Annotated in this window: 53 protein-coding genes and 7 tRNA genes (2 of these 60 running past the window's edge); 17 read left to right on the forward strand and 43 right to left on the reverse strand. The window is 45.6% G+C overall.

Going from position 1 to position 57,671, the window contains the following annotated elements:
• Positions 1 to 753, reverse strand: partial view of a CheR family methyltransferase gene (locus K6Y21_RS08805; protein WP_432757985.1) — the 5' portion only. Its footprint begins 102 nt before the window's first position; the window shows 753 of its 855 coding nt (coding positions 1-753); it begins with the start codon at positions 751 to 753; its stop codon lies beyond the left edge, outside the window.
• Between the two features lie 17 nt (positions 754 to 770).
• The gene (locus K6Y21_RS08810) at positions 771 to 1,688 is read right to left on the reverse strand and encodes a chemotaxis protein CheV (RefSeq protein ID WP_233071471.1); all 918 of its coding nucleotides are present in this window, start codon (positions 1,686 to 1,688) and stop codon (positions 771 to 773) included.
• Between the two features lie 234 nt (positions 1,689 to 1,922).
• Here K6Y21_RS08810 and flgA point away from each other — a divergent pair, with 234 nt between their 5' ends.
• The 3 genes from flgA to K6Y21_RS08825 all read left to right on the forward strand — a co-directional run bounded on the left by flgA (position 1,923) and on the right by K6Y21_RS08825 (position 3,431).
• Positions 1,923 to 2,603 (forward strand): flagellar basal body P-ring formation chaperone FlgA, encoded by a 681-nt coding sequence (gene flgA / locus K6Y21_RS08815; protein ID WP_233071472.1) that lies wholly within the window; start codon positions 1,923 to 1,925, stop codon positions 2,601 to 2,603.
• 73 nt (positions 2,604 to 2,676) lie between these two features.
• Positions 2,677 to 2,997, forward strand: coding sequence for a flagellar biosynthesis anti-sigma factor FlgM (flgM, locus tag K6Y21_RS08820; RefSeq protein ID WP_233071473.1), 321 nt, complete (start codon positions 2,677 to 2,679; stop codon positions 2,995 to 2,997).
• Entirely contained in the window at positions 2,997 to 3,431 is a 435-nt protein-coding gene (locus K6Y21_RS08825) for a flagella synthesis protein FlgN (protein WP_233071474.1), read from the forward strand. The genes flgM and K6Y21_RS08825 overlap by 1 nt, the downstream gene beginning before the upstream one ends.
• A gap of 52 nt (positions 3,432 to 3,483) precedes the next feature.
• On the opposite strand, the gene K6Y21_RS08830 is transcribed toward K6Y21_RS08825, so the two are convergent.
• A tRNA-Arg gene (locus tag K6Y21_RS08830) sits at positions 3,484 to 3,560 on the reverse strand.
• A gap of 66 nt (positions 3,561 to 3,626) precedes the next feature.
• Positions 3,627 to 4,787 (reverse strand): flagellar assembly protein T N-terminal domain-containing protein, encoded by a 1,161-nt coding sequence (locus K6Y21_RS08835; protein ID WP_233071475.1) that lies wholly within the window; start codon positions 4,785 to 4,787, stop codon positions 3,627 to 3,629.
• 394 nt (positions 4,788 to 5,181) lie between these two features.
• Here K6Y21_RS08835 and K6Y21_RS08840 point away from each other — a divergent pair, with 394 nt between their 5' ends.
• Together K6Y21_RS08840 and K6Y21_RS08845 are read left to right on the forward strand one after the other, a co-directional pair.
• Positions 5,182 to 6,018, forward strand: a complete 837-nt coding sequence (locus tag K6Y21_RS08840) for a FlgO family outer membrane protein (protein WP_233071476.1) — start codon at positions 5,182 to 5,184, stop codon at positions 6,016 to 6,018.
• 14 nt (positions 6,019 to 6,032) lie between these two features.
• The gene (locus tag K6Y21_RS08845; protein WP_233071477.1) at positions 6,033 to 6,485 is read left to right on the forward strand and encodes an LPP20 family lipoprotein; all 453 of its coding nucleotides are present in this window, start codon (positions 6,033 to 6,035) and stop codon (positions 6,483 to 6,485) included.
• A 454-nt stretch (positions 6,486 to 6,939) separates the two neighbouring features.
• Here the strand turns inward: K6Y21_RS08845 and K6Y21_RS08850 are convergent, their stop codons facing one another.
• Positions 6,940 to 8,256 (reverse strand): hypothetical protein, encoded by a 1,317-nt coding sequence (locus tag K6Y21_RS08850; protein ID WP_233071478.1) that lies wholly within the window; start codon positions 8,254 to 8,256, stop codon positions 6,940 to 6,942.
• Positions 8,257 to 8,836: 580 nt separating this feature from the next.
• Between K6Y21_RS08850 and K6Y21_RS08855 the strand changes: the two genes are divergently transcribed.
• From K6Y21_RS08855 to K6Y21_RS08870, 3 genes are all read left to right on the forward strand, one after another.
• Positions 8,837 to 9,664, forward strand: coding sequence for an SDR family oxidoreductase (locus K6Y21_RS08855; RefSeq protein WP_233071479.1), 828 nt, complete (start codon positions 8,837 to 8,839; stop codon positions 9,662 to 9,664).
• Between the two features lie 321 nt (positions 9,665 to 9,985).
• A complete protein-coding gene (locus tag K6Y21_RS08865) occupies positions 9,986 to 10,882 on the forward strand; it encodes a TraB/GumN family protein (RefSeq protein WP_233071481.1) in 897 nt (298 codons plus the stop codon).
• A gap of 201 nt (positions 10,883 to 11,083) precedes the next feature.
• The gene (locus K6Y21_RS08870) at positions 11,084 to 11,233 is read left to right on the forward strand and encodes a DUF3149 domain-containing protein (protein WP_233071482.1); all 150 of its coding nucleotides are present in this window, start codon (positions 11,084 to 11,086) and stop codon (positions 11,231 to 11,233) included.
• A gap of 47 nt (positions 11,234 to 11,280) precedes the next feature.
• Here K6Y21_RS08870 and cobC read toward each other — a convergent pair whose 3' ends face one another.
• The 6 genes from cobC to purL all read right to left on the reverse strand — a co-directional run bounded on the left by cobC (position 11,281) and on the right by purL (position 21,941).
• Positions 11,281 to 11,895, reverse strand: a complete 615-nt coding sequence (gene cobC / locus K6Y21_RS08875) for an alpha-ribazole phosphatase (RefSeq protein WP_233071483.1) — start codon at positions 11,893 to 11,895, stop codon at positions 11,281 to 11,283.
• A complete protein-coding gene (gene cobS / locus K6Y21_RS08880; protein ID WP_233071484.1) occupies positions 11,877 to 12,665 on the reverse strand; it encodes an adenosylcobinamide-GDP ribazoletransferase in 789 nt (262 codons plus the stop codon). The genes cobC and cobS overlap by 19 nt, the downstream gene beginning before the upstream one ends.
• Entirely contained in the window at positions 12,658 to 13,689 is a 1,032-nt protein-coding gene (cobT, locus tag K6Y21_RS08885) for a nicotinate-nucleotide--dimethylbenzimidazole phosphoribosyltransferase (RefSeq protein WP_233071485.1), read from the reverse strand. The genes cobS and cobT overlap by 8 nt, the downstream gene beginning before the upstream one ends.
• 138 nt (positions 13,690 to 13,827) lie before the next feature.
• The gene (gene cls, locus K6Y21_RS08890; protein WP_233071486.1) at positions 13,828 to 15,309 is read right to left on the reverse strand and encodes a cardiolipin synthase; all 1,482 of its coding nucleotides are present in this window, start codon (positions 15,307 to 15,309) and stop codon (positions 13,828 to 13,830) included.
• Positions 15,310 to 15,378: 69 nt separating this feature from the next.
• Complete coding sequence (locus K6Y21_RS08895) at positions 15,379 to 17,712, reverse strand: putative bifunctional diguanylate cyclase/phosphodiesterase (RefSeq protein ID WP_233071487.1); 2,334 nt, start codon at positions 17,710 to 17,712, stop codon at positions 15,379 to 15,381.
• Between the two features lie 341 nt (positions 17,713 to 18,053).
• The gene (purL, locus tag K6Y21_RS08900) at positions 18,054 to 21,941 is read right to left on the reverse strand and encodes a phosphoribosylformylglycinamidine synthase (protein ID WP_233071488.1); all 3,888 of its coding nucleotides are present in this window, start codon (positions 21,939 to 21,941) and stop codon (positions 18,054 to 18,056) included.
• A gap of 186 nt (positions 21,942 to 22,127) precedes the next feature.
• Between purL and mltF the strand changes: the two genes are divergently transcribed.
• Complete coding sequence (gene mltF / locus K6Y21_RS08905) at positions 22,128 to 23,678, forward strand: membrane-bound lytic murein transglycosylase MltF (RefSeq protein WP_233071489.1); 1,551 nt, start codon at positions 22,128 to 22,130, stop codon at positions 23,676 to 23,678.
• Positions 23,679 to 23,704: 26 nt separating this feature from the next.
• Here the strand turns inward: mltF and tadA are convergent, their stop codons facing one another.
• The gene (gene tadA, locus K6Y21_RS08910) at positions 23,705 to 24,217 is read right to left on the reverse strand and encodes a tRNA adenosine(34) deaminase TadA (RefSeq protein WP_233071490.1); all 513 of its coding nucleotides are present in this window, start codon (positions 24,215 to 24,217) and stop codon (positions 23,705 to 23,707) included.
• A gap of 184 nt (positions 24,218 to 24,401) precedes the next feature.
• On the opposite strand from tadA, the gene K6Y21_RS08915 reads away from it, so the two are divergent.
• Positions 24,402 to 26,330, forward strand: coding sequence for a methyl-accepting chemotaxis protein (locus tag K6Y21_RS08915; protein WP_233071491.1), 1,929 nt, complete (start codon positions 24,402 to 24,404; stop codon positions 26,328 to 26,330).
• 242 nt (positions 26,331 to 26,572) lie between these two features.
• On the opposite strand, the gene K6Y21_RS08920 is transcribed toward K6Y21_RS08915, so the two are convergent.
• The 9 genes from K6Y21_RS08920 to guaB form a co-directional block, all read right to left on the reverse strand.
• Positions 26,573 to 26,818: a hypothetical protein gene (locus tag K6Y21_RS08920; protein ID WP_233071492.1), complete on the reverse strand. Its 246-nt coding sequence runs from the start codon at positions 26,816 to 26,818 to the stop codon at positions 26,573 to 26,575.
• The gene (locus K6Y21_RS08925; protein ID WP_233071493.1) at positions 26,819 to 28,099 is read right to left on the reverse strand and encodes a DUF4910 domain-containing protein; all 1,281 of its coding nucleotides are present in this window, start codon (positions 28,097 to 28,099) and stop codon (positions 26,819 to 26,821) included.
• Entirely contained in the window at positions 28,096 to 28,893 is a 798-nt protein-coding gene (locus K6Y21_RS08930) for an AAC(3) family N-acetyltransferase (RefSeq protein ID WP_233071494.1), read from the reverse strand. Before K6Y21_RS08930 ends, K6Y21_RS08925 begins: the two co-directional genes overlap by 4 nt.
• Positions 28,886 to 29,068 carry an H-NS family nucleoid-associated regulatory protein gene (locus K6Y21_RS08935; protein WP_233071495.1) on the reverse strand — a complete coding sequence of 61 codons (183 nt, stop codon included), beginning with the start codon at positions 29,066 to 29,068 and terminating at the stop codon, positions 28,886 to 28,888. The genes K6Y21_RS08930 and K6Y21_RS08935 overlap by 8 nt, the downstream gene beginning before the upstream one ends.
• A gap of 196 nt (positions 29,069 to 29,264) precedes the next feature.
• Complete coding sequence (locus K6Y21_RS08940; protein ID WP_233071496.1) at positions 29,265 to 29,585, reverse strand: hypothetical protein; 321 nt, start codon at positions 29,583 to 29,585, stop codon at positions 29,265 to 29,267.
• Positions 29,586 to 29,738: 153 nt separating this feature from the next.
• Positions 29,739 to 30,053 carry a DUF6626 family protein gene (locus K6Y21_RS08945; protein ID WP_233071497.1) on the reverse strand — a complete coding sequence of 105 codons (315 nt, stop codon included), beginning with the start codon at positions 30,051 to 30,053 and terminating at the stop codon, positions 29,739 to 29,741.
• A 190-nt stretch (positions 30,054 to 30,243) separates the two neighbouring features.
• Positions 30,244 to 30,993, reverse strand: a complete 750-nt coding sequence (locus tag K6Y21_RS08950; RefSeq protein ID WP_432757986.1) for a tyrosine-type recombinase/integrase — start codon at positions 30,991 to 30,993, stop codon at positions 30,244 to 30,246.
• Positions 30,994 to 31,253: 260 nt separating this feature from the next.
• Positions 31,254 to 32,834, reverse strand: a complete 1,581-nt coding sequence (gene guaA, locus K6Y21_RS08955; RefSeq protein WP_233071498.1) for a glutamine-hydrolyzing GMP synthase — start codon at positions 32,832 to 32,834, stop codon at positions 31,254 to 31,256.
• A 70-nt stretch (positions 32,835 to 32,904) separates the two neighbouring features.
• On the reverse strand, positions 32,905 to 34,368 hold the full coding sequence (gene guaB, locus K6Y21_RS08960) for an IMP dehydrogenase (RefSeq protein ID WP_233071499.1): 1,464 nt from the start codon (positions 34,366 to 34,368) through the stop codon (positions 32,905 to 32,907).
• A 170-nt stretch (positions 34,369 to 34,538) separates the two neighbouring features.
• Here guaB and xseA point away from each other — a divergent pair, with 170 nt between their 5' ends.
• Both xseA and K6Y21_RS08970 read left to right on the forward strand, forming a co-directional pair.
• Entirely contained in the window at positions 34,539 to 35,867 is a 1,329-nt protein-coding gene (gene xseA / locus K6Y21_RS08965; RefSeq protein ID WP_238486377.1) for an exodeoxyribonuclease VII large subunit, read from the forward strand.
• Between the two features lie 445 nt (positions 35,868 to 36,312).
• A complete protein-coding gene (locus K6Y21_RS08970; RefSeq protein WP_233071500.1) occupies positions 36,313 to 36,489 on the forward strand; it encodes a hypothetical protein in 177 nt (58 codons plus the stop codon).
• Between the two features lie 105 nt (positions 36,490 to 36,594).
• Here the strand turns inward: K6Y21_RS08970 and K6Y21_RS08975 are convergent, their stop codons facing one another.
• The 10 genes from K6Y21_RS08975 to ndk all read right to left on the reverse strand — a co-directional run bounded on the left by K6Y21_RS08975 (position 36,595) and on the right by ndk (position 46,189).
• Positions 36,595 to 36,828, reverse strand: a complete 234-nt coding sequence (locus K6Y21_RS08975; protein ID WP_233071501.1) for a zinc ribbon domain-containing protein — start codon at positions 36,826 to 36,828, stop codon at positions 36,595 to 36,597.
• A gap of 12 nt (positions 36,829 to 36,840) precedes the next feature.
• Complete coding sequence (gene der / locus K6Y21_RS08980; protein WP_233071502.1) at positions 36,841 to 38,337, reverse strand: ribosome biogenesis GTPase Der; 1,497 nt, start codon at positions 38,335 to 38,337, stop codon at positions 36,841 to 36,843.
• A 74-nt stretch (positions 38,338 to 38,411) separates the two neighbouring features.
• Complete coding sequence (gene bamB / locus K6Y21_RS08985; RefSeq protein ID WP_233071503.1) at positions 38,412 to 39,593, reverse strand: outer membrane protein assembly factor BamB; 1,182 nt, start codon at positions 39,591 to 39,593, stop codon at positions 38,412 to 38,414.
• Positions 39,586 to 40,254, reverse strand: a complete 669-nt coding sequence (locus tag K6Y21_RS08990; RefSeq protein WP_233071504.1) for a YfgM family protein — start codon at positions 40,252 to 40,254, stop codon at positions 39,586 to 39,588. The genes bamB and K6Y21_RS08990 overlap by 8 nt, the downstream gene beginning before the upstream one ends.
• A gap of 10 nt (positions 40,255 to 40,264) precedes the next feature.
• Positions 40,265 to 41,545 (reverse strand): histidine--tRNA ligase, encoded by a 1,281-nt coding sequence (gene hisS, locus K6Y21_RS08995; protein ID WP_233071505.1) that lies wholly within the window; start codon positions 41,543 to 41,545, stop codon positions 40,265 to 40,267.
• A gap of 99 nt (positions 41,546 to 41,644) precedes the next feature.
• Entirely contained in the window at positions 41,645 to 42,760 is a 1,116-nt protein-coding gene (ispG, locus tag K6Y21_RS09000) for a flavodoxin-dependent (E)-4-hydroxy-3-methylbut-2-enyl-diphosphate synthase (RefSeq protein ID WP_233071506.1), read from the reverse strand.
• A gap of 6 nt (positions 42,761 to 42,766) precedes the next feature.
• Positions 42,767 to 43,735, reverse strand: coding sequence for a RodZ domain-containing protein (locus K6Y21_RS09005; RefSeq protein WP_233071507.1), 969 nt, complete (start codon positions 43,733 to 43,735; stop codon positions 42,767 to 42,769).
• Complete coding sequence (gene pilW / locus K6Y21_RS09010; protein ID WP_233071508.1) at positions 43,725 to 44,489, reverse strand: type IV pilus biogenesis/stability protein PilW; 765 nt, start codon at positions 44,487 to 44,489, stop codon at positions 43,725 to 43,727. The genes K6Y21_RS09005 and pilW overlap by 11 nt, the downstream gene beginning before the upstream one ends.
• A 21-nt stretch (positions 44,490 to 44,510) precedes the next feature.
• On the reverse strand, positions 44,511 to 45,638 hold the full coding sequence (gene rlmN / locus K6Y21_RS09015; protein ID WP_233071509.1) for a dual-specificity RNA methyltransferase RlmN: 1,128 nt from the start codon (positions 45,636 to 45,638) through the stop codon (positions 44,511 to 44,513).
• A 119-nt stretch (positions 45,639 to 45,757) separates the two neighbouring features.
• A complete protein-coding gene (ndk, locus tag K6Y21_RS09020) occupies positions 45,758 to 46,189 on the reverse strand; it encodes a nucleoside-diphosphate kinase (protein WP_233071510.1) in 432 nt (143 codons plus the stop codon).
• A gap of 173 nt (positions 46,190 to 46,362) precedes the next feature.
• On the opposite strand from ndk, the gene K6Y21_RS09025 reads away from it, so the two are divergent.
• Positions 46,363 to 47,865, forward strand: coding sequence for a DUF3369 domain-containing protein (locus K6Y21_RS09025; protein ID WP_233071511.1), 1,503 nt, complete (start codon positions 46,363 to 46,365; stop codon positions 47,863 to 47,865).
• A 33-nt stretch (positions 47,866 to 47,898) separates the two neighbouring features.
• On the opposite strand, the gene K6Y21_RS09030 is transcribed toward K6Y21_RS09025, so the two are convergent.
• The 8 genes from K6Y21_RS09030 to dnaQ all read right to left on the reverse strand — a co-directional run bounded on the left by K6Y21_RS09030 (position 47,899) and on the right by dnaQ (position 50,793).
• Positions 47,899 to 47,975: transfer RNA gene (locus K6Y21_RS09030), tRNA-Asp, on the reverse strand.
• Between the two features lie 36 nt (positions 47,976 to 48,011).
• Positions 48,012 to 48,088 (reverse strand) — tRNA-Asp (locus K6Y21_RS09035).
• 29 nt (positions 48,089 to 48,117) lie between these two features.
• Positions 48,118 to 48,194 (reverse strand) — tRNA-Asp (locus tag K6Y21_RS09040).
• 24 nt (positions 48,195 to 48,218) lie between these two features.
• Positions 48,219 to 48,295, reverse strand: a tRNA-Asp gene (locus tag K6Y21_RS09045).
• A 22-nt stretch (positions 48,296 to 48,317) separates the two neighbouring features.
• Positions 48,318 to 48,394 (reverse strand) — tRNA-Asp (locus K6Y21_RS09050).
• Positions 48,395 to 48,452: 58 nt separating this feature from the next.
• Positions 48,453 to 48,529: transfer RNA gene (locus K6Y21_RS09055), tRNA-Asp, on the reverse strand.
• 258 nt (positions 48,530 to 48,787) lie between these two features.
• Entirely contained in the window at positions 48,788 to 50,071 is a 1,284-nt protein-coding gene (locus tag K6Y21_RS09060; RefSeq protein WP_233071512.1) for a TIGR03503 family protein, read from the reverse strand.
• Positions 50,059 to 50,793: a DNA polymerase III subunit epsilon gene (dnaQ, locus tag K6Y21_RS09065; protein ID WP_233071513.1), complete on the reverse strand. Its 735-nt coding sequence runs from the start codon at positions 50,791 to 50,793 to the stop codon at positions 50,059 to 50,061. The genes K6Y21_RS09060 and dnaQ overlap by 13 nt, the downstream gene beginning before the upstream one ends.
• A 41-nt stretch (positions 50,794 to 50,834) precedes the next feature.
• Here dnaQ and rnhA point away from each other — a divergent pair, with 41 nt between their 5' ends.
• Positions 50,835 to 51,302, forward strand: a complete 468-nt coding sequence (rnhA, locus tag K6Y21_RS09070) for a ribonuclease HI (protein ID WP_233071514.1) — start codon at positions 50,835 to 50,837, stop codon at positions 51,300 to 51,302.
• Positions 51,303 to 51,383: 81 nt separating this feature from the next.
• Here the strand turns inward: rnhA and K6Y21_RS09075 are convergent, their stop codons facing one another.
• Positions 51,384 to 52,139, reverse strand: a complete 756-nt coding sequence (locus K6Y21_RS09075) for a class I SAM-dependent methyltransferase (RefSeq protein WP_233071515.1) — start codon at positions 52,137 to 52,139, stop codon at positions 51,384 to 51,386.
• Between the two features lie 126 nt (positions 52,140 to 52,265).
• Between K6Y21_RS09075 and gloB the strand changes: the two genes are divergently transcribed.
• Together gloB and K6Y21_RS09085 are read left to right on the forward strand one after the other, a co-directional pair.
• Positions 52,266 to 53,075, forward strand: coding sequence for a hydroxyacylglutathione hydrolase (gene gloB, locus K6Y21_RS09080; protein WP_233071516.1), 810 nt, complete (start codon positions 52,266 to 52,268; stop codon positions 53,073 to 53,075).
• Positions 53,076 to 53,138: 63 nt separating this feature from the next.
• On the forward strand, positions 53,139 to 54,710 hold the full coding sequence (locus tag K6Y21_RS09085) for a LysM peptidoglycan-binding domain-containing protein (RefSeq protein WP_233071517.1): 1,572 nt from the start codon (positions 53,139 to 53,141) through the stop codon (positions 54,708 to 54,710).
• On the opposite strand, the gene K6Y21_RS09090 is transcribed toward K6Y21_RS09085, so the two are convergent.
• A complete protein-coding gene (locus K6Y21_RS09090) occupies positions 54,707 to 55,615 on the reverse strand; it encodes an endonuclease/exonuclease/phosphatase family protein (RefSeq protein WP_233071518.1) in 909 nt (302 codons plus the stop codon). The two genes, K6Y21_RS09085 and K6Y21_RS09090, sit on opposite strands and share 4 nt — an antisense overlap.
• Positions 55,616 to 55,669: 54 nt before the next feature.
• Here K6Y21_RS09090 and K6Y21_RS09095 point away from each other — a divergent pair, with 54 nt between their 5' ends.
• Positions 55,670 to 55,897, forward strand: coding sequence for a hypothetical protein (locus tag K6Y21_RS09095; protein WP_233071519.1), 228 nt, complete (start codon positions 55,670 to 55,672; stop codon positions 55,895 to 55,897).
• 104 nt (positions 55,898 to 56,001) lie between these two features.
• Here K6Y21_RS09095 and argA read toward each other — a convergent pair whose 3' ends face one another.
• Together argA and K6Y21_RS09105 are read right to left on the reverse strand one after the other, a co-directional pair.
• The gene (argA, locus tag K6Y21_RS09100; RefSeq protein WP_233071520.1) at positions 56,002 to 57,324 is read right to left on the reverse strand and encodes an amino-acid N-acetyltransferase; all 1,323 of its coding nucleotides are present in this window, start codon (positions 57,322 to 57,324) and stop codon (positions 56,002 to 56,004) included.
• Between the two features lie 98 nt (positions 57,325 to 57,422).
• Positions 57,423 to 57,671, reverse strand: the 3' portion of a protein-coding gene (locus K6Y21_RS09105) for an EAL domain-containing protein (RefSeq protein ID WP_233071521.1). The gene runs 2,664 nt beyond the window's last position; the window shows 249 of its 2,913 coding nt (coding positions 2,665-2,913); its start codon lies beyond the right edge, outside the window; the stop codon is at positions 57,423 to 57,425.

Raw genomic sequence — 57,671 nt, forward strand, 5'->3', positions numbered from 1 at the left:
TAACATTAAATACCCACCCGGGTTTAGGGCATTAGCAAACTGGTTGAGAATTTTTGATTTCACTTCAGGCGAGAAGTAAATAAGTACGTTGCGGCAAAAAATAATGTCAAACTTTCCGAGTAAGGTATAGCTGTCCAATAAGTTAAATGATCTGAACGACGCCAACTTTTTGACTTTCTCAGAGATTTTCATCCGACCCGAGCCATCATTAATGGCCTCAAAAAATTGACGCTTACGCTCAGGAGAAAGGCCTCGAGCCAAAGCAAGGGAGTCATACTCGCCCTTTTTACAATGCTCCAACATGGCACTGGAAATGTCTGTCCCAAGAATTTGTACACCATGGGGCATCGCACCTGGCTTCTTCATCTGGTATTCCAAGGTAGACATGGCAATAGAGTAAGGCTCTTGCCCCGAAGACGACGCAGCGGACCAGATTTTAAGAGGACGCTTATTAGCACTCAATTCCGGATACAGTTTATCAACCAGCAACTGAAAGGGATAGGTATCTCGAAACCACAGGGTTTCATTGGTGGTCATTGCATCTATCACCGAGGCCCTGAGCTCTCGCTCACGAAAACTCATCGAACGCTGGATCAGCTCAGGTAACGAGTCAACCTTAAATTGGCTCATCAATGGCGATAAACGGCTTTTAACTAAGTACTGTTTATTTGCCCCTAAAACAATACCGCACTGAACTTCAAGAAAGTCAGAAAATTGTTTATAAACTTCGTCAGACAACATTTTAGCAGTCAAATCAATGCCCTTAATTCTTAACTATTTACAGCTTCTTTTACCGCACTTGCTAGTTCGTCTGGGTTGAACTTAGCAATAAAGTTATTCGCCCCTACCTTGTTGACCATGGCTTGGTTAAACACCCCACTCAACGAGGTATGTAAGATAATATGTAAGTCTTTCAATGCTGGGGTCGCTCGAATCTCAGCCGTTAAGGTGTAACCGTCCATTTCTGGCATTTCAATATCAGAAATGATCAGCGCAATTTGGTCGGTAATCGGGCCATCTTTGGCCATTTCTTTTAGCATTACCAAGGCCTCTCGGCCATCTTTAGCCAATAAACATTCCACCCCTAAAGAAGTCACGGCTTTTTTCACCTGATTACGCGCCACACTGGAGTCATCTGCCACTAAAATTTTACGGCCATGCACTTTTTCACTGGTATCGGGGGTCTTTAACTCTTCACTGACGTCGGTATTCACCGGAGAAATTTGATCTAATATTTTTTCAACATCAATAATTTCAACTAGCTCATTGTCAACCTCGGTGACCGCAGTCAAGTAACTGAAGCGCCCTGCCCCTTGAGGTGGCGGCATGATGGACTCCCAATTCATATTGATAATACGTTCAACGGAATTGACTAAGAAGCCCTGTACAGAACGGTTATATTCAGAAATGATGATGAAACACTTGGATAAGTCTTCGATTGGGCGGCCGCCGGTGGCCAAGCTCAAATCAATCACCGAGATGGTCTTGCCTCGAATGTGCGCGACACCGCGGATAACAGGGTGCAATTTGGGCATAGAAGTTAAAGGCGGACACTGTAATACCTCTTTTACCTTAAACACATTGATACCGTAACGCTGGCGTCCCATCAGCTTAAAGAGTAACAACTCTAATCGGTTTTGCCCTACTAGCTGGGTCCGCTGGTTTACTGAATCAAGTAATCCTGCCATAACTGTCTCCGTTTATCATACGTTCGCACTCGAAAAGCCCACAACCTTGCGCACTGGCATCGAGTTTGCTTCTATCTTTGTCTAAGCCCATGCAACCTCGCTTCATTGGTGAGTTTAGTTGCAAAGCACAAATTGCATGAGTTAAGTTTAAACCTTAAATCAAACCTAAGTTGAAAATTTCAGCTTAATATACTGATTTTTTATGTCCCAACTTATATCGACCCTAGGAGTAAAATGCTAAAGCAATTAATTATTTTATTATGCAGTTTAGGTATTTATCAGGCTTTTGCTAGCCCTAACCCACATTTAATGATAGAAAAGATGGCAGAAGATGAAGTTGCCGCACAAATTCAGTCGCCAGCCAATGGAAAAGTGGGCATAGTTGCATCACCTTTAGATACCAGAATAAACATCGCGCCTTGCCAACAGCCGCTCAACGCCAACATAGTGAATGGCAAAATTAATAAAACAACAGTGGTAAAAGTCAGTTGCGATGATGCTGCTCCTTGGCATACCTATGTGCAAGTACGAGTCAAGATAACCAAGCCCGTTGTGGTTGCTTCACAATTACTGGCACCGGGGGCACTCTTGTCCGAACACAATATCTTTATCGACTTTGTAGAAACGCAAAATATTCGTGGTAACGTGATCGATGACCCGACTTTATTGTATGGCGTTAAAGCCAAACGCCGGATCCCCAAAGGCCGAATGATCAAAATGCGTGACGTTTGTTACATTTGCAAAGGTGATAATGTCGTGATCAAAGCTCAAATGGGTAACCTTGAGATTAAAACCAATGGCATTGCGATTTCAAGTGCCTCCTTGGGCCAAACAATCCGCGTAAGAAATACCCAAACCAATAAGATAGTTGTGGGTAAAGTGACCGGGGTAAGCGAAATGGAAGTAAAGTTATAATTTCTGCTAAAGTTAATTCAGCTCCTGCCGATATGATATAGTACCGGGATCTTAATCTAGATAGGTTGTTATTATGGCTATAAATATGAACAACGTTGGCAACAGGGCCAACTTGCAAGTTGAGCAAAAACAACAGAAACAAGAGCAGCTTGCTAAAGCGACCGAGCAAGCGCCAAGCCGTCCTGCAACAGGCAAGGATTCGGTTTCACTCACACCTCAAGCTCAAGCTTTTAACAGCCTTAGAAAAGAATCTTCTGAGACGACGATTAATAAAGAGCGTGTTGAAACACTCAAAAAAGCAATTCTTAACGGCGAATACAAGATAGATGCAGACAAACTAGCCAAGAATATGACAGAATTTGAGGCTAAATTCGGCCAATCATTTGGAATTTAATGACTGTAACTATCACTCAACTCCTTGAGCAGCAACTGACTCATACCCAATCGTTAGTCGATCTGATTAATGAAGAGTATGAGACGCTGATAAACCGAAATCCTGAACGCCTTGACCAACTCGTTCAGCAAAAACAAACGCTATTACAGCAGGTAGAAGCACAAGACAAACACATTCAAGCACACCCCGATGCTGCGCAATTGGGCGATGAATCCAACACAGAGATCCAAGCCCTATTGAGTGAGATAAAAACCGCATTCAATACCTGCCAGCAACAAAATGCCATAAACGGTGAGATAATCGAAATGAGCTTGCGTACAACCAAACACCTCACCAGTGTGTTAAACCAAGCAAAAGCAGCCAACTCTTTGACTTATAATGCAAAAGGCAAAACACAAGGAGGCAGTGCTTTAGGTAAAGGCATTAAGGCGTAAGCCCTAAGGTTAACGTTCTACTGCGCGTCAATACTCGAGTACTTTCATGAAATGGCGCTTCCTACAGGAATCGAACCTGTGACCTACCCCTTAGGAGGGGGTCGCTCTATCCAGCTGAGCTAAGGAAGCGAAAGTTTATTATATACAAGCATTTAGTATATTTAAAGCCAACCCGATAATTCACCCGACTCGCGACTATTCGAGTAAAGCAAAGTCGTTAAGCTGGATGTTACTGGCCGGCATGGAGCCTTTTGCCTGCAACACCGCTGAGTCTTTATACAACTCTACAACCTGAGTTGTTATTGCACTGTGCTCTTGTCTGAATCTGGGTATTCCAAATTGATCCGTATAGCTGGAGTTGTGCGATAACTTAATAGCTTGGCCGATTTTCAAGCCATTGGCACTGCCTAAATTTATCTGCACTAAATCGTCACGTACAGCGACTATCTTCGCGATGGGTTGCTGACATTCTAAGGTTAAACTGGTGTTTACCAGTACATCATCCATCACTTTCACTAAACGTTGGCCATAGGCCGATGCCCAAAACTGTTTTGATGATAAATCGACTTGGTGCTGGCGAGAGTACTCCCAAACGACACGCTCGCGATAATGGCGCGTATCAAGTAATTCACCTGTCATGCCATCAAAAAGATACGTCGTCAGAAAAAAGTTTCGCGGGGCTTGTTTCTCTACCAAATCAAATACGCTCGGCTTTTCACGCTCAAGGGACACATCCGAGATACTCCCTAGCATAACGAATTGACTATCCGTACGACTGGCTATGGCCATGACTTGCTCTCTAACGGCTTGATGACGGGCATCTAATAGATTGGGATCAAAATTAACATTTTGATTAATGTATTGGCGAATATTAAAAGCATGAGTGTGCAGCTCTAATAAATTGTTTAATTTACCGGTGAAAACCGTATCCAAATTAAATAGCCCACCGTCACTGGCTTGCTCTCGATTGTGAAGCTTAAATCTAACCAAAGCTAAGGATTTGGCGTATTTTTGTTGTTTACAAGCTTGCCCTGAGTCAGGCATCACGTCGACATGAATATCCACGTAAAGGGTATCGTCTTCAATGCGTTCACTGGTGAGTTTAATACCTTGAATTTCACCACTGCCTGATAATGCAACCTGCTGAGAAGCTAATACGCCATTCTCTATCTGCTGCAAACTACTGATAGAGGCGCCAGAATAAAGTAAGGCTTGGCGCACGCCATCCTTGATGGCATTGTCTCTGGCCTGCTCCACATCTCCATTAACGATCGGGGCTTGCCCCTGCGCAGCAAACCAAGCGGCTTGGCAACTGAACGCCATTAACAAAGTCAGTAGGCCCAATATTTTTTTCATCACATCAACCTTAGTTAGCTTGATACACCCTAGGAACAAGGGAATCGATGCAAAGATCACGCCAACAAACTATCTCGAGTCAACCCCACCATTAAGCCCCTTGCAACTAGCCTCTAAACAGCCTCTCTTTTATCAAATTGGATCTACACCTCCCATTGTCGTTAGTCTATTTATTGCGCCAACTTGCTCTATTTATTGCATTGGTTGGTCTATTTTTTGCATAAAACATACTTAATTGCATCGTCGTGGTGTTAGGGCCTATCCAACAATGAAAATTCACGTTAACCATGGATTCAAGAAAATGCCCTAAAGGTCGATACTTAAGTTATCAAGCACACAAAACCTGTGCCGCTTTGGTGAAATGTGCCTAAGCGATTTGGAATTGGGAGTTAACATGTTAAAAAGTAGTGTATTCATTTGCCACACTAGCATAGTGATAAGTAGCTTATACCTCGCCGGTTGCACCACCACAAGCGAATCAAGTACTGTCGTTGTCGATCCCAATAAAACCCAAATGGTGATTGTTGCCGACCAGCGGCAAAATGCTGCCACTGGGCAACCTAAAGTAATTTATACCAATCAGAACAGGGCTAATAGCACTGCAACGGCGGCCTCCGTAGCCCAAAGTCAATATTATGGCGGTTTTGTTTCCCCCGGTTATCGCAGTTGGAAACAAACACCCAAACAGCGTGAGGCCATGCCCGGGGATCGCGCATTGGAATTAGATTACATTATCCGCGGTTTAGCCGATCAACTTGCTCTCAATCGCGATCCCAACGCCAGTAAAACCCCCATAGCCGTTACTTCCATCACCAATATGGATGATTTACAAAATACCAATTGGCTAGGACAAGCTATTTCAGAAGCCTTTATTCACGAGTTACATATTCGCGAATTGCCGGTGATTGACTTTAAAACCACAGGCAAAATAAAAGTCACCCCCGAAGGAGATTTTGTATTTAGCCGTGAGTGGGATCAACTTCGCAGTAAGATCCCCGTTTATCGTGTTTTCACTGGTACCATGTCAAGAAATGATGAGGGTGTTATCGTCAACGTCAGAACCATTAATATGCAATCACTGCTGGTGGAGTCAACTGGCCGGGCATTCATTCCCAATCGCTTACTGGTGGGCGCCAAAAACAGCCTTAATCCAGCAAAAAATGACGGCTATATTCAACGTCACAGCGTCCCCACCGGAGTGGCAGGACGTACCGTTGAGTTTGTTAAGTAATACGGGAGACGCCTATGATTAAGTCAGTACCTTTACTCGTATCACTGCTGGTAGCGGGATGCTCTAATGTTGCCAATACCCATATCGAGTATGAAACCGTTAAACCAGAGCAATTTCCAACCCTGATCGCCGTTGGCTATGCCCCCATTGAGCTGCAACCCGGAGCGAACAAGCAACAAAAAATGCTCAATGCCATCCGAGCATCTAAAATTGATGCATATCGAGAGCTTGCCGAACAGGTTTACGGCCTAAAAATCAGCAGTGGCAACAATGTCAACAGCTTTGTCATGGCCTCAGACAGAGTGAAAGCACAGGTAGATGGACTAATTAAAGGGGCACGGGTGGTACAAAGCTACCCCGTGGGTGAAATGTACGCAACCGAATTAGAACTCGATACCGAGCAATTATATTACCTGAATCAACTGCAAGCCCCTGCGCAAAAAATCAAAAAAGTCACTTATTACTAAACCCAACAAACTCCCTACCATATCACAGCGCGCTGTTTTTTATCCTAGAAGCGCGCTTATCTCTACCCCTGCTCAACCAGATTAACAAACTTGTCCTTGGCAAGGGGGTTGTGCCCATCAAATCACGTTCAGCAAGTAATGCAACAAAGTGCATCTTAGTAGTAAGTTGATCCCTGTATTTGATTATCCATCGTGTCATACAAGGCATTTATCACCACTAACAAAAATCACCCCATCATGGCTGACATCAGCGCGAAATAATGTGCGAAGGAATATGATTAAGCAAGAGTTGGTTATAAGCGTAGAGGGGACTGCAATATCAAACGAAATGGCAAAGTGCGGCGCTAAACCTTAGTGAGCGGTCTCTTTAATAGTGCAATCACATCAGTTTAACACAGGCATAAAAAAACCCAGCCTAAGCTGGGTTTTGCTACTTACTTTTCAACCTATTAGATTATAGGAAGTTGTAAGGTACGATGATTTGGAAACGTACGTCATCACGCTTGTAGTCAGCGTTAGCGTCTAGGTCACGCTCTAGGTGAGTAGCGTGTAGACGGATAGTAGCGCCTTTTAGAGCACCACGTGGTACTGAGTAACCGATAGTACCGTTAACTGCCCACTCGTTATCCCATTGGATAGCAGGAGAGTTTGACTCACCAGTATCAGAACCGTTAGCTACGATAACACCAACGTATGCGAACCAACCGTCAGCGAAAGAAGTAGATGCGCGGTTAGACCATGCAACTTGACCGTCTTGGTTCCAGTCAGATAGTGCATCCCACCATTGACCCCAAGTACCGTTGTTAGAGCCGTAGCCACCAACTGTACGAGGTGCGAACTCTGCGCCGTTGCTAGTAGATGTGTAACGTAGTTGAGAATCCCACGTCCAGCTAGCTACAGGCATAGCGAATTGTAGACCGTAGTGAGCACCGTAACCGTCGTAATCAGTTTCAGAATCAACACCGTAAGTGTCAAAACCTAGGCTCATGCCGTTGTCGAACGCGTAGCTAGCAGCAAATTTGAATGACGTGTTGTCATCTGCATTAGTGTTAGCTAGGTTTGCTTGGCCAACACCCATGTTTAGAGAGATGCCGTTGATGTTACCAGTTAGGCCTAGAGAGTGTAACCAATCAAAAGAGTTCTTACCGCCTTGGTGATTATCTTTCTCAGTTAACTGCCAAGGAGCTGTGAAGTAATCAGCACCCATGTAGCCTAGTGTCCAAGCATCGTTGATTGCCCAAAATGCTTTAGCACCACGGTAAGTACCAGGTACGAAAGACCATACGTTACCGATAGTACCTACGCCGCCTTGGATAAGACCAACTTCACCAGAGATAGGGCCAGACTTAAGTTTGATAGCAGCAGTAGTTAGCTTGAATGTACCGTTACGGTCATCAGCTTGGTTCCAGTTATCACACTGAGAAATCTCAGCACAACCGCCACGGTTGTAAGCAGAGCCTGAGAAGTAACCCGCTAGGTTAAGACCAACAGTGTCTTTGTGGTAACCAGATTGGAAACCTAAGATGATGTTGTAGTCAGTGTAGTCTAGGTCAGTAACAGTCTCAGCTGATGGATCTGCACCCCAACGGTTCTTGTTAGTACGGTAACGAGTATCAGTTACACCAACAACAGAAAGAGTTGCACCTGTGATGAACTCGTTTAGTGCTTCAGTGTACTTGTCACCAGCAGCACTTTCTTCAGCAGCCATTACGTTTGCAGACATAGTTGCTGCAGCAGCAATAGACAGTGCTAATAGACTTTTCTTAAACATTTGTCGCTCCTTGAATATAGACTCAGCGTTTTAAGTCAACCCCTTTTAATTCACCATTCCAGTGAACCTGAGGTTTTTTTCTTCATAAAATGTGACTAACACAGTCACAAATTCTTTTTCGCGATGTCACAAACCTATGTGCATTGCTTTATGGAATTTTATACTACCTTCGCATTGCAAATTATCAATCTAATTTACTAAACGATAACTAGAAAACAGAGTTTGATCACAAAAATAAATTGAACTTTTTTGAAACAACTTTAAAAACATAGAGTTAAGCAAAAAAGGAAGAGATAAAGAACAATCTTAGGACAGAAAATCAAGCTTAATTAGACAAGGACGCCATCAACTAGACCTAGCATATTTAGCTTAACGCTTTTAAAATCAGGGCATTGTCTCACAGCGCGCTATCTGAACACTAGCTGAATCAACCTGCTACTTTGATAAGTTTTTAGCTGGTTTGGATTATAACTTGATATCTAAAACAGGCAACTTTTCAGCGCGAATTATGTTTGACAGTTTGAGTTAGCTCGAACTTTTGCTTACTTATCACTCTATTTCACGGCTATAAAGGAACCCAATGCGCCCTATTATTCTGATTACCGGCTGCTCAACCGGTATTGGCTTATATTGTGCCAAGCAGCTCGCTCAAGCAGGTTATCAGGTTTTCGCAACAGCGAGAAAACCCGACGACCTAAACCAATTAGCTCAGTTAGGCTGCCACCCTGTCTATATGGATATGACAAAAGAAGACTCTATTACACAAGGGCTAGAGCAAGTACTCGCAGCGACCCATGGCCGTATTGATATCTTGTTTAATAATGCGGCCTACGGCCAGCCTGGTGCGGTGGAAGACTTACCCACGTCAGCATTGCGTCAGCAATTTGAGACGAACTTATTTGGTTGGCACACCCTAACTCGCGCCGTCATTCATGTGATGCGCCAGCAAGGGCAAGGGAAAATCATCCAAAACAGCTCAGTGCTTGGATTGGTCGCCATGCCATATCGCGGCGCATATATTGCGAGTAAATTTGCACTGGAAGGGCTCACCGATACCCTACGTCTAGAGCTTCGAGGCTCAAATATTAGCATTAGTCTGATTGAACCCGGCCCCATCACAAGTCAGTTTCGTGCCACTGCCCTCGCGGCATTTAAACAACATATTGACATAGAAAAGAGTGTGCATGCCCCTACATACCAACAGACCTTGCAACGCCTCGGCGCCAGCAAGGGCGAAAACCGCTTTACACTTGGCCCCGACGCTGTTTACAAAGCATTAATCAGCATCATCAACAGCAAACAACCCAAAGCCCGTTATTATGTCACCACCCCTACTTCGGTATTTGCTATCTTTAAACGCATTTTACCTCATTCATGGCTTGATTTTTTGCTCAGTAAGAGCGCTTAATTTGGGCCTATTGACCTTTGGTGGTTAATTTTTGTTAGAGTGGGAGGCACCCTGTCTAAAAGCGTTTTGGGCAAGGCGAGCAGTGTGTAGCTTAGCATTAAGTAAATACTGCTCAACGATGAACAAAACGCTTTTAGCCGAATCCGTAGGACAGCGTTTGTTGGTCATTTCTACTGCGTTAGTGCCTTTTTGCATAGTTGACTATGCTACAAAGATGCTGCCCACAACGATTGTTTTGTATAAATACCCAACAAATCGCTGCAAAAACAAGCTCCAAAGATAAACAGGCCCTCGTGTTAACGAAAACTTAAGGATCACATTTTGAATTTAAAACACGCCTTCATATCCATCTTCACATTAAGCATCAGCTTTTTTAGCGCCGTTAGCCTTGCTCAATCTCAACCGGCATTTTGGACGCTCACTAAGGAAGGCCATGCGCCACTCACCATACTTGGCTCAATCCATGTGGGTACCGATGCCCTCTATCCGATGCCCCCTGTGTTAACAAAAGCCTTCTTAAATGCCACCACCTTAGTGGTTGAAGTTGACACGCTTAACATGCCTGCCAACGAAATCAAAGCCACCACCCAACTGATTAATCTACCCAATCAGCAAAAACTCGCCGACGTGATGCCCATTGAGCAATACCGAGCGCTAAAAGCCACCTTAAAAGAATTAAATCTCAATGTCCCTAGGGTTAAATCCATGCAGCCTTGGTTTGTGATCATGACGGCCATGCAACTCAAACTCAATAAAATGGGCTATCAGGCCGACTTAGGTATCGATGTGCACTACCTTAAGCTTGCTCAACAACAAGCTAAACCCGTGATGCAACTTGAAAACGTTCAAAAGCAACTTTGGTACCTGTCACAAATTGGCCAACACCAGCCCAAGGCCATCGAAACAGGCCTGAAGGAGTTAAGTGAGCTAGGTCAATGGGCACCCAAGATGTTATCCCATTGGGCAAAGGGTGAACTCGTCGCACTGCATACCTTACTCACCCCCACAGAGCAACCGGATCCTGAACAGGATATCTTTAGCCAAATCATGCAAGAGCGAAATCAAGATTGGCAACAGCAATTACTTAAGTTACCCGCAGAGCAAAGTGCTTTTGTTGTGGTGGGCGCTTTGCACCTTACCGGCAGCCATAACTTGATTGAGTTACTTGAACAACAAGGCTATCAAGCTCAGCGCCACTCATACGCAGCACAGCCATAAGCCTGAATCTCTTGCCTCTAGCCCAATGCATTACACTCGCAATCGATGGGCTAGATAAATGATGTGATGCACTAAACAATCTTTGTCTACACCATTGCGACAGCAAGGAAACAGGCGTCCTTGTTTGATCAGGATCATCACATCAGGACACAAAGCTTTTTACACTTTGTTTACTTTGTTCAATCACAGCAGGTAATACAAATGGAACTTTGGATGGATTTACTATTTGGCAATCCCATTGGTTTAGCGTCAATGGCCGTTATTGGCACAACAATCGGACTATGTACCTTCTATGCTATCTATTTTATTGTAAAAGTCCGTAACGCTAAACCACCGGTTGAAGGCCATTAAGATGGCCAATAAGTGTTGAAGTTGAGCTCGCCCATGGCCGGCTCAACTTAATCATCTATCAGCTGAACTGAATTAAGGTGATTAACCCGGTTTAAATAACACAGCTGTTGATAATCACCGTCTATCACGAGTTTGGTTATTGAACCATATTCCAGTTTAATTTTTACACTCTGCTCAATGGGGCAAGCCAATAAATGAGCCACAATTGAGCGGATCACACCCGCATGGGTGACCAGCGCTATGCGTTGATTAAGCCTGTGCGCCACTAATTGCTGCCAAGCTTTCACAACACGTAAATCAAATTGCGCTAAACTTTCCCCATTGGGCATTGAAAAATGCAACAAGTCTCGTTGCCATGCTTCTACCTGCTCTTGACCAATCTGTTGCCAACTTTTACCTTCCCAATCACCAAAGTTAAACTCTAACCAAGCGGGATCTGGCGAAAATGTAAGCTCACCTTGAGCCGCAATCTGCTGCGCCAAACGAAAGCAGCGCTTGGCAGGACTGGTGATGATCTGTTGACAGTTTTGCTGTTGCAGATATGTCGCAATGGCATCTGATGCTTGAACAAATCCTTCACCGACATCCAGATCCAGTCGGCCATAACAGATGCCACTGGCAACTTCGGGTTTGGTATGGCGTACTAAATAGCATTCCAACATGTCGCCCCCAGAACCACATAGACGATAGCTTCACTGATTTGCTGACTTGCGCCTAAACAATCGCCAGTGATCCCGCCCAATACGCTTTTAAACCAACGATAAAGGCCATAGGTCAGAACGGCCATCACCACGACTAAAACAAGCACTTGCTCTGGTTCAATCAGTAACAAGGGCACGGCAGCAAATAAGGCTGCTATCACTAATTCGGTTCGGGTTAATTTAAGCTCAGCCGCCCCCACTTTACTGTCAGCTTGTTCGCGGACATAAGGCAACCCGGTCATTAACAGCAAAGGAACAAAGCGGCTTAAACTATGACCAAGCCACAAACCAAGCAATAACTGGGGTAATAATAATAAAGATTGGTACTTTAATAGCAGCAGTAAACATAACCCGACGCTGGCATAGGTGCCAACGCGAGAATCTTTCATGATCGTTAAGATGGCCTGTTGGCCATAGCCACCACCAAAGCCATCACAGGTATCGGCAAAACCATCTTCATGAAAGGCCCCCGTCAACCAAATAGTGGCTATCATAGATAACAATATGGCGATGGATGGGTCAAAAAATGGCAAGGTCACCACACAAACCAATGCAGCAAAGCCCGCCACAAGCCAACCAATTAAAGGAAAAAAAACATTTCCCCTAATTAAATCATGACTATCAAAGGCCATGTTACTAGGCCAAGGGATGCGGGTGTAGAAGGTAACGGCGTGGATCCAGCGTCGCCAAATTTGATTTCCTCGCCCCCCTACGCCTGTTGAGTTAGACATTATCGACGCCAGCTGATTCAAACGAAGCCATTTCATTGATGAAGTTAATGGCTGAAACCAATAACGGATATGCCACTGCCACGCCCGACCCCTCACCTAAGCGCATATCGAGGTCCAATAGCGCATCAACCCCCATGGCCTTCAGCATTTTTTTGTGGCCTTGCTCTTTCGATTTATGGCAAAATACCGCGTATTGCAAAAAGTAAGGTTCCATTTTACTGGCCACCAGCGCCGCACTGGACGCAATAAAACCATCAACCAACACCACCATTTTAAGCTCAGCCGCTTTAAGCATCGCTCCACACATCATGGCAATTTCAAACCCGCCCAGCTCAGCTAACACTTGTTGTGGAGTCAGCTTAGTGCCTTTTAACCGTTTTAGGGATCGGTTGATCACCTTGGTTTTTTGCTCAACACCGGCTTTGTTCAATCCAGTGCCTGCACCGCTACACTCTTCGGCCGGTAGTTTAAGTAACTTGGCCATGATGGCCGCCGCAGAGGTTGTGTTACCTATGCCCATCTCACCAAAGCCAATCACATTTGCCCCGCGTTGATGACGATCAGCCACCAATTCAGCCCCTTTTAATAGGGCTTGCTCACATTGTGCCAAGGTCATCGCTGGCTGCTTGGCAAAGTTGGCGGTTCCAGGGGCAATCGAGGCATTGATTAATGCATTATCTTCCGGTAGCACCCCATTGACGCCAGCATTGACCACACGAAATTCAATACCGTGCTGGCGACAGAAACAATTAATTGCCGCTCCGCCTGCAATAAAGTTAAGCACCATCTGCACAGTGACATTTTGCGGAAATAAACTTACGCCCTCGGCCACCACACCATGATCAGCGGCAAAAACCAGCATTTGAGGCTTGTTTAATTCAGGGGTCAATGTTTGTTGGATACGACAGATCTGAAATGCCAGGGACTCTAACTTACCTAGGCTACCTTGAGGTTTGGTCTTGTTATCTAAACAAGATTGGATAACCTCATCCAATTGAGATTCAAGTGCAGAAATAGTAAACATAGCAATAAGGGTTCAAAAAAGAGGCCACTATATCCCACCCCACATTAAAAAACAGGGGTAATGGCGCTAAAATAGTGCGAAATCAAGTAAATTACTGCCAGCCCCCTCCCTTACTCGCCATGTTCAACACGGCCAGAGCTAAAGGATAGGACTAAATAAATAAAACACGTTTTCGAGAAAGCGATTAATTGTCGGTCGTTGACGCCACTGTTGTAAGTTTAGTTTTTGCGACGCTAGCATATACTGCAATTGAAGGTTTAATACCTTACCTGCAAATTCGGCATCATCGACCAGCATAGTGACCTCAAAATTCAGCCAAAAGCTACGTCTGTCTAGATTCACCGTTCCTACCAGCGCCACGCACTCGTCGACCACGATGCTTTTAGTGTGCAATAGGCCGTGTTGAAACTTGTAGATTTCAACCCCCGCACTGAGCAGTTCATCATAAAAAGCACTGGCCGCGTATTTCACCATCAAGGAATCATTTTGCGCTGGCAATACAATTTTTACCTTAACACCACGGTGCGCGGCAGCTTGTAATGCTTTATGCAAACTGTCATCGGGCACAAAATACGGTGTAGTAAGCACCAAACTGTGTTTCGCTTGGTAGACCGAGGTTAACAATAATTGATGGATACAATCGCCACCAGGGAAGGGCCCTGATGGGATCATTTGGACTCGATCACCACAGCCACCGTGATGGGTGTCCTCGGCTTTATACTCAGTAAGCAAGCGCTCACCTGTTTCTAACTCCCAATCCCAGCACAATAACGAGTTAATCAAGGCAACGGCCGGCCCTTCAATGCGAACCATGACGTCAATCCACTCCCCCACCCCCGCATCTTGCTTAAAAAAGCGTGGGTCGACCACATTCATGCTACCGGTATAGGCCACCTTTTCATCAATGCACACTAATTTTCGATGCATGCGTAAGTCTTGGCGTTGGAAGAACATACGCAGTGGGCCGCTTTTCAATACTTCGACCAGTTCCACCCCGGCCGCGCGTAATTCATCGGGCATTTCAGAGTCGAAAAAGCCTTTGCTCCCAACCGAGTCGAGTAACACCTTACATTCAACCCCTCGCCGCGCTGCCGCGCACAGCGCATCTGCCAGCTGATCGGCCAAACCGCCTAGGTGCCAGATATAAAATTCCAAAATACAGGAATGCTCAGCCTTGTTCACCTTGTCAATCAACTCAAGTAGGATGGAGTCTGTGTTATCTAACAAGGTTAAGTGATTACCCGACACACTGGGCATCCCCAGTAAACCCTCGATTAAATCATGCATCGGCTGCGCGGTGTCACTGACCACTAAGGCACTGGCGGATTGTTTGTCGGAAAAACGCTCAATGGCTTGTTTAAATGGGCGATACATAGCGCCTGCACGTAGGGCTCGCTGTTTACCGAGGTTTAACTCACCAAACAGAAAGTAACAAGCCACCCCGGCAAAAGGCAGGGCATAAATAATGGCCAGCCAAGAAAGGGATATCCCTATCTCACGGCGCTTCATCACCACGCGCAGTGAAACAGAAATAATAATAAAACCATGTAGCAGCACGGCGCCCCAGGCAAGAATATCTCGCCAAGAAGCGCCTAGCCAATGAGCGGCAGTCTCTAACACCTCATTTCCCTATTCCATTATGACAACTCAGTGTTAATCATACTATTTAGGGTAAATTAGGTTAACTCTTTAACGATTACAACGAAGAAAAAATGTCGCCTTGGCTTTACGCATAGGCTCTGAGATATCATAGCCTTGAGCCAAGTGACAGCCTAAGTCGGATACATACTCCACCTGTAACTGGGTTTCTGTCCCTTCGGCAACCACTTCAATACCTAAATTGTCACCTAACGACACAATCGACTTAATGATGGCTTTTTCTATTGGATCAACATGGGCTTGACGAATAAAGTCCTGAGCTATCTTTATTTTATCAACCCGCACCTTCTTCATGTTATTGAGGGATGACCGCCCCGTCCCAAAATCATCAATGGCTAGCGCAATGCCCAACTTACTTAAGTTGATTAAGTTAGACCTAACCTGCGCAGACTCATCTGAGAGCACGTCCTCTTGAACTTCGATTTCCAACAACGAAGCTGAGCAGCCGGTCTGTTGTAGGAATGTCATCACCTGACTCACCAGATCCGGTTGCATCAACACACAAAGAGACAAGTTAACCGCTACGCGGCCGAATCGGAGCTGTTGCTCTTGCCATTCGGCAGCCTGCAAGCAGGCTTGTTGCAACACCCATAGATCGATGTTGGCCATGAGCTCACATTCTTTGGCTACCGATAAGAATGAAAGAGGCAAGATCACACCTTGGTTTGGATGGTTCCAGCGTAATAAGGCTTCTACCGCCACCACTTGATTGCTTTTCAGGCAAACTTGAGGTTGATAGTAAAGCTCAAACTGATCACGACGCAAGGCAAACCTTAATTCCGTTTCAAGTGAAAATTGGCGCTGTGCGGCCAAGGTCAACTCTTCGGTATAAAATTCGTAATAATTACTGCGATCTTGTTTCACCCTAAGTAAAGCAGCCTCAGCGTTCGATAATAAAGAATCAGCGGTTTCACCATCATCGGGGTATAGGCTGATTCCAATATTCACATTTAGATAGACAACTTCAGCGTCAACAACCAGGCCACAAGATAGCTCTCTGGCCAAGCGTTTGGCCGCCGCTGCAGCATCTTGCTCATGAATCATTTCATCGATCATAATGGCGTATTCATCACTACCAAAACGCGCGATAACGTCTTTATCAGAAAAGATTTGACGCAAGCGACTCGCCACTTCTCGCAAAACACGATCACCAAAGCTGTGGCCTAAGTGCTTATTAATGCGACTAAACCTGTCGAGATCGATATGCATCACGGCAAAACCATGGCCATTGCGTCGAGCACGTTGCACGCTGTCCTCTAAACGATGCACAAAAAACAGGCGATTCCCTAAGCCTGTTAAGCTGTCGTGATATTTAATGTATTGCAGCTTCTCTTCTGATTCTTTTAGTTGGCTCAAATCAGAGAAGGTCGCCACATAGTTGGTCACCACATTATCTTTATCTTTTATCGAGCTGATATTGAGCCATTGATGATAATGCTCACCGTTTTTTCGACAATTAATGATTTCACCATGCCAATTGCCGACGGAATCCAGTTGATGCCAAAACGATTGATAGAAAGCATCATCATGCTTACCCGATTTTAACAAGGCTGGCGTGCTCCCTAAGGCTTCTTCTTCACTGTACCCCGTGATTTGACTAAATGCGGGATTAACCGAGAGGATAATGCCTTTTTTATCGGTAATTAAGATGCCTTCTTGGGTATTCTCAAACACGATGGCGGCGCGCTTAAGGCGCTTTTCCGCTTTTCGCTTCTCGGTAATATCACGGCCGACCCCAATGAGGCCCAGTACCTGATCATTTTCATCAAAAAATGGCACCTTAAACATATCAATAAGGTGTTTTTCACCATTGTGATACGTCAGGATTTCTTCCGACGTGAGCATGTTTCCTGACTCAACCACATACCTGTCTTGCTCTTGGCACATTAAAGCCTGATTAGGCTCAAAAAAATCATCATCCGTGTGCCCCAAAATAGCCGATTCAGGTTGCCCAGCAAACACTTCAAACGCTTGGTTACAGCCTTTGAAACGACTTTGCGGATCTTTAAAGAAAATTAAATCCGGAATGGTATTGACGGTTGCTTTGAGCAAGGATTTCAACTCGACCAATTGCAGCTCTAACTCACGAGGATGGCCCAGATGTGGATCAAAAGCCTTGCCAGCTTGCACGCTTAAGTCAATCACATTGACGTCGGCAGCCCGCTGCCTTAGCAGCTGGGTTTGTTGCTCCGTCATGGCCTGTTGCAAAATAATTAAATCCCAGTCTTGTAGCAGTACTTCTGCAAATCCATTCGCATCATCAACGCAAGAAACGCTGATTTGCTCTGCTGCAAACAGTTCGCCAGCGAGAGCATGGGCGACGGAAGGTTGCTCACCAACATAAAGAACTTTTTGTAACCTCAAGTAAAAACCCCTGTTCCTGTTGCAAAAATTGCAAAAACGAAGCCATCAAAACGGAAAATATAGATGCTCAACCACGTTGACGTTAGGATAATGCAAGTCACCCTGACACCACCCACTATTATTTTATCTATTAGTAGCTGATACTATTTACAACACAAATACAGCCTTGAAACTGTAGGTATATAGCCAATAGATTATGAAAGATAAGGCAGACTATCGGTCTCAAATAAACATCTAGTTTAAAAAAAATGAGACCAAGTTCAACTTATGACCTATCCATCGCAGCTAAAAAAAAAGCCGAAGTTCATGACTTCGGCTTTTTGAGTGTGTGCGCTAGGCGATTAACCTAAATTGGCACGCGCGTTTCTAAACATGCGCATCCAAGGGCTATCTTCGCTCCAGTCATCTGGATGCCAAGAGTTCGCCACCGCTCTAAACACACGCTCTGGATGTGGCATCATGATAGTCACACGACCATCTTGCGTGGTTAAACCGGTGATCCCGTTTGGCGAGCCATTCGGGTTAGCTGGGTATTGCTGCGTTGCTTGACCGTAGTTGTCAACAAAACGCAGTGCTACCGTACCTGATTGCTCAATGGCGGTTAACGCATCGGCGCTAGCCACTTCAACGCGACCTTCACCGTGAGAAACGGCGATAGGCATACGTGAGCCAGCCATGCCTTGCATAAAGATAGAAGCAGATTCTTGTACTTCCACTAAGCTAAAGCGCGCTTCAAAACGCTCTGAATTGTTGCGTACAAAACGTGGCCATAGCTCTGAGCCTGGGATCAGCTCTTTTAGGTTTGACAGCATTTGACAACCGTTACACACACCTAGGGCAAAGCTATCATTACGGTTAAAGAAGGTTTGGAATTGCTCACGAGCACGCTCGTTAAACAGGATAGACTTAGCCCAGCCCTCACCCGCACCTAATACGTCACCGTATGAGAAACCGCCACACGCCACTAAACCTGCAAACTTATCTAGGCTCACATCACCCGATAAAATGTCGCTCATGTGTACGTCAATCGCCGAGAAGCCAGCGCGATCAAATGCCGCGGCCATTTCAAGGTGAGAGTTAACGCCCTGCTCACGCAAAATGGCCATTTTCGGCGCTGCGCCTTTCGCAATGTAAGGTGCGGCAATATCTTCATTAATATCAAAGCTTAGGTTGGCAGATAAACCGGGATCCGCTACATCGACTTTGGCGTCAAATTCTTGTTTAGCACACTCAGGGTTATCGCGCATCGCTTGCATTTGATACGTTGTTTCAGCCCAAATAGCACGCAGCTCGTTACGAGATTCAGCTAATACCGCTTCACCGTTACGCGTAAAGCGCACCACATCGTCGCTGTTTAGGGTACCAATCACATGGCTGTTCGCCGCTAGGCCGTGGCCCGCTAACGTGTTCAGCACGGCTTCTTTATCCGCACTACGCACTTGTATCACTGCGCCTAGCTCTTCACTGTAAAGTACGGCTAAGTCGTCATTGCCTAGAGCATCGATAGCAACATCCACACCGACATGACCGGCAAATGCCATTTCCGCAACCGTGGTGAATAGACCACCGTCACTGCGATCATGATAAGCCAATAGTTTCTTATCAACCACGAGGGCTTGAATGGCATCAAAGAAGCCTTTTAGTAGCGCTGGGCTATCAACGTCAGGTACGTCTTCACCTAGCTGCTTATAAACTTGCGCCAGAGATGAAGCGCCCAGACGGTTTTTACCCGCACCTAGGTCGATTAAAATCAGTTCGCTATCACCTAGATCGGTGCGCAGCTGTGGCGTCACTGTATCGCGAATATCTTCAACGCGAGCAAAGGCAGTGATAACCAAGGACAATGGCGAAGTGACTTCTTTGGCTTCACCGTCTTGTTGCCATTTGGTCTTCATCGACATCGAGTCTTTACCCACAGGGATAGTAATATCCAGCTCTGGACACAGCTCTTCACCTACCGCTTTCACCGCTTCGTAAAGACCGGCATCTTCACCAGGGTGACCGGCTGCAGCCATCCAGTTAGCAGATAATTTCAAACGGTTCAGTTCACCGATATTCGTTGCCGCGATGTTGGTAATAGATTCAGCCACTGCTAAACGGGCAGATGCACCAAAGTTAAGCAGTGCGACTGGGGTGCGCTCACCAATTGACATGGCTTCACCTGCGTAGGTGTCAAAACTACTTGCCGTTACCGCACAGTTAGCCACCGGAATTTGCCATGGCCCCACCATTTGGTCGCGCGCCACTAAACCGGTTACGGTGCGGTCGCCAATGGTAATCAGGAAGGTTTTTTCAGCAATGGCAGGTAAACGGAGTAAACGATGCGCCGCATCTTTTAGAGTGATACCTGAAACATCAATGGCTTCGCCTTGGGCTTTTAACGAGCTGACATCACGGTGCATTTTGGGTGGCTTACCCAGTAACACATCCATCGGCAAATCGATGGGCTTGTTGTCAAAGTGTGAGTCAGTTAGGTTTAAGTGACGCGCTTCGGTCGCTTCACCTAATACAGCAAACGGAGCGCGCTCACGTTTACAAATGGCTTCAAATACCGCCATGTTTTCTGGTTTGATCGCTAACACGTAACGCTCTTGCGACTCGTTACACCAAATAGCGTGAGGCGCCATGCCCGGCTCATCGTTTGGAATAGCGCGCAGCTCAAAGTTACCACCGCGGCCGCCGTCATTCACTAGCTCTGGCATCGCGTTTGATAGACCGCCCGCGCCCACATCGTGAATAAACTGAATTGGGTTGTTGTCACCCATTTGCCAACAGCGGTCGATCACTTCCTGACAACGACGCTCCATTTCTGGGTTTTCACGTTGTACCGAAGCAAAATCCAAGTCTTCAGCTGATTGGCCAGAGTCCATGGAAGATGCTGCGCCGCCGCCGAGACCGATATTCATCGCAGGGCCACCCAATACCACTAGCTTAGCGCCAACCGGGATGTCTTTTTTCTCAACGTGCTCTTCACGAATGTTACCTAAACCACCTGCTAGCATGATTGGCTTGTGGTAACCGCGAATTTCAAGGCCGTTGTGGCTGTTTACTTGCTCTTCATAGGTACGGAAGTAACCTAGGATATTTGGACGACCAAATTCGTTGTTAAACGCCGCGCCGCCCAATGGGCCTTCAAGCATGATGTCTAAGGCAGACACAATGCGACCCGGCTTACCAAAGTCGGTTTCCCAAGGCTGTTCAAAGCCAGGAATTCTTAGGTTAGAAACACTAAAACCAACCAAACCTGCTTTTGGCTTAGAGCCAATACCGGTTGCGCCCTCATCACGAATTTCGCCGCCGCTACCGGTTGCTGCGCCCGGCCAAGGTGAAATCGCGGTTGGGTGGTTGTGGGTTTCAACCTTCATTAAAATGTGAATATTTTCTTGATGGTAGTTGTATTCACGGTTGTCGATATCTGGGAAGAAACGACCCGCTTTTGAACCCACCATCACCGCAGCGTTGTCTTTATAGGCTGACAGCACGTTATCGCTGTGATTTTCAAAAGTGTTTTTGATCATCTTGAACAAAGATTTTGGCTGTTCAATGCCATCGATTGTCCAATCTGCGTTAAAGATTTTATGACGACAGTGCTCTGAGTTCGCTTGAGCAAACATCATCAGCTCGATGTCGTTAGGATTACGTTGTAACTTAGTGAAGTTGTCCACTAAGTAATCAATTTCGTCTTCTGCTAAAGCCAAGCCTAACTCAACGTTGGCTTTTTCTAGCGCTTGGTGACCACCCGCTAAAATGTCAACGCTGGACATTTTACCTGGCTCAGCATGCGCAAATAGTTTGTCCGCTTGAGCCAGCTCGGAAAACACCGTTTCCATCATACGGTCATGCAGTAAGTCAGCGACTTGCTTAAGCTGCTGCGCCGACAAATCACCTTCAACATAGTAAGCCACACCACGCTCTAAACGCTTAACTTTGGCTAAGCCACAGTTATTTGCGATGTCCGTTGCTTTTGACGACCAAGGAGAAATCGTTCCCGGGCGCGGGGTGATCAAAATCAATTGCCCCTTTGGCTCGTGCTCAGGAATACTCGGTCCATAAGTTAATAATTTTGCTAAAACCGACAACTCAGCTTCAGTTAATGATGCCGACACATCGGCAAAGTGCATGAATTCAGCGTAAATATCGGTCACAGGCAGTTGTGAATCACGGCAGTTTTTCAACAACTGGTTCACTCTGAAATCAGACAGTGCGGGGGCACCTCGCAAAATTTCCATCAACAGCTCTCACTCTTAATTTGTGGGTGGGGTTTGAATCGCGCGTATTATAGAGAAAAGGTGCCGCCAAGGCTATAAGGCAAATAAGATTAGGCTAGCTTCAAAGCTTTATTTTGATTCTGATGACTCACCAAAGCAATGCTGGTATAAAGACAAAGATTTTTAAACCTAAGGCAGTATGTAAGTTTGAAGCATCCATTTATCTACCCCCTATTGATCGTTGTATTTGGTTTAATGCTAAGTGCCTGTGAACCATTGCAAGACTTTAGTCAACTGCAACAAATTCAGCAGCGCGGCGTGCTCCGAGTGGGAACCTTAAACACCCCCGTTAGCTACGCCTATGACGGTGATACTCTTTCTGGAATGGATTATGAATTAGCCAGCGATCTTGCAACTTACTTAGGTGTGCGTTTAGATATGTCTCCGGCCTACTCATTAACAGAACTGTTTAAAGAACTGGATCAAGGCAATATCGACTTTATCGCAGCGGGTTTAACCTTAACCCCCGAGCGAGCACAAAAATATCGCAGTGCCCCCCCTTTATATAATGTGGCTCGCACCTTGGTTTATCGTAAAGGTAATACCCAACCTAAGGATTTCTCCGAAATCAACGATCCAATTGTGGTGCTCAAGGATTCCGGTCCTGAAGAATTACTCAGACGTAAACAAATTCAATACCCCACCCTAGAATGGGTTGCCATTGATGATGAAGACCCTGTCGAAATCTTGCGTATGGTGGCAAACGAAGAGGCCATCTATGCCATGGTTGATGATAAAGTGCTGGCCAGAGCGCAGCGCTATTACCCCACATTAACCGAAGGCTTTACCCTAGAAAATGATCTTCCCGTGGCGTGGATGCTAAAAAAGAGCATTGATGACAGCCTTTATTCGGTATTGATTGAATTTATCGGCCAACACCAACAAAGCGGCCACATTACTAAATTGGTTGAACGCTACTTCGGCCACATCGAAAAGTTCGACTTTGTCGACACTCGCAGTTTTTTAAAGCGTGCAGAAACGACCTTGCCGCAATATCAGCCGCTCTTTGAAAAATACCAGACAGACCAATTTGATTGGGTGATGCTCGCTGCTATCAGCTACCAAGAAAGCCATTGGCAACCGGATGCCCGCAGCCCAACCGGCGTACGCGGCATGATGATGCTCACCAATGACACGGCTAAATTTATTGGCGTGGATAACCGACTCGACCCGGAGCAAAGTATTCGCGGCGGGGCACAGTATTTAACCTATCTATTAGGCTTAATTCCAGACAGTGTGCATCAGGACGAAAAAATATGGTTTGCGCTAGCCGCCTATAACCTTGGTTTTGGCCATTTAATGGATGCCAGACGCTTGACTCGCTCTATAGGTAAAGATCAAGACAGCTGGAAAGATGTGAAAGATGTACTGCCGCTACTCCAGCGTAAACAATGGCATCAACGTACACGTTACGGCTATGCTCGGGGCGGCGAAGCGCGTCATTACGTCCACAATATTCGCCAATATCAAGAAAGCCTTGCTTGGTTAGTTCGCGAGCAAGCTAAACAAGCACTCCTTGACATCGAAGCCCAAGCTAATGACGCCGTATCAGGCGCAATGGCAACCGAGAACAATGCAGATGAAATGCCTGCCTCAAGTGAGCCCATTGAGACCACTGACGAGACTGTTGAAGTCACCCCTGATGCGCCGCTTGAAAGCCCGCAAAATGCCGAGCTTGATAAAGATGAAAATGAATAACCAACGCGCTTAGAACTCAATTTAGTTTATTGCTTTTGCTCTGTTATAGCCGCTTGTTTTAAAGCCTGTTTCAAGGCTTTTTTCTCGGCTCTACGGTGGCGAAAAAATGCACTGATTTTTTCGCTGCACTCATCAGCCAAGACATCGCTGGTGACAATTAAACTGTGGTTCAATTGTGGATTTGCCACCAAGTTAAATACACTACAGGCGGCCCCCGTTTTGGCATCAGACGCACCATAAACCAAACGTCCAACGCGGGCATGGACCATGGCACCCGCACACATGGGGCATGGCTCTAAAGTTACATATAAAGTGGTGTCCAATAAACGATAGTTGGTTAACTTTTTACCCGCTTCGCGCAGCGCAATAATTTCAGCGTGGCCGCATGGATCATGTTCACTGATTGACTGATTCCAACCTTCTCCAAGAATTTCATCACCTTGCACTAGCACGGCGCCAACGGGCACCTCGCCGATGGCTTGCGCTTTATCTGCTAATGCCAACGCATACCGCATCCATTTTTCATCATTCTCAATCATACACTCTCCTCTGGGGGCAGATTATGGCGCAAGCCTTGAGGCCATACAAGCACGGCACCGCCCCACTCAGGCCATCTATAAAGGCATTAAAGCAAGGTACACAAGCGAAAATAACATAGAGTTGATAACGACTGGGCTGGAATTGCTAAACTCGAATAAGGGCGGCTTAAAAATGGGATGGGCTATGTTTGTAAAAATCCAACAATCTTTATTACTGCAAGTCATGCTTGCGGTGTTACTCGTTGTCGCGCTACAAACCTTAATCACGGTCAATGCGACCAAAGGCAGCATTCATAACCTCGTCGAAAACCTCAACCTTGAATTTACCAAAGGCGATTCAGCCACCAAAGACACCTTGGCCAAAGCGCAACAACTGATCGCCAATGCCATGGCACAAAGCACACAGGTAAGCCAACAAACCGTGACAAAAAGCCTCGCCCATGGTTTTGACCAAGCCCAACAAGAAACCGAACAACGCATTGCCGCCAATGAAATTCAAAGCGCTAAAGCCCAAGCGCAACTGTTAGTCGCCTTTGCGCCGCCATTAATATGGGACAAAGACGTTCCCCGCCTCACCGAGCTTATCATTGCCGCCCACCAAAACCCGAAAGTGTTATTTGCCGTGTTTTATGGTGCCGATGGCAAATACCTTACAAGGCATATCGATCGCAGCTCCACCAAGGTAAAAAGCTTAATTGCTCAGGGCAAGGGTAAGCGAAAAATGGACAAGCTGATCAATGCCGCCACACAAGATAAACAAATACATATCGTTACCATGGATATCAACCCTAAAGGCTCAGTGATAGGTAAACTGGTGATGGGGGTTGACACCTCTGAACTGTCAAATTTAAAGCAAACACTCACCAACCAATTTGACCAGCTCACCCAAGTAAGCAGTCAGAAAGTGAGTCAAGCCATCGATAACCAAGCCGCACAAAGTAAGCAAGCGCTAGCCCAATCGTTAGACTTAATCGCCCAAGGCAATAAAACAACGGCAAACAATATCCAGCAAGCCGTGTTTGCCAACAGCCAAGGTTTGGTGAGTGATTTATGGCTAATTCTGCTGATATCTTCTTTGGTATTACTGATTGCACTAGGCTTGATCCTTGGCAATCGAATACTCAAGAAAATCAACCTACTCACCCAATCCTTAGTTCATCTAGCCAGCGCGGGCGGCGATCTAACCCAAAGCATTCCGGTGCAATCACAAGATGAAATTGGCAAAATGGCCGACAGCATCAATGCGTTTTTAAATAAAACACGCAATTTAATAAAAGAAGCAAACCGCGCCGCCGACCAAACGTCCGCCCAAAGCCAAGCCATGGAGGCCAAGTCTGAGCAAGCCCTTAACGCTCTCACTCACCAGCGCCAAGAGGTCGATAACGTAACCCATGCCATGACCCAAGTGGTTGACACCATAGCGCAAGAAAATAGCCAAGTAGAAGCGGTGATGCAAAGCATCGACCAAGTTAAAATGGACAGTGAACAAAACAGTGCCACCGCGCAGCAAGTGAAAGCGTTAATTGAACAACTGGTCGAGCGCGTCAACGCGTCGAATCAAAATGTTGGCCAATTTGAACAGCTAAGTAACCAGATAGGGAATGTGATCGATGTCATTCAAGGCATCGCCGAACAAACCAATTTATTGGCACTGAACGCCGCCATTGAAGCGGCTAGAGCCGGTGAGAGTGGCCGAGGATTTGCGGTGGTCGCCGACGAAGTACGCACCCTTGCCAGTCGCACCCAAAGCTCAACCCTTGAAATACAGCAAAATATCGATTCGCTACAACAGCAAGTGCGTAGCTTAGTAGATGAAATGCAATCGACTACCCAGTGCGCCCACGAAGGCATAACCAAACTGAATAAAGCCGATGAACTCCAAGCCGGCATATTTACCTCAATTGCCAGCTTATATGCGATGATCGAGCATATCGTGACACTGTCACAACAACAAACTCGCGTTACTCAAGACGTACAACAAAGTACCCAGCGCATGCAAACCGCCTGCGTAGACTCGGTCGATACGGTAAGCCAGGCACAGCAAATGAGCGTGCAATTAGCCAGCCTATCCAGTGCGCTAAAACAAACCATGTCGCAGTTTAAGGTGGAGTAATACTATATCGGATTAGAAGGCGCAGAGTCATGGTGCGATTGAGGTGTAATGAACTTAACGGATAAACCCGTTTATTAGACTTGTTCAATTTGTAAAGCTGTTCATTAACTTTGAACAACAAAAATAATTGAACAACCCAGTTGGAGCTGATTTTAATCTGTGAATAAATGCGCTTTCAGCGCGCGGCTTCTCGCAAGAATTGCGCTCCTACGCCAAGGCTTAGCACACCATAAACATTTAGCTCAGATAAAAAAGTCCGCGGTTACGCACTCATACTCAAACTGTTCGTATTCTACTTCGCTTAACCACGTTTGCAGCTGGCGGTTTTGCACGTTTTCTCTACGCTTGAGTTTGTCGGCTATACCTTCTAACTTTTTAAGACGCTTGCTTTCATCAGCAGTAAGCTCGCGACTCGGATTGGCATTTTGAATTCGCTCCTGCAGCAACTTACGAAAGTTGCTGCTTTGTTTCTTTGATTGACTAGCCACTCACTCATTTTCTTGGAGTAGTTTGTGCTCAACAAGCTTATCAACTATCTCGTAAAGCTCCCAAATGGGAGTGCTCAAAGTTTCTGCTATTTGCAAAAGAGTGTTTTCTCCATCACATAGACTTATGACATCCATCATCAATCTAACTTGCTCGCCAGATTTTTTCGTTGATAGCGTTGGATAAAGTCCACGCTTACCCATTTGAGGCTCACCAAGTACCGTAACGCGGTATTGTTTATTTCTTTCAATAGCCTCAATAGCTTTACGAATTGACCAATAACCACCATCTAAGCCATTAGGTGTAACTACGTTATCTAAGTCATCAAGTGATGTATGGTATTCGGGATATTGCCCATACTTTGTACGCATGATCGATGCTATAGGAAGATCGATTCCAGGTGCACAATACTGGCGTTCATCACTGCCTCTATCTAGCCAGGTATATGATTTAAAGCCTGGATCAATATGTTTTAGAACGTGTTTAGCAACATCATCACTTAATGTATTCCCATCACGCGATGGAAGATATGAGTATGCTCTATCATCTCCGACACAGGATACATTAAAGCCAGATATTACCTTCTGCTTCATTTCATTATGATTTAAGCTAAGGTAGGTTATGGATCCTATAGTTTCAGGAATGAAAACAATTCTATATGTGTAATTGCGCTCATTAAGATCAGACAGCCACTTCGCTAAGAATGTCACGACTGTTGGGCCAGAAAGTTCGTTATTCGCCATTGAAGGATGACAAATATAAGTGCTAATGAATACTTCCTCTTGACTTTTACCAGGTATAATCAACTCACCATAGTTAAGTACGCCATCAAAGTGTTTAGCTTCTATTTTGACGTAATAGTCACCACCTTCTAACTGATCAAATTGATCTTGAGAAAGGCAGAAGCCCCAGCGTTCTTTGTAGTAACTTGTAATGTATGGGATAGCGTCTGGCTGTTCGGGTAAGGTATATAAATGGTCCTTTAAATCTTCTAATTTAATGTTACCATCGAAGGAAGTGCTATAACCCAGTAAATGAAGATTGTTAACTTTAAAGTCACATATTTTATCACCATTAGGGGTTATAATATAAGCTTCTGTAGGGTGCCATTCTTTCGGCACAACCCAATCAAATACTTCTGTTCCAGAAGGCACGGACTTGATTTTTAAGTCTGGTAAATGCTGCTTTACTTGATTAAGTGTAGCTCTTACACCCTCACCAGTAATGCTTCTATTTATCGGCCATAATTGTTTAGCAAAATCATGTATGCTCTTACCGATCATTCATCTTCTCCATAAATAAAGAGATTACCTTCTGCTCTGCCTTCTTTGATAAGGTTAGCTACAAATCCAAACATGCTCGATGCTTCAATAGTCCTTAGACCTGAACTTTCTTTTGGCCGATCACCGCGATACAGACCAGCCCTCCATAACATTTCACCAGCTGGGTTAACATGAGTGCGTACGTTTCTTTCGATATCTCTTACGAATAACTTAAATTCTCGTTCTGATTCATATCCATGTGAATCAACGTATGCGCCAGAAAACGTCTTAAAATAACGATAATCAACCAACATTGACTCTTCAACATAATGATAAAACGTCATACTATTTTGATCTTCAAGATCAAGTGAAGCAATTTTACCATCAAGCTTATGCAGTAAGCCAAATGGGCTATTGTCACCATATCCACTTTCGTTAACTAATCCGTCAAACTTATCTTTTTCTTTCCCTATAACCGCAAAAGAGTAAATAGGATGACCAGTTCGAACAGCGTCAGATCGTTTTCTTGCAACTTCCGTAAGAGCACCCATTTGCGAAGGTGTATTTCGAACATCAAAGTGCTTTGTAGTTGGGAAATCAAAGTTGAAGAGTGGAAGTATTAATGTGCCTGAGCTACCCAAACAATCGAGAAAACTGTTAAGAATATCATCTGGTGTTAATTGAATACCTTTACGCCTAGCATTTACTAATGTCCTTTTTATGTTGCTGTGAACAAGCAAAGTATCGCCACTATTAACTCCACATTTAGCCCAGCTTTCAGAAAGATGCTTGGTGTAGTCAGCATTCTTAACCATTAGATTTTATTCCCCCTTTAGCAAGTGAACCTTTCAACATCCTAGCTGTAAAGCCAAACTCTTTGCAAAGGCGCTTTACTTCCTTAAGTGCGTTAGCACGTTCGTTCTTCTTAGCTTCAACCATCTGCTGCTGAATCGCTTCCATTTCAGCTTTCAACTCGTCATAAGATTTCATCTCACACTTTCGCTGGTTATGTGTCAGTCTTATATTATAGATTTGTTAAAAGGATGAACAGCATGTTTTTTTCTACGCTTGCGGTAACGCGAGGATTGTATGAGGAAAGTATTTGCATAGCACCTCACTATGCCAATCAGTCGTAGTTTCAAAGACACAGACAAACAGCTACAAATCGTGCACTTTTTGCTAGTTTTCAGCGTTTATCTCTGTCGTCTTTTTGATTAGATAACGGTGGTTGTGGACGAATAGGTGTGAAATCTGTTCGTTCTGTGTCTTTTGGTATCGTCTGCTGCTGTGGTTCTTGCTTCACTATCTTTGTCTTTGGAACAGCTACTGTGCGTATGACAGTCTTTGTTTCTGGTTTTGCCATCTTCTTTGCAAGTCCAACTGCACTACTGCCTGTGCCTAGTATCAACTCAAATGCTGCCCACTTTGTCTCGTCGTCCACACGTTTAATCTCGCTACGTATATTGTTTAGCGCTTGCTGTATATCTTGTAATGCACTCTTGTTCATACAGTTATTTAGCAACTAGCAGAATGGGGTGATGCAAAATCACCACCTCACTTCTGTAAGTACTCCACCGCAGAAAACCGCAGCACGAAAATTTACTGCTTAAACCCAAATTCGGATGACGAGGTTGTTGGATTGAAGCTACAGTGTTATTTATCAAACTCTTATCTCTTCTTTCCACCACCCCACAGCATCACTATTAATATGCTTGTAACACTGTTCGCTGAGTTCAATAAAACGCTTACCAAGCTGCGTATGTTGTTCTGTCGCCGTCATACAGCGTCCGTAGTGCTGTAATTTGCTTGCATATATAGCCAATATCCCCACGCTTCGTTTAACACGCTTAAAACGCAGCGTACGCATGTAACACTCGCTTCTGCATAACCAATCTTTGCTGAATTCGCTTTCGCTGCTTACAGCACCAATCTGCTGCAATAACTCAAATACTTCGTTTAGAACCGTTTTCTGCATGAAATTTTCCTCAGTTGATAAATAACAATGTGCACAGCTTGTAAGTGTTGCTGTGTATTTAGCTCGTATTGTTAGTTACAAATGAGATTAAGGTTGGTACGCCGATTGAAATAGTACTGCTGATGCCTTCTGATGTGAGAGGACAAGCAAATGGGACTGATCATTGTCTGCTTCTAAGCACTACCCAACGTTATGCGTTGGATGCCTTAAACTGTCCTACCCGCTCAAGGTAGCGATACATTAAGCTGATTTCTTGCGGGGTTAAAGTGCGATCCCTTGGCTCAAATTTAGCGATACTGGCAGGGCGCACGCGATCAGCGGGGTTTTCAACTTTTTGGCCACGCTCGATGGCCCAGCGAAACACCTGTAACACAATTTCACGAGCATGAACGGCGGTGGCCGGTGCGCCGCGCTCGACTATGGTATCGGTGAGTGCCCGTAAGTCTTCATGGGTGATTTCAATCAGCTTTTGATTACCAAACTTAGGTTTTAGCTCTCGCTCATACACAGATCGGCGCATATCGCGCGTTGAGTCGGCCATTTGATAACCCCTAAGCCATTTGTCAGCCCAGGCTGCAAACGTCTCGGTATCCTTTATCCGCGATTTGCTGCGGGCTTTTTCCTTAGCTGGCGGCTTGCCCAGTGCAATCACCTTCTTGGCCTCGATTAATCGCTCTCTGGCCTCTGCTAGCGTGACTGTGGGGTATCGACCAAAGGTGATGGTTTCTTGTCTGCCGCTGATAGAATAGTTGTAACGAAATGAGGCTGTTCCCGCCTTGGTCACGGCCACATAAAGGCCGTCACGGTCGTTAACTTTGTAAAGTTTATCGCGTGGTTTGAGGTTGCGTAGTTTGGTATCGGTGAGCATGGGCGCGTTCCATTGGCGTAAGCCATTGTCATGTTTTAGTTCGGATTTAATACCATGCTGAAAACTGACCATGATTCAATATGAATCTCATTTAAATACAATCACTTAATCATTTTCGATACCATGTTAGTTAAACGGCTTATTACATGGTATCAGGTATTTTTTAATGGTATTGGGTTTGATAATACCCCGCGAAATACCCCTGTCAAACCGTGCTTGGTGTTGCTAGGTAGTGCTAGATTTACCTAGCTTAAAAACAAAAAAAGTCCGCAGTTACGCGGACTTAAGTGTAGTTTATTGCCTGTTAGTGCCAGTACTTGCTAGACGGTGGATTATTCCCACTCGATGGTCGCTGGCGGCTTACCTGAGATGTCGTAAACCACGCGAGAGATGCCATCAATTTCGTTGATGATACGGTTTGAAACATGGCCCAATAGCTCGTATGGCAGGTGTGACCAACGCGCGGTCATAAAGTCGATGGTTTCAACGCAGCGTAGCGATACAACCCAATCGTATTTACGACAGTCGCCCATAACACCAACCGAACGTACTGGTAAGAATACGGTAAAGGCTTGGCTCACTTTATGATAAAGGTCGGCTTTGTGTAGCTCTTCAATGAAGATAGCGTCAGCGCGGCGCAGTAAGTCACAGTATTCTTTTTGGATTTCGCCTAGTACACGCACACCTAAACCTGGCCCAGGGAATGGGTGACGGTATAGCATGTCATAAGGTAAACCTAGCTCAAGACCAATTTTACGCACTTCGTCTTTGAACAATTCACGTAATGGCTCAACTAGGCCCATTTCCATGTCATCTGGTAGGCCGCCTACATTATGGTGTGATTTGATCACATGGGCTTTACCGGTTTTAGACGCAGCTGACTCGATAACGTCTGGGTAAATAGTGCCTTGGGCTAACCATTTCGCATTTTTCAATTTCTTCGATTCTTCATCGAATACATCAACAAATACGTGACCGATGGTTTTACGCTTTTGTTCAGGATCGGATTGGCCTTTAAGCGCATTTAGGAAACGCTCTTCTGCTTGCACGTGAACAATGTTTAGGCCGAAGTGGTTACCAAACATGTCCATGACTTGTTGGCCTTCGTTTAAACGCAATAAGCCGTTATCAACGAATACACACGTGAGTTTATCGCCAATGGCACGTTGGATCAGCATAGCCACAACAGATGAGTCAACACCGCCGCTTAAGCCAAGGATAACTTCGTCGTCACCCACTTGCTCTTTAATGCGGGCTACCGCGTCTTCAATAATGGTCGCCGGTGTCCATAAACAATCACACTGGCAGATGTCTTTCACAAAGTGCTCAAGCATACGTGCGCCTTGGCGCGTGTGAGTCACTTCTGGGTGAAATTGTACGCCGTAGAATTTCTTCTCTTCGTTGGCCATTGCAGCAAACTGACAGGTTGCTGTTTTAGCTACTTGACTAAAGCCAGCAGGAATAGCCGATACTTTGTCGCCGTGGCTCATCCACACATCTAATAGCGCATTACCGTTTGCCGCAACCGCATCTTCAATGGCTTTAAACAAGCTACAGGTTTCAAGTACTTCTACTTGAGCATAACCAAATTCGCCCTCGCCTTCGCCCTTAATAACTTTACCGCCAAGCTGCTCAGACATAGTTTGCATGCCGTAACAAATGCCCAGTACAGGTACGCCAGCGTTAAAGACGTATTCAGGTGCGCGAGGTGAGTTTTCAGCGGTCACGCTTTCAGGGCCGCCTGCTAACACGATACCGTTTGGCGCAAAGTCCTTGATATCTTGCTCTTCTACGTCCCAGCTCCATAGCTCACAGTAAACACCAATTTCACGAATACGACGTGCAATCAGTTGCGTGTATTGAGAGCCAAAATCTAAAATTAGTATGCGATGTTCGTGAATGTTATTGCTCATAATTGGCAATTGCTCCAGCAAAAATAACAAAGACGGCTAGATAGCCGCCTTAAAACTATGGGGTAATGACTTATCCTAAACGGTAGTTAGGCGCTTCTTTACTGATAGTCACATCATGTACATGGCTTTCACCCATGCCCGCACTCGTGATTTTCACAAACTGCGGTTTTGTGCGCATTTCATCAATGGTCGCAGAGCCAGTTAGGCCCATGGCCGAGCGTAAACCGCCCATTTGTTGATGAATAATTTCTTTTAGGCGACCTTTGTAAGGTACGCGGCCTTCGATGCCTTCTGGTACTAATTTGTCTGCTGCATTATCAGACTGGAAGTAACGGTCAGAAGAGCCTTTAGACATAGCACCCAAAGAGCCCATACCACGGTATGACTTAAATGAGCGGCCTTGGAAAAGAATGACTTCACCTGGCGCTTCTTCGGTACCGGCAAACATGCTGCCCATCATGACACAACTTGCACCTGCCACGATGGCTTTAGCGATATCGCCAGAGAAACGAATACCACCGTCAGCAATCACTGGCACGTCAGTACCCGCTAGTGCTTCAACGGCGTCAGAGATAGCGGTAATTTGTGGAACACCACAACCGGTTACAATACGGGTAGTACAGATAGAGCCTGGGCCAATACCCACTTTTACTGCGTCAACACCAGCTGCTACCAGCGCCTTAGCACCTTCTGCAGTGGCTACGTTACCGCCGATAATTTGCAACTTAGGGTATAGCGCACGGGTTGCCTTGATGCGCTCAAGCACACCTTGAGAATGGCCATGAGAAGAATCAATCAGCAGCACATCAACGCCCGCTTCAACAAGGGCTTTAATACGCTCTTCGTTACCTTCACCGGCGCCCACTGCCGCGCCCACGCGCAAACGGCCTAGCTCGTCTTTACAGGCATTAGGCTTACGCTCTGCCTTTTTAAAGTCTTTTACCGTGATCAAGCCTTTAAGCTTAAACTTGTCATCCACAACCACCACTTTTTCGATACGGTTTTCGTGCATAACACGAATAACTTGCTCGCGAGTTGCATCTGGGCTTACCGTCACTAGGCGCTCTTTGGGTGTCATTACGGCTGAAACAGGCTTAGCTAAATCTTCTTCAAACACCACGTCACGGCCAGTTACAATACCTACCACTTCATCGCCATTTTCTACCACAGGGTAGCCGGCAAAACCATGCAGCTCAGTAAGGGATTTAATTTCGCGCAATGTCATTTGCGGTGTAACAGTCACAGGGGCTGATACCACACCACTTTCGTAAATCTTAACTAAGCGAACTTGTTCAGCTTGCGCTTCGATCGACATATTTTTATGGATGAAACCAATGCCGCCTTCTTGCGCTAACGAAATAGCAAGACGAGCTTCGGTTACGGTGTCCATCGCAGCCGATACAACTGGAATATTTAGGGAAATATTACGCGTTAGACGGGTTTTTAAGCTCGCCGTATTGGGTAAAACAGAGGAATGACCTGGTACAAGGAGTACGTCATCAAAGGTTAAAGCTTCTTTTGCGATTCTTAGCATTGCAATATCTCAACAGCGGTTGGGAGTAGAATATTGCGACGGGATTATATGGCTTTGTCACACTTTTAACAAATACAATTTTCATAATTTTCCATATTTTTGTAAGCCTTTGGCGTCTGTTACGAATTTATGGTTACAATAGCGTGAAACTTCACTTGCTTAGTCAATAATTGGTAATCAAAGTGCAATCTATTTATAGCGTTAGTCGACTTAATACAGAAGCGAAAAAACTACTCGAAACGGGCCTTGGCACGATTTGGCTCAGTGGTGAAATATCGAATTTAACCATGGCAGCTTCTGGGCATTGGTACTTAACCTTAAAAGACGACCGCGCTCAAGTCCGTTGTGCCATGTTTCGCGGCGCCAATAGTAAAGTCAGCTTACGCCCCAAAAATGGCTTGCAAGTGTTAGTGCGGGCTAAATTAAGCTTGTACGAGCCAAGAGGGGATTATCAACTGATCCTTGAGTCAATGGCGCCAGAAGGCGATGGATTACTGCAACAAGCATTTGACGCATTAAAGTTTAAGCTCGCGGCCCAAGGCTTATTTGCCAACCAACACAAGCAAGCGTTGCCGCCGCACCCAACTAAGGTGGGGTTGATAACGTCTGCTACGGGCGCCGCGGTGCACGATATTTTATCGGTGTTAAAACGCCGAAACCCTAGCCTGCAAATTATTATCTACCCGAGCCAAGTTCAAGGTAAGGCGGCCACACCACAACTGGTCAATGCCATCCAGTTAGCCAATTTACGCAATGAGGTCGATTTATTAGTGTTAGGCCGCGGCGGTGGCTCGATGGAAGATTTATGGTGCTTTAATGAAGAGGCCGTAGCGCGCGCGGTGTTTGATTCAAACCTGCCTATTATTAGCGCTGTTGGCCATGAAGTAGACGTGACCATTTGTGACTTTGTGGCCGATGTGCGTGCGGCCACGCCTTCCGCTGCTGCTGAACTTTTGAGCCAAGATGCACAGTATTGGGCTAACCGAATTAGCGAGCAGCAACATCGCCTTAAACAAGCCATGCAGGCTTTACTTGGGCAACAAACCCATCACCTAGAGCAACTGCAGTTAAAACTCACCCACCATGAGCCCAGAGCCAAATTACAGCTGCAAGCGCAGCGGCTAGATGAACTAGAGTTAAGATTACATCGCAGCCTAAACCATATGCTGACACTGCGCCAAACTAAATTGAGCAATTTACAAACTCGATTAAGCCAAACTCAGCCACTACAGCGAATCTCACGCCTGCAACTGCATCACGAGCAACTTTGCCAACGGTTAAATCGTGGCATGGGCTCATTTCTTAAACAAAACCAACAGCAACACCATGCCCTATTGCAGCAGCTACAAACGGTCAGTCCTTTAGCAACCTTAGCCCGCGGCTACTCCATTACCACCGATAGTCAAGGTAAGGTTATTGACGACAGTAAACAATTAAGCGAGGGCGATTTAATTTCCACCCGTTTTGCTCAAGGCGAAATACGCGCCAAGGTGCAATAGAATTAAGTATTCACCAGCAAAGGCTCTTATATAGCAGATTTATTCGCTTCGTCCATTAGCAACTTTAATACCAATAACTTAGTTCGCGTTGCGAAGCTTGACCAACGACAATAATAAGTCTTATTTGATTAATTATCTTGGTTACTTTTCATTCACTATGCCTTGCAAACACTACTATATAAGTAGGGAGCGGGTTATTCCTTAGTGCTGTTAAATGGGTTGTTAAGCTAGTTACGATGTACGTTTTCGCATCAGTAAAAACATAGGTTAGGCAGTCGAAAGTTGTGATATAGGATCAGCAGTTTATCCTTTCCAAATCAGTACCAAAGTAACTCTCTCACAAGGCGATCAACTGATCTCTAGGCTTGATCCGGATGTTACAAATATGGCTACTTTGATAGTTAAGTAACATTCAATGGGATTTAATAAACTGAGGAGGCACATCATGGATATCACTCGCGCTCATAGCCCATATCTAACCGAGGAAGAAAAGGTCGAGCACAAAATTCATCTTGCGCAGGATCATCTTCATCAAGCTGAGCACATGATGGAAGAAGCGAAAGTTGAGTTAGCAAACGCGCTACATGAGCAAGAAATAATCGATTTGGAAAGGGACTTGTAAGTCACAACAATAACTGCCTACTAAGTAGGTGGTTTAGAAATAAAACTTAAGCAGGAACCCGCTCCAATGAGTCGGTTCCTGCTTAGTATTTTTGACTTGGAAGAATTACTGAGAAAGCTCGGTTAAACGGTAGTCGGCACTCGACTTAGATTTCATTTCATTGCAGCTATTGCAAAAGAAATCAACCGCGCCACAGGCTTTTAGCAGCTCTAATCGCTCGCCACACTGATTACAATGCACTTGCGCCTGATAAGTTTTATCACAGGGTTCACAGTGATAAGTAAACTTACCTAAATAGTTCATTTGCTCATTACAGCTAGGACAAGCCAAGGCTTTCATGCTTACCTCCGATTATTTTTTATGAAACTTCATCATCCGCTTGCGTTTACGCTCTTGCGAAGCAGTGAGTTTATTTACCTTGCCCGCAAATGGGTTTTCACCCTCTTTAAATTCAACGCGAATGGGTGTGCCCATCAGATTTAGCGACTTTCTGAAGTAGTTGATCAAGTAACGCTTATAAGCATCTGGTAATGCTGATACCTGATTTCCATGTACGATGATACGCGGCGGATTGTAGCCACCCGCATGAGCATAGCGCAATTTAACACGGCGTCCTTTTACCAAAGGTGGCTGATGATCTTCTGCCGCCATTTGCATAATGCGGGTTAACATGGACGTTGACACGCGCTTGGTCGCCGAGGTGTAAGCTTCTTGTACCGACTCGAACAAGTGACCCACACCGGTACCGTGTAAAGCTGAAATAAAGTGTACTCGAGCAAAATCGATAAAGCCTAGACGGCGATCCAGCTCGCTTTTTACACGATCTTTCACTTCTGAATCAATACCATCCCACTTGTTGATCACCACGATTAATGAGCGACCCGCATTCAGGGTGTAACCTAATAAACTTAGATCTTGATCTGAAATATTTTCACGCGCATCGATCACTAACATCACCACGTTAGCGTCTTCAATGGCTTTGAGGGTTTTAATTACCGAAAACTTCTCCACCGTTTCATACACTTTTTTACGGCGGCGAACCCCTGCCGTATCAATCAAGATGTACTCACGATCATCACGTTTCATCGGGATATAGATACTGTCACGCGTGGTGCCCGGCGCATCGTAAACAATCACGCGTTGCTCACCAAGAATACGGTTGGTCAGAGTTGATTTACCCACATTTGGGCGGCCAATAATGGCCAATTTGATTGGCATATCGGCAAACGCTTGCTCTTGCTCAGCAATTTGGGCTTGTTCTAGGGCATCAAGCTCAGCCATGTCGATGTCGGACATCCCATCATTTTGCTCAAACTCAAACTCAGACTCGACTTCTGGCTCTGCCTCTGGCGCAAATTCCTCAAAGTCTTCAAATGCTTTTTCAATCAGAGAGCGAACGCCTTTACCATGGGCCGCTGCAATCTGGTACACCTCACCCAATGCTAATTTGTAAAACTCGCCAACGGCAGAATCCGCATCAATACCGTCGGTTTTGTTCGCGACCAGAAAAACCTTCTTTTCTTGCTTGCGTAAATGCATGGCAATGGCTTCATCGGCTACGGTCAAGCCGGCACGGGCATCTACCAAGAAAAAGACGGCATCCGCTTCTTCAATGGCTTGTAAAGATTGCCCCGCCATTAAGGCATCAATGCCTTCCTCATCGCCAGTGATACCACCGGTATCCACTACGATAAAAGAATAATCAGCAACATTAGCCTGGCCATATTTGCGATCACGGGTTAAGCCGGGAAAATCGGCAACTAATGCATCCCGCGTGCGAGTTAGTCGGTTAAATAAGGTAGATTTGCCAACATTTGGGCGTCCCACCAGAGCAAGCACAGGTAACATCTTAATAATCCTATAAATAACAAAGGCCCCTTAATCAATAAGGAGCCATTTAACAAAGAGTAACGAGCTGACGATTATGGTCTCGCTAGCGCGATCACTTTTCCACTGCGAGTTTGCACGATGATTTTATCACCATAAACAACAGGTGCCGTGTATAAACCATCACTGTCTAGCTCTTGTTGCGCAACAAATTTGCCGTCACGATCAAGCCAATGCAGGTAGCCTTCAGCATCACCCACAATGATGTAGTCACCCACCACGACAGGGGCAGTCAAGTTACGGTACTCCAGCTGAGTGTTACTCCAAACCTGCGCACCGGTTCGACGGTCAACAGCGTAGATATGGCTTTTCTCATCGGTTAAAAACAGATTAAAGCCACTGATGGCCATGGAGTTATAAGCCGAGTAATTGCGCTTCCATGTCGGCTCTGCCGCTTGTAAATCAAGAGAGACCAGGTCTCCGTTGTAAGCAATGACATAGGCCGTGGCACCGACAATAATAGGCTTGGCATCCACGTCTACAATACGCTCTAACTCCGTTGCCCCTTTGGGTATCGCGATACGTCGCTCCCAAACAGGGATACCCGTTTCTGCAATCACAGCAACAAACTTACCGTCCGCGCGACCATAAAGAATGGCACCACCTGCTTCAACAGGCTCTGCCGAGCTGCGCAACGTTAGCGGGGGTTGATCGAAGTTAAGTTGCCATACTCGCTCGCCACTGTATTCTTGAAAAGCGTGTAAATCACCTAAACTGTTATGCACTATGATACGGCCACCTTCTACTAGTGGCTTAGCAATCACCTCACCGCCAGTATTGGCTACCCAACGCACCTCACCCGTTTCAGCATCAATAGCAAACAACTGGGCATTTTCAGTGCCAACATAGATGGCATCGTAACTGGCCGTGATCGCACCCGAAATTCTTGCGCTCTTATTCAAAGCATTCGATTCGTGGTTGCTAATATCTATGTTCCACAATTGCTTACCTGTGTTGACGTCTAACGCTTTGATCAAACCTTCACGGTCGGCAACAAACACTTGATTACCAATAAAGGCAGGCTGCAATTGGGAGTAATAATGTTCAACTCCATCACCGATTGACGAACGCCATTCGGTAACAGGCTCATAAGACTGATTTATCACAGGCAATTCAGCCATGACAACGCTGTCTTCTTCTGAGTCGAACAAAGAGCACGCTTGTAGCATCAAACTTGATGTGCAAACTAGCGCGATCGTTTTCAACCATTTATCCATTCACAACCTCATCCGCGGGAGTGCTTTCGATTGATGTTGCTGGTTGAGCTAAATCATCCAGCTTGATTTTTAATGCTGGGTTGCCTGCTTCACCGCCAGCGGTCACCGCCGTTTGATAAGCGATTCTGGCTTGTTCGAGTTCGCCTTGTTGCAGGTAAATGTCACCCTTAGCTTCCTCTACTTTGGCTTTAAAGGCTTCCTCTTTCACTTCAGCTAATGTCGCTAGTGCAGCATCAAATTGCTTCAACTCAGCCTGAACTCTGGCCAGTCTGAGATTAACAGTAGGGAGCAATATCTCACTTGCCTTGTTCTTTTTAAGCCAGTTCAGTTGATTTAATGCAAGCTCAAAGTCGCCTTTATCAACCGCAGACTTGGCTAACAACATTGCGGCCAATGCACCGTAGTTATTATCACTATTTTGATCGATGAAGGCTTGCGTTTTCGCCCAAGCGTCATCGCTGCCACTTTCTAGCACTTCAATGGCTTGAGTATAGGCCACAGAGGCTTCTTCTTGAGCGACAATTTTTTGCTCATTATAGAAACGCCAACCCCATAATGCGCCTAAGCCAACGACGGTACCAAAAATCACTGCGGTACCGTTTTCTTTCCACCAATTCTTTATCGCATCAACCTGTTGTTCTTCGGTTTCGTAACCTACCACGTTATACCCCTTACTTCTCAAGCATCATTGCGACGACATCAGCCATGGCTGTTTGTGCAACGGTTTGTTGTTCATTCTTCCCTGTTAGATCTTTGATGGTCACTTGCTGCTGGGCCATTTCTGACTCACCTAAGATCAACGCGATACGAGCGCCTGATTTATCAGCCCGCTTCATTTGTTTCTTAAAATTGCCACCACCGCAATGGTTCATCACTTTAATACTTGGCAGCGCTTGGCGCAATTGCTGCGTAAGTAACATGCCTTGAATATCTGTGCCCTCGCCCACTAATACGGAATAAACATCGACAGCAGGCGTAATATCTTGGTTTAGATCTAAGGTTTCGAGCATTAAGACTAAACGCTCTAGGCCCATCGCAAAGCCAACCGCTGGGGTGGCTTTACCGCCGATTTGTTCAACTAAGCCGTCGTAACGACCACCCGCACACACGGTGCCTTGCGAGCCTAAACTTTGGGTAACCCACTCAAACACAGTGCGGTTGTAGTAGTCTAGACCACGCACTATCTTTTCATTAACGACATAGTTAACGCCTGCCGCGTCTAAAATTTGACAAAGCTTGGCAAAATGCTGTTTTGACTCTTCATCCAAGTAGTCAGATAACTTAGGCGCATCCACTAAAATGGCTTGTACTTGTTCATTTTTTGAGTCCAGTACACGGAGTGGATTAGTATGCATACGACGCTTGCAGTCTTCATCAAGGGCAGACTCGTGCTCCGTTAAAAAAGCCACCAGCGCATCACGATAAACAGCGCGGGCTTCGTTGGAGCCTAATGAGTTTAATTGCAGTTCAACGTGCTCGCTGATCCCCAATTTTTGCCAAAACTGCGCCGTCATTAAAATCACTTCAGCGTCAATATCTGCACTGGCCATACCAAACACTTCGACACCAAACTGATGAAACTGACGGTAACGGCCTTTTTGTGGTCGCTCATGACGAAACATAGGGCCGATATACCACAGGCGACGCTCTTGATTGTAAAGCAAGCCGTGCTCATTTCCCGCTCGTACGCAAGATGCCGTGCCCTCAGGACGCAGTGTTAAGCTGTCGCCATTACGGTCATCAAAGGTGTACATTTCTTTTTCAACGATATCTGTCACTTCACCGATAGATCGCTTGAATAAATGGGTACTTTCAACGATCGGCATTCTTATTTCAGAATAGCCATAACTGCTGACAACTTGCTTTAAGGTATTTTCTACTTTTTGCCACACTGGCGTTTGTTCGGGTAAACAATCGTTCATCCCGCGAATAGCTTGGATCGATTTGGCCACTTGAAATTCCGTTCTATTTAAGATGATGGCTGGAAATTAGCAGGCATTATAGGGATTTTTACTAGCCAGGTAAAACCTGGCTAGGAATGAATGCAGTAATTACTGGTTTTGTATTTCTATTTTTTTACTTGGATCAAGGGTCGACACACGTGCGCGGATTTTCGCTTCTAATAACTCAACCAATTTGTCGTTATCAAAACGCTCTTTTTGCCTAACACCGTCTTCATAATAGCCACTTTTATTATTGCTGCCCGTGATCCCCAAATCAGAAATCAGCGCTTCGCCTGGGCCATTAACCACACAACCTATGATGGAGACATCAAGGGGAGTGGAGATGTCCTCAAGGCGTTGCTCAAGAGCATTGACCGTGTTTATCACATCAAATTCTTGACGTGAGCAACTTGGACAAGCAATAAAATTAATGCCTCGGCTCCGAATTCGCAGTGATTTTAATATATCAAAAGCGACTTTCACTTCTTCTACCGGATCGGCTGCCAACGACACGCGTAAAGTATCACCGATACCTTCGGCCAATAACATGCCTAAGCCTACGGCGGATTTTACCGAGCCACTGCGAAACCCGCCCGCTTCGGTAATGCCTAAATGAAGGGGCTGCACGATTTGTTTAGCAAGCAGGCGATATGCGCCGACGGCTAAAAACACATCGGACGCTTTCACGCTAACTTTAAACTGATCGAAATTCAACCTATCTAAAATATCGACATGGCGCATCGCTGATTCTAGTAACGCTTCGGCCGTAGGCTCACCGTATTTCTCTTGAATATCGCGCTCTAACGAACCGCCATTCACGCCGATACGAATAGGAATATTTTTGTCTCTGGCACAATCCACCACAGCACGAATACGATCTTCTCGGCCGATATTGCCCGGGTTAATACGTAAACAATCGACACCATATTCGGCCACTTTAAGGGCGATGCGATAGTCAAAATGAATATCTGCGACTAAAGGAACAGAAACTTGCTGCTTAATGAGCTTAAATGCTTCGGCTGCATCCATGGTAGGCACAGACACGCGAACGATATCGGCGCCCACGTCCTCTAATGATTTGATTTGCTTAACCGTTGCCTCGACGTCCGTGGTGCGGGTATTGGTCATGGATTGCACCGCGATAGGCGCATCGCCGCCAACCGGTACATTACCCACCATAATTTGGGTGCTTTGACGTCGTTTAATCGGGGATGTTTGATGCATAACTCGTTATTCTTTTACTGGTAATTCAAAGCGTGCAATTTTACCCGCTTTATACTGAGACATATCATAGGCTTTGCCGTTATAGGAGATGGCCACCGCCTTAGGTGCACCTATGGTGAATTTAAACGGCGCTTTACCTGATAATGTCAAGCTGGTGCCCTTTTCTTTCACGCCAATGGCCAAGGTTTCACCCTCCACATCGGTTACCTTGATCCAACAATCGTTAGAGAAAGTGAAATCGACCGTTAACACAGAGTCATCAACCTCTGGCGATACGGTGGGCTCTGCCGCTTGCACATCTGACTCATCGGCAATAGCTTGCTCTGGTGCTTCACTTTCATCTGTGGTGTTTTCTTCAACTTGCGCTGCAGGCTCATTCTCAGCGGCATCGCTTGGCTGTTCAATGTTTACTTCAACAGGAATGGCTTGAGGTAACACAGACTCGGCTTGCTCGCTTATCGCTTGCTGAACCGGCAAATCTTTTGTTGCATGCTCAGGTTCAATGGACGCGATGATGCTCTCATTCACTAACTGCTCAGAAGTAGCCGGCTCTAAACTGGCCTTTTGCAACCACCACCAAACCAGCATACCCACTAAGGCAACGCCGATAGCCCAGCTTACCCAGGTTAGACGGTTGTTGTGAGCTTCTTGTTGAGTGCGCTGTGAGAAACTTTGCATCGGGGTCTGACTCGGCTCTTTAATGCCTAAGCTGTAATAAGCATTTAAGATATCTTCTTCACTGATGCCTAAGATCCTAGCGTAAGCTTTTAAATAGCCTTTAATGAAGGTAGCCGACACTTTTGGATCAAAGGTTTCGTTTTCTATGTCGTTAATATTGTGCGCCCGTAAGTTTAAGCGAGCGGCAATATCGGTGACCGTCAAGCCCTGTTTTTCACGCTCTGCACGTAACATGGGGCCTGGGCCGCTTGGGCCCATGTCTTGAATTTCTTCTGGGGCGTTATTTTCAGTATTCATTATTTAAATATCGTTGTGACTCAATCGATTGAGGAAATTTATTGACTAAACGTCTGCCAAAGGATCTGACTGCCGTTTCACGATTTTGAGCTGATTCTAGACGGATCCAAGTCCACAGGCTTTGTGGAGAATCTTTCGCCACTTTTTGATACTGCAATAGTACGGTTCGCGCGTCTTCAAATTTTTCTTGAGTGACATAGATAGAGGCAATCTCAATCAAAGAGACGGCCCTTCTCGGACTGTGTGACAGCGCATTGTTAAAATAGGTTAAGGCTTTATCAAGATCACCGGACTTTTTAGCGCATAAGCCGGCATTTTCGTAGGTATCTCCTACCCGAACATAGCTACTGATACTCACGGCTCTTAAGAATTGCTCTTCCGCCGCTTTATATTTTTGCTCTCGGCACAAGAAGGTACCGTAGTTATTCATGGTATCCGCATCATTGCGACCGAGCGACAAGGCTTGACGATAGGATTTCTCCGCTAACCTAGGCTCATTAACCACCTCATAATAATAGGCCAATGCGCGATGTATTTCAGGATCGCGAGTATTGTAAGACAAGGCTTTTTCTAAATTAAACTTGGCTTGCTCAGTGTTTCCTTGTTGTAAGTATTGAATACCTAATTGCATCCTTGCTTTAGCCGCGCCATCGTAATCAACGGTTTGGCTAACACTTTTTCCTGCCACTGTAGTTTCACTGACACAACCCAGTAGACTCAATAAAACGCCTGCACCTAGGATAAGTTTTTTCATATACCACAAGTATCTAACAAATCATTGTGTCATTGTGACGGAAATTGTCTCGCCTTGCATCCGTTTTTTAGCAGTTCTTTTTGTTCTATCAATCACATCGCCCACTAATTGACCACAAGCGGCATCAATATCGTCACCCCGCGTCTTACGAACCGTCACGGTGTAACCATACTCTTGTAATACTTTGTTAAATCGATCTACACGGCTGTTGCTCGGTTTAGCATAATCCGACTCAGGGAAAGGGTTAAATGGGATCAGGTTGATCTTACAAGGCAAGTCTTTAACCAAATGCGCCAACTCATGGGCCAAGTCGGTCGAGTCATTATAATGATCCAGTAACACATATTCGATGGTCACTTTACCGCGGTTAGCTTTCGATTTAGCGATATAACGTCTAACGCCATCTAAAAAGTCTTGAATATTGTACTTATCGTTGATCGGCATCATCTCCGAGCGAAGCTGGTCGTTAGGCGCATGTAATGAAATAGCCAATGCCACGTCTATTTTATCACCTAAAATATCCAATGCTGGCACCACACCTGAGGTTGAAACCGTCACGCGGCGCTTTGATAAGGCAAAACCCAGATCATCAAGCATCAGCTCTAATGCCGGTACAAGGTTTTTCATATTCAGTAGTGGCTCACCCATGCCCATCATAACCACATTAGTGATAGGGCGCTGGCCAGTACCATTGGCTTTCACAGGACCAATTATTTTAGCCGCACGCCACACTTGACCAATGATTTCAGATACAGACAAGTTGCGGTTAAAACCTTGTTGCGCCGTCGAACAAAATTTACATTCAAGGGCACAACCCACTTGAGAAGAAACACATAAAGTGGCCCTATCCCCTTCTGGTATATAAACGGTTTCAACGTCTTGGTTGCCTACTTTCATCGCCCATTTGATGGTGCCATCGGCACTGCGCTGCTCAAATGAGACTTCCGGTGCTTTGATCTCCGCTCGCTGTTTCAGTTTTTCGCGCATTTGCTTATTGATGTTGGTCATTTCATCAAAGTCATCAACACCAAAATGGTAAATCCACTTCATCACTTGGTCGGCGCGAAACGGCTTTTCACCCATATCGGCGAAAAACTGGCGTAAGCCGGCACGGTTTAAATCAAGTAGGTTTATTTTTTGATCAGACATAAGCTCTCACAGCGGTGGATTACAGCTAAAAATTGGTCGCGAATTGTACAAAGTTTATAACGAGGATACTAGAGCAGATTAGACAAAAAGCATTGGCACTGCCAATGCCTCTTGTTTAGTTATGATTTTGCAGAAAAAATTTCGTCATCAGTAAAGAAGTAAGCGATTTCACGCTGCGCTGATTCTGGGCTATCAGAGCCGTGAACGCAGTTTTCACGAACCGAAGAGGCAAAATCTGCACGTATGGTGCCTGGCGCAGCTTCTTCAAAGTTGGTCTTACCCATGATTTCTCTGTTTCTGGCAATCGCATCTTCGCCTTCAAGTACTTGCACCATAATAGGCCCTGACGTCATAAAGCCAATGAGTGGCTCATAAAAGGGACGGCCAAGGTGCTCGGCATAAAAACCAGCAGCTTGTTCTTGATCTAATTGCAGCATTTTTGCCGCAACAATTTTCAATCCAGCTTGTTCAAATCGCTGATAGATGGTGCCAATTAAATTACGTTTAACTGCATCCGGCTTAATAATCGAGAAGGTTGTTTCTACAGCCATGTACATCATCCTATTCATTTCTTACATTTTTTAGAGCCACGATTATAGGCATAGCCTATGTTAAAGCCAAGTTAAGACGTGATGACAACCAAACTCTTCTTGTCGAATATTTGAAAACTCAAAGAGATAGTCTATTTCTTAAATATACCGATTTTACTTTGATCAGGCAGCCCATGGATGACGATATTCTAATTATCGATGATGACGAACAGGTGTCGGACAGTGCGATGCAGCATTGGACTGTGCTCATTGTTGATGATGAATCTGAAGTACATCGTATTACCAAAGTGACCTTAAGTCAGTTTCGTTTTGATGATAAAAGCATTCATTTTTTACACGCCTACTCCGCCAGCGAAGCAAGAGAAATTTTGCGCACCGAATCCGACATTGCCTTAGTGCTACTGGATGTGGTCATGGAGACAGACGATGCGGGTTTACAGGTTGTTAAATATATTCGTGATGAACTCGATAATCACAGTATTCGGATCGTGTTACGCACAGGTCAACCCGGTCAAGCCCCCGAAGATGATGTCGTTGAAAGCTATGACATTAACGATTACAAAGATAAGACAGAACTCACCTCACAAAAGCTACGCACCTTGATCCGGGCCAGTCTGCGCTCCTATCGCGATATCTGCAGCCTACAACGAAACAAACGCGGTTTAGAAAAAGTGATTCAGGCCTCCAAAGGCATTTTTGAAAAAACTGCTCTAGAAAGCTTTGTTGAAGGGGCGCTCGAGCAATTAACGGCCCTGCTTGAGTTAGAAGACACCACCATCTACAACATTAAGCACGCCTATGAACTGAAAAATACCGCACTAGAAATGTTGCACTCCACTGCTGATGATAAAAGTAGCGAAGGTGACTTACAAAACCACTCCATTTTGCAACAAGCCATTCAAGAAAAAGCCAATATATATCAAGAAAATGAAGTTGTAATTTACTGTAAAAACCCACGCCATAACCTGATTTTTCATATTGAAGGTACCAGAGAGTTAGGTGATGTCGATATTCACCTGCTGAATTTATTCACTGAAAACATTGTCGTAGCTCTTGAAAATATTCGTTTGAACGAGGTCATCGAAGATAACCAAAAAGAGATCATGTACCGTTTAGGTGAGGTCGTTGAAAGCCGCTCAAAAGAATCGGGTAGCCATGTTAAGCGCGTTGCTAATTACACGGCATTATTAGCTAAACTATCTGGGCTCGAGGCTGAGCAAGTAGAAACCTTAAAACAAGCTTCTCCCTTACACGATATCGGTAAAGTAGGCATTCCCGATGCCGTACTAAACAAGCCCGCTAAGCTCGATCCTGCTGAATGGGAAATCATGAAGACCCATGCCAAACTGGGCTACGATATGCTGTATGACTCGGATATTCCTATTTTGCGCACCGGTGCAGCCATTGCTATGTACCACCACGAAAAGTGGGATGGTAGCGGTTACCCCAATGGCCTCAAAGAAGAAGACATTCCCATTGAAGGCAGATTAACCGCATTAGCCGATGTGTTTGATGCCCTAGGTTCAAAACGCTGTTATAAAGAGCCATGGGGGATTGACGAGATCATGGATTTAATCAACAGTGAATCAGGCAAACACTTTGATCCTAAATTGGTCAAAATACTGAATGAGAATTTAGATTTATTCTTGGAGATAAAGGGGAAATATCAAGATTAGGAGAGAATCTGTTTTGCTCCGTTGATACGATATTGGCGGAGCGGACGGGACTCGAACCCGCGACCCCCGGCGTGACAGGCCGGTATTCTAACCAACTGAACTACCGCTCCGCTATATGTATCATTTTTACGCATCAACTCAGAAAGTGGCGGAGCGGACGGGACTCGAACCCGCGACCCCCGGCGTGACAGGCCGGTATTCTAACCAACTGAACTACCGCTCCGGTATCTGAATCAACTTGTATACTATTTCTGGCGGAGCGGACGGGACTCGAACCCGCGACCCCCGGCGTGACAGGCCGGTATTCTAACCAACTGAACTACCGCTCCGAAGAAATAATATTGCATGTTTGTTGGCGGAGCGGACGGGACTCGAACCCGCGACCCCCGGCGTGACAGGCCGGTATTCTAACCAACTGAACTACCGCTCCATAACAAACATTTTAAGATAATTGGCGGAGCGGACGGGACTCGAACCCGCGACCCCCGGCGTGACAGGCCGGTATTCTAACCAACTGAACTACCGCTCCAAATTATCTTGCTTCAACTTTGATTTACATCTAGCAGTTGACACTAGCACAGAGTAAGTGGCGGAGCGGACGGGACTCGAACCCGCGACCCCCGGCGTGACAGGCCGGTATTCTAACCAACTGAACTACCGCTCCACTACCATAACGAGTTGCCAATTTTCGTTAGCGCTTCGTTGTGTGCGGCGCAGATAATACGTACATGCCCCTATCGAGTCAACAACGAATGTGTAAAAAAATCGGAAAAATGACTGTTTGATTTCATAACGAACAATCTTTGTTGAAATTACATACAAGCTGGTGCTTATTACACCAGCTTGGCGACAGTTTGCCATCTCTCCTAAAGCCCCACACCCCAAATTTGTTAAGGATGCGGGGCAATCAATATCAATTTGGCTACTTTTTGCTCTCTTTTTCTAAATCTAATTCTTCCACTGCGGGTTGAGCGGGTTCACCTTGCGGTTGACCTTGTTCAGCCAATTTAGCGGCAATGCGCTGCACACTTCTTCGTTTCCACCAAATAATGCCCACCAGCACTAAGGAAATAAGCAATAAAAGCGCTCCGGCCAACATCAAGTAAAATGATAATTGACTTGGCTCGGGCTCAGGCGCTAACTCTGGCGTTGGCTCCGGTGTGGGGGCAGGCGTAGCAGGCGGCGGGACTACCCTAAACACCTGCTCCTCTAACTCCAGCACAATTTCGCGGCCTGTTCTCGTCGTCGCATAAGCCATGGTAGACACAGTATATTTACCCGCCTCTTCTGGACGAGGTAAGGTTACCGTTAGCACCTCTTGATTCACTTCTCCCTGACCAACAAAAGGCAAAGGCTGTTCGAGTACCCCCTCATAGCTTCCTTTTATCACGAGTGATTCAGGTAAGATTTCGTCTAAATCAATGTTGTAATGCAACATGGGCCCGGGTTGATCAAATGACTCGGTCACTTCTAACGTGACTGGGACGGGATAAACTAATAAATCTTGACGAAAAGCACGGGTAAAAACCTCATTACGGGTGGACACTTCAACGCGATACTTTCCCGCCGGCATATTGATGCTCGGGTGAGTGGTCAATTTCCCATCTCGAGGGTATTCATCGTATCCTTTTCCATCATCAAGAAATTGAAATGTCACCTTGTGGCCATAACCAAAATTATCATCGTTTTCATCATTAAGGCTGGTGAACGTCATATTGATGATCAAATCTTGAATATAATCTTCGGCAACAGGCTGACCACTTTGATTCAATAATGCCGTGGTGAGCTTGACTTGTTCATTGGCGTACAAGGTCGTGGGTAACTTATCCATGTAGAGCTGTAAATCCGTCACCATGCGGATCGCATTGTCAGGACTTAACCGACCAACGGCTTGCCATGGCCCCGGCATGGGTTTGTCTATGGTGATCATGTCAAACTCTAATCCTTCGTGCCACTTAACATTATCTGGGTGGCGACTCGAATAAAGCTTACTGCCATCGGGTTGAACTAAAATGGTCGCTGCGGCGCCAGGTTGACGCTTGATAACAAACGTCACCTTTTCTGCCATCGGGTCGATTCGAAAACGGTTATCGAGCAAGCTGATGTCGTTTTTCTCGAAAAACTTAACCGCCCCAGCTGAGGCGCTGGTCAGCAAGCCCATCACAAAGAGAAATCGAAAGATATATCGAACCATTAGTCTAACCATATACACGGCCCCTTTTTCGCAATTATCTGCAACCTATCTTGGTGAGCCTGGCACTCCTCATCACTGGCGCCCACGACTTTTAGCGCCCTTCGCTCTGCGCTTAAACGAATGATACCTTGTTGATTTTGACTGTCTTGGTTGTCAGATTCTTGATTGAGATTTAACGCGGTCTGCCCGCCAGTCATCAACAGATAAACGTCGGCTAAGATCTCGGCATCGAGTAATGCTCCGTGTAAGGTACGATGCGAATTATCTATGCCATACCTATCACACAACACATCAAGGTTATTTCGCTTTCCTGGAAACAACTCTTTAGCCATTTGTAAGGTATCAGTGACCTGGCAAAAGTCTTCGGTTTTGCCTATTCCGGTTTTGAGTTTGTCAAACTCATAATCCATAAAACCAATATCGAACGGCGCATTGTGAGCAATCACTTCTGCGCCTTTGATGAATTCGATAAACTCGGGAGCAATCTCTGCAAAACTGGGCTTATCAGTCAAAAAAGCATCGGTAATACCATGAACGCCAATGGCCTCGGCATCTATCAGCCTATCGGGTTTAATATAAACATGGTAATGACGGCCCGTTAATCGGCGATTGATTAACTCAACACAGCCTATTTCTATAATATTGTGGTTTAGATAATGAGGACCACTCTCAAAGTTCATACCTGTGGTCTCAGTATCAAGAACCACTTGTCTCACGGTCTGCTCTGTGTTCATATCTGTTCCATGTTATCGTTATTATTACTAGTCTAACAAAAATGAATAAACAGGTTGAACTATATACGGATGGATCTTGCCTAGGCAATCCAGGTCCAGGTGGTTATGGTGTGGTGATGAAATACCTTGGCCACCAAAAAGAGTTGTCACAAGGCTATGAACTCACCACCAATAACAGAATGGAGCTACTGGCTTGCATTAAAGGCCTAAACGCCCTGACCCGCCCTTGCAAAGTGGTGTTAACGACCGATAGCCAATATGTTAGGCAAGGTATTACCAGCTGGATCCACGGTTGGAAAAAGCGTAACTGGCAAACAGCGAGCAAAGCACCGGTAAAAAATGTTGATCTATGGCAACAACTTGATGCGGCAAGCCAACAACATGACATAGACTGGCGATGGGTGAAGGGACATTCAGGACACCCTGAAAATGAACGTTGTGATGAGTTGGCACGTTCAGCAGCAGAATCAGACAATCTAGAGGTTGACCAAGGATACATACCCAATTAACTTGAAGATGCCTATTTCAGGCATCTCCAGGTTGATTGGGTATAACCGCTTCCCGTAAACGCATGATGGCAATTTGGCGAACTACCACTTCTCTTTTTTTGCATTGGGCTCAGAGCCGTGACAATTGGCAAAAGGAGTGGCCGTTAATATCGGCCTTTTTAAACGCCACTTCTCTTTGATTGGCGTGATTGGCCGAGTCGATTTCCGGGCGACAATAAAGTAGTTATCACACAAAACGGGGAAAAAACGTTGTCCGGTTTTTTCATACCAATCAAGCTTTTCATTACGCGCCACGGAAAATCCAAAGCCAAACTTTTCATCGGCTAAGATCTCAAATCCCAACAGATGTAGCCAATCGCGAATTCGCGCAGGGGTAAACATACGGCTGTGATTAACCCAAGGATTGCGGCTAAAGGGGATATATTGGCTTAAGCCATGCCAGCTCACCGGGTTAAAGCCACTGAGTAAAAGAAAGCCATCAGCCGTCAACACTCGCTCTATTTCCCGCAGCATTTGGTGAGGATCTTGTACAAAATTGATACCATGAGCCAGCAAACAGACATCAATGCAGGATTCCTGCAAAGGTAAAGCATGGCTTAAAGCGATTAATCCTGCTGATGAGTGTTCACGAGAAATATTGACTTGGTGGCGGATGGTGCAACTGCAAGTATTGAGCTGGGCACTCAACTGCCCCAGTTTGATGAGATGATAACCAAACAGCTGCGGGCACCACTTATCTAATCTTTGTTGCAATTGCAATTGCAACCATTCGCCGGCAGGTAAATCAGACCATATTTGGGGATCATACACTTTTCGGCTGGTTTTAGCTGGACGCATGAAGTTCTCGTATGGTTAGAATACGTTAAGGTTATCATATCGCTTCAAGGCTGCAATAAAGCGGCATCAAAATCCTTGGTGCGAAACATAATGATGTGAGCCATTAAAACTAACGGAGCGACTGTGATGATACAAGTATTACCGATTCCAGCTTTTAACGACAATTACATTTGGCTGATAAAAAGTGGCCCACAAGCCGCTATCTTGGTTGACCCCGGTGATGGCCAGAGTGCATTGGCTTTCTTAAAGCAGCATAACTTCACCCTGAATGCTATTTTACTGACCCATTATCATCTTGATCACGGGGGCGGTGTCGCGTATTTACAGCAACACCTTGATCACCCCATCGCTGTCTATGGTCCCAAATGGCAACCTACCCCGGTGGGCAAAAAAGCCCCACAAAAACGCTGCCCAGACACGTTTATCGAAGTGGGCGATGGCGATAGTATTGTTATCAACCAGCTGACCTTTAATATCAACGCCGTCCCTGGCCATACCCTAGAGCACATCAATTATGTGTTACAAGATGAAGTCACGCACGTGTTCTGTGGTGACAGTTTATTCTCCGGCGGCTGTGGTCGCGTATTTGAAGGCACCATGGGGCAGATGTATCACTCGGTTAGCGCATATGGAAACTTTCCAGACGACACCCAGCTTTACCCCGCTCATGAATATACGTTAAGCAATCTCGCCTTCGCTCATCAGGTTGAGCCGGATAACCAGCATATTACCGATGCCATCAAACAGGTCGCCAAACTTCGCCAGCAAGGCATCCCCACATTACCCGTCACCGTGGCGCATGAAAAGCGCATTAACCCCTTTATGCGCTGCGAGCAAGCCTCTGTTTTACAAGCCGTTCAAGTGCATTTCGCTGAAGTGACGCCATCACCAGAAATGGTTTTTTCACAACTAAGAAAGTGGAAAGATGAGAGTTAGTTCCTTGATTCCCATCACCACCTTCTCTAACATGTGGCGATTTTTTTTGAAAAAGTGATGAAAATGAAACTACCTCTGGCCCTAACATTGACGATTTTTTTGGTTGGTTGTCAAACCACAGATACTCCAACCGCCCCCCAAGAAGTCTCAACGACACCTAAGCCCAAGGTAGCAAAACCAGAACAAACAACCGCTCCAATTAAACCCAAGCGCATTGTTAAATTGTCACCCGAGCCCGTTGAACCCGATTTATGGCAGGTCATTATTGAAGGCTTTGAGCTGCCTGAGACTCAGAATGAGCGCATTGCTTACTACGTTGATTGGTATTTAAAACATCCCGATTACATGCGTCGCATTTCGAAACGTGCGGAGCCGTTTCTTTATCTCATCGTTGAAGAGATCAAAAAGCGCGATATGCCACTTGAGCTTGCCTTACTACCGGTAGTCGAAAGTGCGTTTGACCCATTTGCCTACTCCCACGGCCATGCGTCGGGTATGTGGCAATTCTTATCATCAACGGGTAAGCGCTTCGGCTTGCAGCAAGATTGGTGGTACGACGGCAGACGCGATGTCATCGCATCCACCAATGCGGCATTGGATTACTTAACGTATCTTAACGAAATGATGGATGGCAACTGGTTACATGCCATCGCTTCATACAATGCTGGCGAAGGCCGAGTGCTGCGAGCGATTAAGAAAAATCGCAAGGCAGGCAAACCAACGGACTATTGGAATTTAGATCTCCCCAAAGAGACCAATGCTTATATCCCTAAGCTGCTCGCATTGGCTGAGCTGATTCGTAATAATGATGAATACCACATGCCCTTACCTGAATTCAAAAACGCCCCCGTGTTGCGAACCGTCAACACAGGGGCGCAAATTGATCTTGCATTCGCGGCCAAATTAGCGGGCATGGATACAGAGCAATTATTACAGTTAAATCCCGGCTTCAACCATTGGGCCACCTCACCTCTTGGCCCCCATGAGCTTTTACTACCTTTAGATAATGCAGAGCAATTTGAAATAGCCCTCTCAAGTGTCCCTAAATCCGAACGCGTGAAATGGCAACGATATAAGATTCAAAGGGGCGACTCCTTAGGTTTGATTGCGCAAAAATTTAACACCCAAGCCGATGTATTACGTAAAGCAAATGGCATTAAAGGAAATAACATCCGCGCCGGAAAGTTTTTACTGATCCCATCATCTGGGCCAATATCAGAAGCACAGACCGCACAACGTAATAAAGTAGCGAAGGTACAAAAAACAACGGAAGCTAAACGTGGCAAGGCAACAATTCATACTGTAAAACAAGGTGATACCTTGTGGGATATAGCCAAAAAGTACAAGGTCAACCATCAAGACATCGCCAAATGGAATGGCCTAACCAAACGCAGTACCTTACGTTTAGGTCAGCAACTAAAAGTCTACAATCAGCCACCGATCAAAGTCACCACGGTCAATGCGCAACTCGCTAACCCCATGGTGTACATAGTTAAAAGCGGCGATTCATTGGGCGCCATTGCACAAGATCATAACGTCACAGTGGAAGAGCTAAAGCAATGGAACAAGATCACTAATCCACGCAGTATTAAACCCGGCCAACCGCTCACCATCAACGTCGCCGAGGTACGTTAATCCTGAAGGTTAAAGCGCACTTCCATTGGAAAGTGGTCCGAGCCCGGTAACGCCAGCGCCTGCGCACTGACTACTTCAAGGCCCTTGTAATAGACATGATCTAGGGCCTCTCCCATCACAACTAACCGGTGATCCGGTGAAAAAGTCACCTCGTTCAGCCCGACATTGGCCACTAATTGGCTTAGGGAAAGCTGGCGTGAGGCACTCCAAGTGTTAAAATCGCCCGCTAAAATAACAGGGCCATGATGGCGCTCAACTAAATCAAATAATGACAATAGCTGTCCCTCCCACTCTGCAGTGCCTAAGGTAAAGTTTATGCCATGGACATTGATCACCAAAAGTCCCGAGTCGCGATTAGCCAAGGGGTAAAGGGTGGTTAAAGTCGATTTAGGGATTTGGATCCAAGGCTCAGGTGTTAGCTCAACACAAACCAGTTGAGCTGTGACTTTTGCTAGGTTTTGCACGCCAAACCAATGACCATCTTGAGAAAATGCACTACTGCCATAACCTTGCCAACCACGCTGCAACCAAAATTGACTAAATGTGGCGTCGCTCCTTGCTTCTTGTAGCACCGCGATATCATGTGAATCGAGCAAATCCATGAGCGTTTGTGGCCACTCGGGATCTTGATATTTATACACATTCCAAACCAGTAAACTGAACTCATTTGCCAGTAAATCTGCTCTCTTGGTAGTGACACGCTGATTTGATTCAACCCGCTCACAACGCGGCCCTTGATAAGGTATCCCTGTTGTTAAGTCATAAACTTGGGTGGTGACCGTGAGTGATTGCAAATAATCACGGCCGACAAGGCCGGCCAGTACCACAACCAACACCACAGCCAATAGCCCCCCCGCTTTCCTCAACGTGGAGATGTTAAAAATTGCTGCATATATATTTAACATTTTCTTCACATTATTCCTATAATGTTACTTCTAACTAGTAGAGAGGGAAGCGCAATGAACAATAAACGCTACCGAGTGACCTATTTCGATCAAGATGGTTGTAAAGAGCACATGACCATAGAGACGCCTTACTATATCTGTCGAGATCATGATACCGCGCTATGTTTGTTTGATGAACAAGGGTGTGTCGGCGATGAGGCACTGCTCGAATCCATGCTGAATCAAAACTTAAACGGGCAACGTGCTTGCTGCATTGTGAATGCAGAGCCCCTGCTGATCTAACAAGTATTCACGAAAAGGTTGCACAGGGAAGCGACAAATAGCGAGCCAAGGGCATAGCATGCTATTGCTGCCAGCACTGACTCGCTGTTGAATCTGAAGAACGATTAAAGGGTTTTAATTAATATCTTAGAATTACGCTGAAAGTTATACATCGACTTTTTCTGTGTGGGCAGATCATTCACATCCGCCGGCACAAAACCACGTTCACGAAACCAATGAATACTCTGCGTAGTTAACACAAACACCTTATTTAACCCCATTTTAATCGCTTGGGCTTCAATATGCCTGACTAAACTATCACCACGGCTGCTACGGCGGTATTTAGGGTGACTCACCACACAAGCCAACTCAGCCATGCCGTCTTCGACAAAGGGATACAAGGCGGCGCAACCAATTACCATGCCATCACGCTCCACAATGGTAAAGCGCTCAATTTCTGACTCCAGTAGCTCACGGGAACGTTTTACTAAAATACCACGTTCTTCAAGTGGTTGAATAAGTTCTAAAATACCGCCAATATCATCAATGTTTGCATCACGGATCTTTTCATAACTTTCGGTGACAATCTGCGTCCCCACTCCATCTCGGGTAAATAGCTCTTTAAGTAACGCACCACTTTCTTGATAGCTCACCAAATGGCTACGCTTTACGCCGCCATAACAAGAGGCAACCGCAGCACGCAAATAACGCACCGTGCCCGTGTCGGTTTCGCTGCCTGCTAACGTGCGTAATTTAGCCTCAGCTTCAGAAGGTAGCATCTCATTAATAACGCGATCTTTGTCATCCAGCACCCCCTGATTAGAACAAAAGCCGATGATTTTGTCAGCTTGTAGCCCAATTGCAACCTGAGTAGCGACTTCTTCAGCCGAAAGGTTAAACGCTTCCCCTGTCACGGAATAACCAATAGGAGGGACCACCACTATCGCACCTTGGCCCAATTGCCAACGTATGCTATCGGTATCAATTCGCCGGATGTTTCCGGTATGACAAAAATCAATACCGTCACGCACACCTATGGGCTGTGCGACCACAAAATTACCTGACATCACATTAATACGAGCGCCTTGCATTGGGGAGTTAACCACGCCCATGGAAAATGTTGCTTGAATATCGATGAGTAACTTACCTACCACCTGCTTGACAGCATTAAGCGCAACGTCATCGGTCACCCTAAGATTATCAACAAACTGGCTTTGCACATGTTGCATCTCTAACGCAGCATCGATTTGTGGTCTAAAGCCAAACACCAAGACCAACTTAACACCGAGACTGTTAAGCAGTGCAATATCACTGACTATTTCTGGAAAATTTTCATGCTCTAAGGCTTCCCCGCCCACCATTAACACAAATGTCTTATTGCGATGAGCGTTAATATAAGGGGCAGATTGCCTAAAACTGCTTACAATCACGTCGGTATCTTGTGCCAATGCAAATTACTCCCTAACAATACGGCTGATCATGATTGTATCTCAACTGACATCAGACTGCAGCGACAAAATCGAATTTTTATTCACTTTTTTAGAATTTATATTGAGTTGAAAAAGCTCATTTTCAGTAACTTGTCGGCTTCGTTCGCCGCAACCGGGGCCGAAAAATAATAACCTTGTAATTGATCGCATTGACGTCCTTTTAGGAAGTCCATTTGCTCTTTGGTCTCGACCCCTTCAGCAACCACTTGTAGGCCTAAGGTATGGGCCATGGTGATGATGGTGGAGACAATTTTGGCATCATCATTGTCATGGGACAATTGCGCGACAAAGCTGCGATCAATTTT

It is taken from the genome of Motilimonas eburnea, from assembly GCF_021295345.1.
GTDB classification, from domain to species: Bacteria; Pseudomonadota; Gammaproteobacteria; order Enterobacterales; family CBDFNC01; genus Motilimonas; species Motilimonas eburnea.

Coding starts and splice junctions, on each gene's coding strand:
- dnaQ (WP_233071513.1), bottom strand. CDS start 50,793: ATGAACACAGAGCAGACCGTGAGACAAGTGGTTCTTGATACTGAGACC.
- K6Y21_RS09085 (WP_233071517.1), top strand. CDS start 53,139: ATGAAACTACCTCTGGCCCTAACATTGACGATTTTTTTGGTTGGTTGT.
- cobC (WP_233071483.1), bottom strand. CDS start 11,895: ATGTTGGAATGCTATTTAGTACGCCATACCAAACCCGAAGTTGCCAGT.
- K6Y21_RS08855 (WP_233071479.1), top strand. CDS start 8,837: ATGCGCCCTATTATTCTGATTACCGGCTGCTCAACCGGTATTGGCTTA.
- K6Y21_RS08925 (WP_233071493.1), bottom strand. CDS start 28,099: ATGATCGGTAAGAGCATACATGATTTTGCTAAACAATTATGGCCGATA.
- purL (WP_233071488.1), bottom strand. CDS start 21,941: ATGGAAATTTTGCGAGGTGCCCCCGCACTGTCTGATTTCAGAGTGAAC.
- K6Y21_RS09025 (WP_233071511.1), top strand. CDS start 46,363: ATGGATGACGATATTCTAATTATCGATGATGACGAACAGGTGTCGGAC.
- bamB (WP_233071503.1), bottom strand. CDS start 39,593: ATGGATAAATGGTTGAAAACGATCGCGCTAGTTTGCACATCAAGTTTG.
- K6Y21_RS08825 (WP_233071474.1), top strand. CDS start 2,997: ATGACTGTAACTATCACTCAACTCCTTGAGCAGCAACTGACTCATACC.
- K6Y21_RS08835 (WP_233071475.1), bottom strand. CDS start 4,787: ATGAAAAAAATATTGGGCCTACTGACTTTGTTAATGGCGTTCAGTTGC.
- K6Y21_RS08850 (WP_233071478.1), bottom strand. CDS start 8,256: ATGTTTAAGAAAAGTCTATTAGCACTGTCTATTGCTGCTGCAGCAACT.
- K6Y21_RS08930 (WP_233071494.1), bottom strand. CDS start 28,893: ATGGTTAAGAATGCTGACTACACCAAGCATCTTTCTGAAAGCTGGGCT.
- cobS (WP_233071484.1), bottom strand. CDS start 12,665: ATGTCTAACTCAACAGGCGTAGGGGGGCGAGGAAATCAAATTTGGCGA.
- K6Y21_RS09075 (WP_233071515.1), bottom strand. CDS start 52,139: ATGCGTCCAGCTAAAACCAGCCGAAAAGTGTATGATCCCCAAATATGG.
- K6Y21_RS08975 (WP_233071501.1), bottom strand. CDS start 36,828: ATGAAAGCCTTGGCTTGTCCTAGCTGTAATGAGCAAATGAACTATTTA.
- ispG (WP_233071506.1), bottom strand. CDS start 42,760: ATGCATCAAACATCCCCGATTAAACGACGTCAAAGCACCCAAATTATG.
- K6Y21_RS08870 (WP_233071482.1), top strand. CDS start 11,084: ATGGAACTTTGGATGGATTTACTATTTGGCAATCCCATTGGTTTAGCG.
- ndk (WP_233071510.1), bottom strand. CDS start 46,189: ATGGCTGTAGAAACAACCTTCTCGATTATTAAGCCGGATGCAGTTAAA.
- K6Y21_RS08845 (WP_233071477.1), top strand. CDS start 6,033: ATGATTAAGTCAGTACCTTTACTCGTATCACTGCTGGTAGCGGGATGC.
- guaA (WP_233071498.1), bottom strand. CDS start 32,834: ATGAGCAATAACATTCACGAACATCGCATACTAATTTTAGATTTTGGC.
- flgM (WP_233071473.1), top strand. CDS start 2,677: ATGGCTATAAATATGAACAACGTTGGCAACAGGGCCAACTTGCAAGTT.
- gloB (WP_233071516.1), top strand. CDS start 52,266: ATGATACAAGTATTACCGATTCCAGCTTTTAACGACAATTACATTTGG.
- tadA (WP_233071490.1), bottom strand. CDS start 24,217: ATGATTGAGAATGATGAAAAATGGATGCGGTATGCGTTGGCATTAGCA.
- guaB (WP_233071499.1), bottom strand. CDS start 34,368: ATGCTAAGAATCGCAAAAGAAGCTTTAACCTTTGATGACGTACTCCTT.
- pilW (WP_233071508.1), bottom strand. CDS start 44,489: ATGAAAAAACTTATCCTAGGTGCAGGCGTTTTATTGAGTCTACTGGGT.
- K6Y21_RS08840 (WP_233071476.1), top strand. CDS start 5,182: ATGTTAAAAAGTAGTGTATTCATTTGCCACACTAGCATAGTGATAAGT.
- rnhA (WP_233071514.1), top strand. CDS start 50,835: ATGAATAAACAGGTTGAACTATATACGGATGGATCTTGCCTAGGCAAT.
- K6Y21_RS08950 (WP_432757986.1), bottom strand. CDS start 30,993: ATGGTCAGTTTTCAGCATGGTATTAAATCCGAACTAAAACATGACAAT.
- K6Y21_RS09005 (WP_233071507.1), bottom strand. CDS start 43,735: ATGAATACTGAAAATAACGCCCCAGAAGAAATTCAAGACATGGGCCCA.
- K6Y21_RS08915 (WP_233071491.1), top strand. CDS start 24,402: ATGTTTGTAAAAATCCAACAATCTTTATTACTGCAAGTCATGCTTGCG.
- K6Y21_RS09090 (WP_233071518.1), bottom strand. CDS start 55,615: ATGTTAAATATATATGCAGCAATTTTTAACATCTCCACGTTGAGGAAA.
- K6Y21_RS08970 (WP_233071500.1), top strand. CDS start 36,313: ATGGATATCACTCGCGCTCATAGCCCATATCTAACCGAGGAAGAAAAG.
- rlmN (WP_233071509.1), bottom strand. CDS start 45,638: ATGTCTGATCAAAAAATAAACCTACTTGATTTAAACCGTGCCGGCTTA.
- flgA (WP_233071472.1), top strand. CDS start 1,923: ATGCTAAAGCAATTAATTATTTTATTATGCAGTTTAGGTATTTATCAG.
- K6Y21_RS09095 (WP_233071519.1), top strand. CDS start 55,670: ATGAACAATAAACGCTACCGAGTGACCTATTTCGATCAAGATGGTTGT.
- K6Y21_RS08940 (WP_233071496.1), bottom strand. CDS start 29,585: ATGAACAAGAGTGCATTACAAGATATACAGCAAGCGCTAAACAATATA.
- K6Y21_RS08810 (WP_233071471.1), bottom strand. CDS start 1,688: ATGGCAGGATTACTTGATTCAGTAAACCAGCGGACCCAGCTAGTAGGG.
- K6Y21_RS08945 (WP_233071497.1), bottom strand. CDS start 30,053: ATGCAGAAAACGGTTCTAAACGAAGTATTTGAGTTATTGCAGCAGATT.
- cobT (WP_233071485.1), bottom strand. CDS start 13,689: ATGTTTACTATTTCTGCACTTGAATCTCAATTGGATGAGGTTATCCAA.
- K6Y21_RS08935 (WP_233071495.1), bottom strand. CDS start 29,068: ATGAAATCTTATGACGAGTTGAAAGCTGAAATGGAAGCGATTCAGCAG.
- K6Y21_RS09060 (WP_233071512.1), bottom strand. CDS start 50,071: ATGGTTAGACTAATGGTTCGATATATCTTTCGATTTCTCTTTGTGATG.
- der (WP_233071502.1), bottom strand. CDS start 38,337: ATGTTACCTGTGCTTGCTCTGGTGGGACGCCCAAATGTTGGCAAATCT.